The following is a 56,980-nucleotide window of genomic DNA, read 5'->3' as shown; positions in this document are numbered from 1 at the left end:
AAGATAGCAATCAAAATAAGGCTACATTTGTAGATGATAGTCTGGTGTGATTTTTTCTGTTTATCAATGAATTGAGTTACTTTAATTTGCAGAAGAATGATTATAGATGCATTCAAAGCGAACAAATAAGCAACACTGATATAGCTTCGTGCACCTTGGTAATGTAGCTCAAATAAGTAAGCTAAATTGCGAAAGACTAATCCCAACATAAAGAAGGGAATCGAGCTATAACAGAGAAAAAGTCCCCATGCTAAAAAGCGGGTGGTGGCTTCCGTTGGCTGACCTTGCATTGGCGAGGTATGCTTTTTATCCGTTAAGGTTAATGAGTACAGCGCAGCGACACACATAATGGCTGAAGGAAGAAAAATAACGCTCGAATATGAACCATGATAAAACCATTCCCCTGCTGCACCGCCTACAGCTGACGAAATATTAACAATGACATTCAATATTGAAAAATTCTTGACTCTTTGTGAATGATGACTATTTTCTGCAATAAATAAACTTGTACCCACATTGGCAATAGAAAAGCCCGCACCAATAAAGGCTGAGGATAACAGAAGGATATAAAAGCTTGAGGTGAAATAGATAGAAATAATAAATGATGAAGAAATCAAATAACTTAAGAAAAGTGTTCTCTTATAATTAATGAAATCAATAATAAAGTGAGTGAAAAGAGAAAATGAACGGCTAATAAAAAGGAATATAAGAATGATAATGGCGACATCATTCTCTTCGAGATTTTTTTCATTAATCAGATATAAAGAAAAAAAAGGTAGAAAACTGTAAAAAGAGATCCCCGATAAAAATCGAGTCGTCATGATTTTATTTATCATATTAAATATTTTTTATTTTTTTAAATAGAGGGGCAAGTTGATTGATCATAGCTTCCGTAATATTACTGCTGGTAACAAAACGCACAATATCGCTTGTCCAAGCGATAGCCAGTATCCCATCGTTTTTTAATGCTTGGACAACACGCCTGGCATCTGGTGTTTTTATCATGACAATATTGGTTTCAACAGGGTAAGCGAGTTGAAAATAGGTTGAAGCAATAGAGGCAAGATGAGCCGCATTTTGGTGATCCGTGCGTAGCTGGGACTCATAATGCTCTAATTTATTTAACGCAATGGCAGCAAGTAATCCCGATTGATGCAGCGCTCCACCATACCATTTTCGATACCGTTTAGCGTTTTCTATGTGGTGTTTACTGCCCACTAATACGGAGCCAAATGGCGCGCCAATGCCTTTAGAGAGACAGATATTAAGCAGGTCAACCTCTTTGACGTATTCTTCTGGGGAAAGTTTGAGAGAAATACAAGTATTGAGTACCCGTGCACCATCTAAAAATAGAGACATGCCCCTCTCAAGACACAATTTTTTGAGCTTTTTTATTTCTAAGAGGGGGAATACCATTCCTCCGTAGGTACTGATGCTACTTTCTATTGCGATCACTTGTGGGGTGGCATAAAGATTGGACCAACGAGCTTTACTGTTGATGGCTTGGATAACCTCGTCTTCGGTCAAAATACCATTTCGTGTTTTAATATTATTAATGATTAATCCGCTCAGTGCGGAGGTTTGTGAAGATTCGAAAAAACAGATGTGGTAACCGACTTCGGTAATCACTTCATTACCGAGTGAGGATAAAACTTTTAAGCCAATCTGATTACTCATGGTACCCGATGGCATAAATAGGGCACTTTCTTTATTAAAGGGTTCAGATATATAGGACTCTAATTTTTGGACATAAATATCTTCATTGTAACAATCATCACTAATATAATTATAATTTATATTATTTAAATCTTCTTTATTTAGCCTCGTTAGTGTATCACTTCTTAAATCAATCATTGTCATTTAAATCCTTTTCAAATTTTATGGTTAATTTCGAATGATGAGAAATAAAAGGTTTTTGAATTTATAAAGCTAAATAAAAAATGGCAAGAGATAAAAAATAGGATTCTATGAACTGTGATGATGCTCATAAATAAAGTACCAGATTAAAACGAGGCTGATTTATTTATTAAATCAATAATTTTTGTATTAAAAAGAAGAGTGATTATTGAAATGTATAGCAAGATGTGCAAATCGATGAGAACAAAAAAGCCCTTTCTAAAATCAGAAAGGGCTTCTAAAAACACTGCATTAACCGACTAGGATTAGTTCATGCCGTATTTTTTCAGTTTCTTACGCAGAGTTCCGCGGTTGATACCCATCATCAGGGCTGCACGGGTCTGATTTCCACGGGTATATTGCATAACCATGTCCAACAAAGGCTGTTCTACCTCAGCCAATACCAGCTCATATAAATCGTTAACATCTTGATTATTTAATTGAGCAAAATAGTTCTTCAGTGCTTGCTTAACTGAGTCACGTAACGGTTTTTGAGTTACTTGATCTTGTGAATTTACAGTTGCAACGGTTAGTACGTCAGAATTTACGCGTTGTTCGAACATAGTTCTGTCAGCTCTTATCTTTTATTTACGCAAAAATTTTCAAAAAATGCTTCCAACACCTCCAGCTGTTCGCTGGCATCCTCAATGGCGTTGAAGGAGCGCCGAAACTGGTCATCAGGTGCATGTTCTTGTAAGTACCAAGAAACATGTTTGCGCGCTATACGGGCTCCCTTGCCTTGACCATAAAAGTCGTGCAGTTCCCGTACATGCCCTAACATAATGCTTTTCACGTCTGCCATAGGCATCGGTGGCAATATTTCACCTGTGTCCAGATAATGTTGGATTTCCCGAAAGATCCAAGGTCTTCCCTGAGCTGCTCGTCCTACCATCAAGGCATCCGCCCCTGTGTAGTCTAAAACAGCCCTGGCTTTTAGCGGGTCAGTAATGTCGCCATTGGCAATAACCGGAATGGAAACAGTCTGCTTAACTGCCCGAATGTTGTCATATTCAGCTTCACCGTTGAACAGACAGGCTCTGGTTCTGCCATGAATGGTCAGGGCTTGAATACCACAATCTTCGGCCAATTGGGCAATCTCTATGCAGTTACGCTCTTCAGGTGACCAGCCTGTGCGGATTTTCAGTGTGACTGGCACATCCACAGCGTTTACAACGGTTTCCAGGATTGATTTTACAATCTCCGGATAACGCAGTAAGGCTGAGCCTGCAAGCTTACGATTCACTTTTTTAGCTGGGCAGCCCATATTGATATCAATGATTTGAGCGCCGCTCTCAACGTTAATTTGAGCTGCTGCGGCCATTTCATCGGGATCATTGCCAGCTATTTGAACGGAACGTACCCCGAGTTCATCGCGGTGAACCATCCTGAGTCTCGATTTATCTGTCTTCCAAACTTGTGGGTTAGAAGAAAGCATCTCCGATACCGTCATTCCAGCACCCATCGCATAACACAGGGACCTAAACGGTTTATCTGTGATGCCTGCCATGGGGGCAGCAATAAGACAGTTTCTCAACTGATATTGTCCGATTCGCATAACTAAATGGGGGCCATACTGTGACTGCAAGGGCGCGTATATTACGCATTTTTTACGAGATATGAAAGGACAAACTTTGAGCAAACGGTTATTTATCACTAACTTTTTTATCTTGCTTTTTCGAAAATAATAAAATTAGTGTTATTTAACAAGTTGTTAGGTGTTTTTTAACAACAAGCGCTAAAAATAACGATTACTTTGAATATCCAAGACTCACTTCTCGAGCAGAACAGATTATCATCAGCTATTGAGCAATATTTGAGCTGTAAGATAATCCATTCTGCAATTAATTTCAAAGAAATTATTCTTTGATTTTTACCGCAAATCCATTAAAAATGCTTGACACCAGTGATACGGCACCACTCATCTTTCTCTGCAACAGGGTCAATATTGAAGTCGGCACGATAAGCATCAGCAACACTTTCAGCTTGGCTGGCTAATACGCCAGATAAGCCTAAATGACCACCGGCACGCGGCAGCACACTGATCATCGGAGCAAGCTCACGCAGTGGGCCTGCAAGGATGTTAGCGACCACAACATCGGCTTGAAGGTCTTGAGGTTGGTCTTTGGGTAAATAGAGCGACAGACGCTCTGAGACGCCGTTACGTTCTGCATTATCACGGCTCGCGAGGATAGCTTGTGGATCGATATCGATCCCGATCGCTTGCGCTGCACCGAGTTTTAATGCTGCGATAGCTAAGATCCCGGATCCGCAACCAAAGTCGATAACCGTCTTGCCTTCAAGATCCAATCCATCGAGCCATTCAAGGCATAATGACGTCGTCGGATGGGTTCCCGTACCGAATGCTAAGCCAGGATCTAGCATCACGTTAACCGCGGTAGGATCTGGCACATCGCGCCAGCTAGGGCAGATCCATAAACGTTGTCCAAAGCGCATTGGGTGGAAGTTATCCATCCATTCACGTTCCCAATCTTTATCTTCGATTTGTTCGATTTTATGAACAAAGCCAGCGCCGAGTAATGGGCTATTTTCTAACTGAGCGACCACCCATTTCATATCGGTTTCAGCGTCATACAGACCAATAACGTCAGTATCGCCCCACAGGCGAGTTTCTCCCGGAAGCGGCTCGAAAACAGGGGTATCATGGCTGTCTTGGAAGGTGACGGACACGGAGCCTGTTTCCATGAGTTCATCGCCAAGGGCTTCTGCGTCTTTGGCGTTTGAGTTTAGTTTGATTTGTATCCAAGGCATTGTTTTTTCTCTTCTAGGATGCTCGTCATTCTTCACGCCATAGCGTTGTTGGCTGCGCTCGCTAACCCTAGTCACATACTTGTGTATGCTCCTTGAGATTAGCTCGTTTGCCGCCTAGCTATGACGTGAATTATTTAGAGCACTAAAATGGTTTGCTATGTTTCACGTCAATATTGAGAACATTGCATTTGTTCATTTACATGAGGTAAAGCCAAAATCAATGAGTGCTAGTTACCTGTTCGTTTGGTGCCGATTGTACTGGATTTTTGCCAAAAAGGTTACCGATCAAAAAGGCAATTAAGCTCAGAACTAGTGATGGCACAATAGCGTGGAAGCCCATAATTTCAATTTTGAATGAGGCGAAGATGGCGTAGCAAACACCGCCAACAATCATGCCACTCAGGGCGCCAGTGCCGTTGGCTTTTTCCCAATATAATCCGAGAACCAGTGGCCACAGGAATACCGCTTCTAATCCACCAAAAGCTAATAAATTCAGCCAGATAATCATTTGTGGAGGGTTCCACGCAGCAATCAATAATAGCGCGCCTAAAATTAACGTTGAGAAGCTGGAAATGCGCGCCAGTTTTTTCTCATTTTTAATTTGTTCAGGTGCGGCGTTAAGGTAGATATCTTTCACGATCGTCGCCGAAGATTGTAGTAACTGGGCGTTAATGGTGGACATAATTGCGGCCATTGGTGCTGCTAGGAAAATCCCCGCGGCAAATGGCGGAAGAACCTGAACCATCAAGGTTGGGATCACTTGGTCTGGAATGGTTAAATCCGGCAGTATGGCACGCCCTAAGGCGCCCGCGAAGTGCATACCAAACATCAAGATTGCCATCACAATGGTACCGAGAATAATACCTTTATGGACGGCTTTGCTGTCTTTGTAGGAAATACAACGCACTGCGGTATGCGGTAATCCGATAACCCCAAAACAGACTAACACCCAGAATGAGGCCATAAATGGCCCGCTTAGGATATCGTTCGCACCTTCAGGGGAGACTAATTTCGGGTCGATGGCGTGCATTTTTTCTACAGCGGCTGGTAAACCACCTGCATGGTAAATAATGGCAACGAGCAAAATAACGGTGCCAAGCAACATAACCAGCCCTTGTAAGGCATCGTTAAGAACACTGGCTCGGAAGCCTCCAATCGCGGTATATAGCGCGATAGAGACGCCAAAAATTATTAATCCGTAGGTATAAGGAATGCCGGCCGCCGTTTCGAGTAGTCGCGCGCCACCGATAAACTGCACCGTCATTGCCCCAAAAAAAGCCACTAATAAACTTACGCTAGCAAACCAAACGAGAAAACGGCTTTGGTAACGGGCGTAGAGCATGTCGTTAAGGGTAACTGCATTGTAGCGGCGAGCTAAGATGGCAAATTTTTTGCCAAGTACGCCTAAGGAGAGCCAGATCGCAGGCAGTTGGATCATGGCGAGGAGTACCCAGCCTAACCCGTATTTGTAGGCGGCACCGGGACCACCGATGAAGGAGCTGGCGCTGATGTAGGTTGCGGTGATGGTCATGGCTAAAACAAAGCCGCCCATCGAGCGATTACCTAGAAAATACTCATTAAGAAATTCGCCTTTCGTGCGTTTTTTATAAGCGTAGAGCGAAAGGAGAAAAACGAGGAGCAGATAGCCGATTAAGGGCAGAAGAACTTCAGTCTGCATCTTTCTCCTCCAACGAGATATCTTTGAATACGAGTTTAACCATCATGATGCATAGCAAAATAAAGATGATAGGGAGAATCAGACATGACCATTCAAACCATAACGGTAATCCGGTAACACCAAGTGTGTTACTGGGTAGATAAGCACAAAGTACCCAACCTATCATGTAGGCAATAGTCAGATATAGCGCCCAACGAGCTTCCCTGTTTGATTGAAGAAAACGTTTGTCCATCCGCTTTTCCTCCTCATGTTGACAAAAATAATCGGGGATTGTACGACAATCTGAAGGGGGAGTGTGAAAAATAGCGTAATAAAACCGATAATCCCGCCATTTATAGGCAAAAAAATACCGGAAATTGACTTTCCGGTATTTGTTTTTAATGACGAAAATGTCGATTATTCAGGGGATTATTCTTGAATACCGAGTTTTTTCTCCAAATAGTGGATGTTGGTTCCACCTTTGGCAAAGTTTTCATCATTCATGATCATCTGTTGTAATTCGATGTTGGTTTTAATCCCATCGATGATCAGTTCGTTCAGCGCGTTCTTCATACGAGCAATCGCGATTTCACGAGTTTCACCGTAAGTGATTAATTTACCAATCATTGAGTCATAGAACGGAGGAACAGAGTAGCCTGCGTAAATATGAGATTCCCAACGAACACCGAAGCCACCCGGAGAGTGGAAACGAGTGATTTTACCTGGGCTAGGCAGGAATGTGTGCGGGTCTTCTGCGTTGATACGACACTCAATCGCATGACCGTGAACATTGATCTGATCCTGAGTCACAGATAATGGTAAACCAGAAGCTACACGCAGCTGTTCTTTGATTAAGTCAACGCCGGTGATCATTTCGGTCACTGGGTGCTCAACCTGAATACGGGTGTTCATTTCGATGAAATAGAATTCGCCGTTTTCAAATAAGAACTCAAAAGTACCTGCGCCACGATAGCCGATTTCGATACAGGCTTTCGCACAGCGTTCACCGATATTACGGCGAATTTCTGGGGTGATCCCCGGTGCTGGTGCTTCTTCAACCACTTTTTGGTGGCGGCGCTGCATTGAACAGTCACGTTCAGCTAAATAAACAGCATGACCTTGACCATCTGCCATCACTTGGATTTCAACGTGACGTGGGTTTTCAAGGAATTTCTCCATGTAAACCATGTCGTTGTTGAATGCGGCTTTTGCTTCTGCACGGGTCAGGTTAATGGAAGATTCTAAATCTTTCTCATTATGAACCACACGCATACCACGACCACCACCACCACCAGATGCTTTGATGATGACTGGGAAGCCGATGCGTTTAGCAATTGCTTTGTTCTTTTCAGTGTCGTTACCCAGTGGACCGTCAGAACCCGGTACACAAGGAACGCCTGCTTTTTTCATCGCGCTAATTGCAGAAACCTTGTCGCCCATTAGGCGGATGGTTTCAGCTTTTGGGCCGATAAAAATGAAGCCTGATTGTTCTACTTGCTCTGCAAAGTCAGCGTTTTCAGACAGGAAACCGTATCCTGGGTGAATCGCCTGTGCGCCTGAAATTTCAGCCGCGGCAATGATTGCAGGGATATTCAAGTAGCTTTTTGCCGATGCGGCTGGACCAATACAAATAGTTTCGTCTGCCAGCAATACGTGTTTTAAATCTCTATCTGCCGTGGAGTGAACCGCAACAGTTTTGATGCCGAGTTCTTTACATGCACGCAGAATACGCAGTGCAATTTCTCCACGGTTTGCGATAACAATTTTTTCCAGCATGGAAACGCCTCGTTATTCGATGACAACTAATGGCTCGTCAAATTCTATTGCATCACCGTTTTGCAACAAAATAGCTTTAACAACACCAGCTTTATCTGCTTCGATTTGGTTCATCATTTTCATCGCTTCAACGATGCAAAGAGGATCGCCAATTTTGACTGTTTGACCAACTTCAACGAATGGTTTTGCTTCTGGGCTAGGTGAGCGGTAGAAAGTACCAACCATTGGTGAGCGAACTTGGTGACCAGAAACTGCCGCAGGTGCTGCTGGAGCCGCTGCTTCTTGTGCTGGAGCAACCGCGTTAGCTAATGCAGGTTGTTGAGCAACTGGTGCTGAGTAGAACTGTTGAGGTGCAGCCATCATTTGAGATGCTGGTGATACACGACTGATACGTACTGACTCTTCACCTTCAGAAATTTCCAGTTCAGAAATGCCAGACTCTTCAACAAGCTCGATCAGCTTTTTAATTTTACGAATATCCATGGATATGATTCCGTACTCTTATATTTGGATTGAATTAATTAGTCGCACACGGTTAACCGCGGCTTGTAATGCAAAACTGTAACCATCTGCGCCAAGACCACAAATAACTCCATTAGACATATCGGAGAAATAGGAGTGATGACGAAAGGGTTCTCTAGCATAAATATTAGACAGATGGATCTCGATAAATGGGATACAAACTGCTAATAGCGCATCACGCAGAGCAACACTTGTATGCGTGAATGCGGCCGGGTTGATTATTATGTAATCAACATTACCTTGTGCTGCATGAATTCTATCGATAAGTTCATGCTCTGCATTTGACTGAAAATGGCTCAGTTTCACCCCTAATTTTTCTGCTTCTTGCATCAGGTTCGATACAATTTCAGAAAGCGGTCGAGCCCCATATTTCTCAGGTTCTCTGGAACCCAGCATATTTAAGTTCGGGCCGTTAAGGAGCAAAATATGAGTATCTTCTGTCATTGTGTTGCTAACTCCGACGATATGTCAATAATCCGACAACATAACGCGATGTCGACGGTTTGTCATCTTTTATCATAAAAATAAATAGATTTTCCACTGACAAGGAAGAGCATTATAATTATTTCGTTGCATATAGCAGCAAAATACTGGTCTTATCAGAGAAATTACCCGAATTTATTTTATAAATTGTGCCGTAACCCACATTGTGGCGACACAATTACGTGTGTTGATGATTTAATTTTGAAGATTTACTAGGGTACGCCCAGTGACTTCGTTTTTTAAGAGTTTTTTTGCATATTCCACACACTCTTCTAAGGATATCTCTCTGCTGACTTGTCCATAAAACGTGTCAGGCAAGAGTTGTGCTAATCGTTCCCACACTTTTGAGCGTTTAGCTGCAGGGTAGTAAACCGAATCGACCCCTTGTAGACGAATATTGCGTAAAATGAATGGCATAACGGTTGTTGGCAGTGAGAACCCGCCAGCCAGTCCGCAGGCCGCAACCGCACCATTATAATTCACTTGCGCCAAGATATTGGCGAGCACGTCACCACCAACGGTGTCGACTGCACCCGCCCAACGTTGTTTATCTAATGGCTTCGCGGGATGCGTAAATTCACTGCGTGGAAGCACACTCTTTGCGCCAATTCGCAGCAAATAGTCATGATTTTCTTCTCGCCCTGAAATAGCGACAACGTGGTAGCCTAATAAAGACAGTAGTTGAGTGGCAATACTTCCGACTCCACCACTGGCACCACTTACTACAATTTCGCCACTTTCAGGGGTAATGCCTGCCTCTTCAAGCGCGTTAACACAGAGCATCGCGGTAAATCCTGCGGTACCAATAACCATGGCGTGTTTCAGTGATAATGATTCAGGAAGAGGCGTTAAATAATCTGTGGGGACTTTTGCTTGTGTGGCGAGTCCACCCCAATGTGTTTCGCCAACTCCCCATCCTGTTAATAGTACGTGTTGGCCAATATGAAAGCGGGGATCTTCACTGTGATGAACGATGCCTGAGAAGTCAATTCCGGGCACCATTGGATATTGACGGACAACGCCAGCTTTTCCATTAATAGCTAGCGCATCTTTATAGTTAATTGTCGACCAATGAATATCGACGATGACATCGCCAGCGGGTAATGACTCAGTAGGTACATTAAGGATTTCTGGGACGATTTTATCGTCTTGTTGCTGTAAAACGAGCGCTTTCATGATCCACCCCTAATTTTATGATTAAATAAGTGTTTTTTTTAATTTACACACAGGTAAAATCGTTTTCATTGACGTCAGAATGGTATTCACACTATTACTTATGTAATTAATTTGTAAAAATGCATTTTTTTCTGGCATAACTAGGCTTTTATCATGCAAAATGTCCTACTTTGACGAATACATCAGCGTGTCGACATGGTTATGGCTTAATTTAAAGTTGATAATAGAATCAGCGAAATTTAAGTTCACTTATTTTGTTGTTAAAAAGCTAGATGTATAGCAATAATTAAAATATAAAAAATTTATTTGAACTTGTAGACATAATCGCTTGTCACACTGGGAAGAACGCAAAGATGGAGTATATAACAACCAGAGGTTGTCTGTTTATTGTGCGCGAATGATGGGTTATTTTGGATGCATATGAATTAAGGGCAATTTTCGAGGTTTTTATCTGCTTCGTTTTGTTATAGAAGCATGTACGATTTTAGTATGTGAAAATAGATGAATTAACCATATTTATGAAGTGATTGATTTACGCCTTGAGGCAGCTTCAAGTGGTTGGTAGAGTAGACGGGTTTTTATTCGTCCCCAGCTTGCAGGATAATCCTTTCGTTATGTTTAAAAAATTTCGTGGCATGTTTTCTAATGACCTGTCAATTGACTTGGGTACGGCCAATACCCTCATTTATGTCAAAGGACAAGGCGTCAAATTAAATGAACCCTCTGTAGTTGCAATTCGTCAGGATCGCGCAGGCTCGCCAAAAAGCGTGGCAGCGGTTGGTGGTGAAGCGAAACAGATGCTGGGACGTACACCGGGTAACATTTCTGCAATTCGACCAATGAAAGATGGTGTGATTGCAGACTTTTTCTTAACTGAAAAAATGTTACAACACTTTATCAAGCAAGTTCATAGCAACAGCTTCCTGCGTCCAAGCCCTCGTGTTTTAGTCTGTGTGCCTGTTGGTGCAACTCAAGTTGAACGTAAAGCTATCCGTGAATCTGCATTAAGTGCAGGTGCCCGCGAAGTTTTCTTAATTGAAGAGCCAATGGCAGCGGCAATCGGTGCTGGTTTACCTGTCTCTGAAGCAACAGGTTCGATGGTTGTCGATATCGGTGGTGGTACCACTGAAGTCGCAGTTATCTCCCTGAACGGTGTTGTTTACTCTTCTTCTGTACGCATTGGTGGTGACCGTTTTGACGAGTCAATTATCAACTATGTACGCCGTAATTATGGTTCCTTAATTGGTGAAGCAACGGCTGAGCGCATTAAGCATGGTATCGGCTCTGCTTTCCCAACAGATGAAGTTTATGAAATTGAAGTTCGCGGTCGTAACTTGGCTGAAGGTGTGCCTCGCGGATTCAAAATGAACTCCAACGAAATTTTAGAAGCATTACAAGAGCCACTGACCGGTATCGTGAGTGCGGTAATGTTAGCGTTAGAACAGTGCCCACCAGAATTAGCGTCTGATATCTCAGAGCGCGGTATGGTATTAACGGGTGGTGGTGCTCTTCTGCGTAATTTAGATCGTTTATTAATGGAAGAGACTGGCATTCCGGTCATCGTTGCTGAAGATCCTTTAACTTGCGTTGCTCGTGGCGGCGGTAAAGCGTTAGAGATGATTGACATGCACGGCGGTGACCTGTTTAGCGAAGACTAAATCACGCCATAAGCAACTGGAGTTTTTTAGCTCCAGTTGCTTTGACTATTTTTTTATTCTCCGACCATTAGCGAAACTTAGCCATACATGAAGCCAATTTTTAGGCGAGGTCCTTCCCTACAGTTACGCATTTTTATTGCAGTGATAATTGCATTGGTGCTGGTGGTGATTGACCATCGATTTGAGCCTTTCAATAAAATCCGTAATTATTTAGACACGGCGGTTAGCCCATTCTATTTTTTAGCTAACGGGCCACGTCAATTCCTCGATAATATCTCTGACACCCTTTCAACGCGGGATCAACTCCAGTTTGAGAATAAAGCCCTGCGCCAAGAGTTATTATTAAAAAAAGCGGATAACTTGCTGCTTGAGCAACTCAAACAAGAAAATGCCCGCTTACGCGAACTGTTAGGTTCCCCATTACGCCAAGATGAACACATGATGGTGACACAAGTCATTTCAGGTGCGAACACGCCTTATCGCGACCAAGTCGTAATAAATAAAGGCAGTAATGACGGTGTTTATGAAGGTCAGCCAGTTATCAGTGATAAAGGCGTGGTAGGTCAGGTCGTTGGTACCAGTAATTTTAATAGCCGCGTTTTATTAATTTGCGATACTGCTCATGCATTACCTGTACAAGTCTTGCGTAATGATATCCGTGTTATTGCTGCGGGTTCAGGTTGTGCGGATGATCTGCAATTAGAGCCACTTCCAGGAAATACTGACATTCGTGTTGGTGATGTGTTAGTGACTTCGGGCTTAGGTGGGCGATTCCCTGAGGGGTATCCTGTCGCGGTTGTTTCAGCGGTGAAGCATGATACTCAACGTGCCTATACCATCATCTCTGCAAGACCAAGCGCTGAGTTACAACGTCTACGTTATTTACTCCTGCTGTGGGGCAATGAAAATGATCCGAAAACCCCATTACAGCCATCCGATGTTTACCGTGCTGCAAATGAGCGTTTAATGAAAGTGTTGCCGCAGGTGTTACCAACGCCGAGCGAAATTCAAGGACCACCATTACCGCCGTCCATGCAACCTGCACAGCCTCAACCTCAACCTCAACCATAAGATAGAGTGAGGGAAACGGTATGATGAAAGGATGGAGAGGAAATCATAATGGATGAGTATCGCGGCAATGGGCGCATCATTATCTGGCTATCTTTTTTTATAGCACTGATTTTGCAGGTAATGCCTTGGCCTGAACAATTGGCATTTTACCGACCATCATGGTTACTGTTGATTTTAATATACTGGGTAATGGCATTACCGCATCGCGTCAGTGTGGGCACTAGCTTTATCTTAGGAATTATTGTCGATTCTATTCAAGGATCAGCGCTGGGCGTACATGCGCTCTCCTTCAGCATCATTTGTTATCTCGTGGCATACAAGCATCAGCTTTTACGTAACATGGCACTGTGGCAGCAAGCTTTGATTATTGTTGCATTAACGGTGGTGCAAGACCTTGCCGTATTCTGGGGTGAATTTCTTTCATCACAAGTCTTATTCCACCCGCAAGTATTCTGGAATAGTTTGGTGAATGGTATTCTGTGGCCATGGTTATTTTTACTGTTACGAAAAATTCGCCGTCAATTTTCAGTATGTTAAGATTGTGGCCGTTGATGATAACTGGAATGACAATTTATGAGCTTAATTTATCTTGCATCAGGTTCACCGAGACGACGTGAATTAGTCCAACTCCTAGGTTATTCCTTTGAAATCTTGCGTCCCGAAGTGGAAGAAAAATGGCAAGAAGGGGAATCGCCTCAGGCTTATGTCCAACGTTTAGCGCGAGATAAATCCCGTGCGGGCGTGGCAATCGCCCCTGCGGATCATCCTGTTTTGGGCGCAGACACTATTGTGGTTCTTGACGGTAAAATATTAGAAAAACCGCGAGATGCTGCCCATGCTCAGCAAATCCTCAGTGACCTTTCCGGTAAAACACATCAGGTAATGACCGCCATTGCCGTATCAAACTCCCATGAGACGTTAACCTCATTGATTACGACAGATGTGACATTCCGCGAGTTATCTTTGCTAGAAATACAGGATTATATACAATCTGGCGAGCCAATGGATAAAGCCGGCGCTTACGGTATCCAAGGCCTCGGTGGACGTTTTATTCGACGCATTAATGGCAGCTATCATGCCGTGGTGGGCTTACCATTGGTCGAAACAGAAGAATTAATACAACGATTTTTAGCGTTAGGTGATGGGAAGGGGAATTCATGACTACGGAACTATTAGTAAACGTAACACCATCTGAAACGCGCGTAGCTTATATTGATGGTGGGATCTTACAAGAAATACACGTTGAAAGAGAGGCGAAAAGAGGGCTAGTAGGGAATATCTACAAAGGTCGTGTGAGCCGCGTTTTACCCGGTATGCAGGCGGCCTTTGTTGATATTGGTCTGGACAAAGCAGCCTTTTTACACGCCTCAGACATTATGCCTCACACTGAATGCATTGCAGGTGATGAGCAGAAAAACTTTCATGTCAGAGATATCGCTGAGTTGGTAAAGCAAGGGCAAGATTTAATTGTCCAAGTGGTTAAAGACCCACTCGGCACCAAAGGCGCAAGGCTCACCACAGACATTACACTGCCTTCTCGTTACTTGGTTTTCATGCCGGGGGCTTCCCATGTTGGCGTGTCTCAGCGTATTGATAGTGAAGAAGAAAGAGAGCGTTTAAAAGAGTGCGTCGCACAATATTGCGATGAAAATGGCGGGTTTATCATTCGTACTGCCGCAGAAGGTGTGGCTGAAGATGACGTCAAACAAGATGCCGCATTTTTAAAACGCTTATGGGCGAAAGTGATTGAACGAAAAAAACGTAATGTCACGCGCACTAAAATTTACGGTGAGCTTTCACTGGCATACCGCATTATTCGCGATTTTGCAGGCGCATCCCTCGACCGTATTCGTGTGGATTCTCGTTTAACCTACACGCAGTTGGAAGAGTTTATTGCGGAATATGTGCCGGAAATGACGGCGAAGCTTGAGCTTTACCAAGGCAATCAACCTATTTTTGACTTGTTCGATGTGGAAAATGAAATTCAACGTGCGATGGACAGAAAGGTTGAATTGAAGTCGGGCGGGTATCTGATCATCGACCAAACTGAAGCGATGACCACCATCGATATCAACACGGGCGCATTTGTTGGTCACCGTAATTTAGAAGAAACTATCTTTAATACCAACGTTGAAGCTACCCAAGCCATTGCGCGCCAATTACGCTTAAGAAACCTCGGTGGTATTATTATCATCGACTTTATCGATATGTCTGATGTTGAACATCGCCGCCGTGTGTTAGCCTCACTTGAACAAGCTTTAAGTAAAGATAAGGTAAAAACCACCATTAATGGGTTCTCTCAACTAGGATTAGTTGAGATGACACGTAAAAGAACCCGTGAAAGTCTGGAGCATGTGCTGTGTGATACCTGCCCAACTTGCCAAGGTCGTGGTACGGTGAAATCAGTTGAAACCGTGTGCTATGAAATTTTGCGTGAAATCGTGAGAGTTCACCGCACAATCGATGCTGATAGATTCTTAGTTTACGCATCAAAAGCGGTAGTGGATGTGTTAACCGGGGATGAATCTCACGCATTAGCGGAAGTTGAAATCTTTGTAGGGAAACAAGTTAAAGTGCAGATTGAGCCGTTATATAGCCAAGAACGCTTTGATGTTGTCATGATGTAGCATTCTGCTTGAAGGAGAAACTGGTGAAACGACTGCCACGTATCGTACTCGTGACAACCGCTGCCGTATTGTTGCTGTGTGCGTTGGTACTCACCAGTTTGCGTTTTCTATTACCCAATATCGATAATTATCGCCAAGAAATTATCACTTACGCTGAAAGTCACAGTGATATCTCACTGGATATTGGTCAGATTGAAGGAGCTTGGCGCTATTATGGCCCCGAGCTTATCATTTCCGATGTTGCTATCAAAAACCCAACTACCGATATACAAGTCAACAAAGTCACCATCGAATTAGATATTTGGAATTCGCTATTATCTTTGCGTTGGCGTTTTCGTGATTTGACGTTTTATCAACTGAATGTGGATTATAAAGTCCCGCTTAGTTTTGATGGGACGGAAGATGAAACTACAAACTATGATGGCGTGGATGACCTGTTTTTAAGGCAGTTTGACCATTTTATTTTAAAAGATAGCCAAGTGACATTTTTGACGCCATCAGATCAAAAGATGACGTTACTGCTACCAGAACTTTCATGGCTTAACCAAGATGCCCGTCACCGCGCCCAAGGTTTCGTTAGCCTTGAAACGCTAAATAAGCAAAATAGTTATCTGCAAGTGAAGCTGGATGTGTCGGATAAAAATGGCGTACTCAGTGACGGTATGTTCTATTTGCAGGCCGATAACATTGATATGCAGCCTTGGCTCAGCAAGTGGCTACGCGATAATACGGGGCTACGGGACGCCAACTTCAGTTTATCATCGTGGATCACCCTCAAGAATAATCGTATAGATAATGGTCTGATCCAGCTACGCCAAGGTGAGGCGAACTGGGGGGAAGAGCCTCTCACGCAAAATCTTCAAGTGAATGATTTACTGGTGCGAATGAAGCGCCAAGGCAACGGTTGGCTGTTTAATATTCCTGAGCTAGATACCCTGAAAACCAATGAATACATTTGGCCGCAAGGGAGTGTCTCCGTTCTGTATTTGCCTTCATCAGCAAAATATCAAAATAAAGATCACTGGCGCATTCGTGCTAAAAATATTGAGCTAGAACGTTTAAGTGAAGTGTTGCCGACATTCTCGTTTATTACGCCAGAATTAGTGCAAGATTGGCAGCATCGTCAGCCGACGGGATTAGTCTCGGAATTTGCCCTCGATCTAACGCAAGACACTGAAGACCATACGCAAATCAGTATGGATTGGCAGGATGTTAGCTGGAAAAAATGGAAAGAACTTCCTTCTGTAAACCATTTCTCAGGCGTACTTATTGGCGGAGCTCAACAAGGCGTTCTCTCATTTTCGCTTAAAGATAGTATCGTGGATTATCGCGATGAATTTAAAGCTCCGTTTGAAATTAGTAACGCCAGCGGCAAATTAAACTGGATCAATAACAGCAGCGAATTCAAATTGTGGAGTTCCGGTATGAATTTGCAAGCTAAGGCCGTCAAAGCCAATGGTGACTTTAGCTATGCAAAAGCGAAACAGCATGATATTGCCGATTTGGCCATTCTCGCGGGGATCAGCACCGATGATGCAGGGGAAGCTTGGCGCTATTTCCCGCAAAAGCTGATGGGGCAGGAGCTCGCTGATTATCTGACCAAAGCGATTATTGCCGGACATGTAGAAAATGCGACGTTGGTATATAAAGGTGACCCCGCTCATTACCCTTACTATAAAAATGATGGGCAGTTCCAAGTGTATGTGCCGCTGCGTGATGGTACATTCGAATACGATGACCAATGGCCTGCATTATTGGATTTAAACCTCGATTTAGACTTTAGCCGTGCAAGTTTAGCGATGCATACGGACTCGGTGAAATTAGGGGATGCAACGGCAGAAAATCTCGATGCGGTGATCCATGATTACTTCGATGAAATGTTATATATCGATGCGGGAGTGAGTGGAACGGGCAAACAGATCCAACAATATTTCACCCATACACCACTCAAACATTCCCTTGGCGACACGCTGGATGAGCTACAAATCGATGGTACCGTAACAGGTAAGCTTAATCTTGCTATTCCATTATCGGCTGGAAAAGAGGTTGTCGCGAAAGGGCAAGTTAATCTTAATAAAAATGATGTGTTTGTACGCCCAATCGATAGCACATTGCACGGATTGACAGGAAGCTTCAAGTTTACCAATGGGGATTTAGTCAGCGATAACATCACGGGACAATGGTTAGAGCAGCCAGTTTCTTTGGATTTCACGACATTAACGCGCCCGAAAGATTATTTGGTGGATATTAACCTTGGCGGAAATTGGGAGCTGAATAAAGTTCCTATGTTGCCAAGTGATATCAAAGGGAAAGTCGCTGGTGTGAGTGATTGGAAAAGCCAAATTCATATCACGTTACCAGAATCATCTAAACAAGCGACAGGCTTACAGATTGAGATTACAGCGGGGTTAAATAAGCTAAAAAGTCAGTTACCTGCGCTGAACACCGAACTACTGCAACAGCTTGGTAAAATGAATGTTCAAGCCAAAGGCACGACGGAGCAATTAACGGTAGGTGGTGATATTGGTCAACGCCTTGGTTTTAACTCTCAGTGGTCGCTTACCAGCTCGCCATTGAAACTACAAAAAGCGCACATTGCCCCATGGAATAATCAGGTTCCGGCATTACCAAACGGCTCGACCATCTTGGTGGATTTACCCGTTATCGATGACGTGAATTGGGAAAAATTTGCGAGTGGCTTTTTATCTTCTTCTGCCAGTGATCAGGTGGGGTACATTAGTTACCCAGATACTCTTAAGGTCAAAGCGCCCTCCGTTTATTTGGCGGGACAGCGTTGGAAAGATTTGAGCTTCTCTTATGATTTATACCGTGATGAACAGCAAATCAATGTAGAAAGTGCAAACCTAAAAGGGCAGCTACAGATTTGGAAGCAGCAGCCATGGGCATTGAATATTGAGTATCTGTATTACAATCCTGAAGGCTCGCTGGCTTCAAGCGAAAAGACCTCTCCATTGGAAGTATTCGACTTTAGCCAGTGGCCTAAAGTGAATATCCATTGCGCCGAGTGTTGGGTGAGTGGACAAAAATTGGGAGAAATTACGGCGAAAGTCACCCCAGTGGGGCAGCACACTTTAAAATTAACTGCAGGTTCACTGAAAAACAGTGCCAGTGAGTTAAAGCTGGATGCTCTATGGCGCAGTAATGATGGTAATAAAACTGAGATTGCAGGCTCGCTTACCGGCGAGGCTTTCGATGAAACAGCAGCTTATTTTGGTGTCTTGGTGCCGATTATCGACTCCCCATATTCGATTGAATTTGATCTAAATTGGGCACAGGTTCCTTGGGAACCTGAGGTTGCCACACTGAATGGGAAAATGTCAGCGAAATTAGGGAAAGGCGCGATTGCCCATATGGGGGGCGGTCGAGCTGGACAGTTACTACGTTTAGTCAGTTTTGATGCATTATTGCGCAAACTTCAATTAGATTTCCGGGATACGTTCAGTAATGACTTTAACTTTGATTCGATTAAAGGCAATGCGGTCATCAATCAAGGTATTCTAACCTCGAAGGATCTTTATATTGATGGATTAGTCGCGGATATTGCCTTGAATGGTAATATTGACCTTGTTAAGCGTCAAATTAATGCGGAAGCGGTCATTACCCCTGAAATTTCTGCTACAGTAGGTGTAGCCACCGCATTTGTGATTAACCCGTTTGCGGGCGCGGCAGTATTTGCGGCATCGAAAGTCCTTGGTCCGTTGTGGAGTAAAATTTCGGTTATTCGCTATCGCGTAAGCGGTAGCCTGGATGAACCTAAAATTGATGAAGTACTACGTCAGCTTAAGGAGACTCAAGAGCAATGAAAACGGGTAATGTTGCACTTTTGCAGTTATGTAGTGGTAAGAATACAAAACACAACTTGGCACAGATAGAGCAGCAAATTAAACAGTTGCCTGATACCGTGCAGTTAGTTCTTACTCCTGAAAATGCATTGCTATTTGCTGATGCTGCAGCCTATCGTAAACAGGCTGAAGCAGAAGGTCATGGCCCATTACAAGACGCTATCCGTGAGATGGCTATCCGTTACAATGTATGGATCCTGATTGGTTCAATGCCATTGATTAGCCGTGAAGATCCCGAACGTATTACCAGCAGTAGCTTACTGTTTGATGCCAAAGGGAATATTACTGCGCGTTACGATAAAATTCATATGTTCGATGTGAACATCGAAGATGAACAAGGCGAGTATAACGAATCGGTTATTTATCAACGTGGTGAGCACCTGACTGTGGTTGATACGCCAGTAGGCCGCTTAGGGTTGACCATTTGTTATGATTTACGTTTCCCTGGCTTATTCCAAGCATTACGTGAACACGGCGCAGAGATTATTTCCGTTCCTGCGGCGTTTACTCGTTATACTGGACAAGCTCACTGGGAGCCACTGTTAAGAGCCCGTGCGATTGAAAACCAGTGCTATGTTTTAGCGCCAGCGCAAGTTGGGGTGCATGGTACGCGTCGTACATGGGGACATACTCTTGCCGTAGATGGCTGGGGTAAAGTGATGAAAAAGAATGTGGATGCAGTTTCTGCGTTGGTCGTGAATGTCCAGCCAAACAGCTTAAAAGTGATGCGTGAACAGATCCGAGTGGTGAAACATAACCGCTTTAGACCACAATTAACATCATTGATTAAAAAATAAACCAAATAAGAGTAACGAATATGAGTTTAGCTTCTGTCAGCGAACATTTGCTGGCTGCCAACGGTCTTGGTCAAGATAATCTGTATGATGTTTTAGGGCTGCTATCTGAGCGCCGTGTTGATTATGGGGATCTCTTTTTTCAGTCTAGCTACCATGAATCATGGGTTTTAGAAGATCGAATCATTAAAGATGGCTCCTACAATATTGACCAAGGTGTTGGAGTTCGAGCGATTACGGGTGAAAAAACGGGTTTTGCCTATGCAGACCAAATTTCACTGCTGGCACTCACCCAAAGTGCCACAGCAGCCCGCAGTATCGTCAGTGAACAAGGCGCTGGAAAGTCACAGATTTTAACCAATGTAGACTACAAAAAACTCTATTCTGAAGCGGATCCTTTGCGTAGCTTACCGCGTGAACAGAAAATTGAATTGCTGCATCGCGTTGACCAAGTGGCGCGCGCTGAAGATCCTCGCGTGATTGAAGTGAATGCCAGCTTAACTGGCGTATATGAACAAGTGTTAGTCGCTGCAACCGATGGCACATTAGCGACGGATATTCGTCCTCTGGTGCGTTTATCGGTGAGTGTACTGGTGGAACATGATGGCAAACGTGAACGCGGAGCAAGCGGTGGCGGCGGTCGTTATGGTTATGAATATTTCCTCGAAATTCATCAAGGACAGGTGCTTGCGGAACAGTATGCCCGTGAAGCGGTACGCATGGCGTTAGTCAATTTATCGGCAGTTGCCGCTCCTGCTGGCATGATGCCTGTAGTATTAGGTGCTGGTTGGCCAGGTGTTCTGCTCCATGAAGCGGTGGGTCATGGTCTAGAAGGTGACTTTAACCGTCGTGGCACCTCTGTTTTCTCAGGAAAAATGGGCGAGCAAGTCGCATCTTCCCTGTGTACTGTGGTGGATGATGGAACCATTGCTGGGCGTCGCGGTTCATTAGCGATTGATGATGAAGGGGTTCCGGGTCAATACAATGTGTTGATTGAGAATGGAATTCTACGTAACTATATTCAAGATAAGCATAACGCGCGTTTAATGGGTGTAGCGCCAACAGGGAATGCGCGCCGTGAATCTTACGCTCATTTACCAATGCCTCGCATGACGAATACCTATATGTTAGCGGGTGAATCAACACCGGAAGAGATTATCGCCAGTGTTGAAAAAGGATTGTATGCACCAAATTTTGGTGGTGGTCAGGTGGATATCACATCAGGTAAATTTGTGTTTTCAACTTCTGAAGCTTACTTAATTGAAAATGGTAAAATTACCTCACCAGTGAAGGGGGCAACCTTAATTGGTTCTGGCGTTGAAGCTATGCAGCAGATCTCCATGGTAGGTAATGACCTTGCGCTGGATAAAGGCGTGGGCGTTTGTGGTAAAGAAGGGCAAAGCGTGCCAGTGGGTGTAGGGCAACCGACACTGAAACTCGATAAAATGACCGTGGGTGGCACCGCGTAATCACACGTTAAGATAGTCTTTTATTTATTCGCCCTAGTTACGAATGTGACTGGGGCGATTGTTTATCCGCACAGCAAAAATAATTGAGGCGTTATGAATAAACGTATTATTTCTTTAGTGTTAATGGCAATTTTGATTGCGGTTAGCCTGTACTTTAAAGGTGGTGAGCAGGGCGCACCGGAACCATCTTCTGGTACATCATCAACCACACAAAATACACAAAGTACACCGCCTTCCCGCGAAGCGATAACTCCGCGTGAAACGCCAAAAACTATTGATCAGCTGACCGCTCAGAACAATGTGGTCAGTTTTATGGAAAAATACCAAAAACTTCCTGAATTTTACATGACGAAAAAACAGGCCAGAGAAGCGGGATGGGATGCTAAAAAAGGGAATTTATGTGAAGTATTACCTGGTAGAGCCATCGGTGGCGACCGCTTTTCTAACCGTGAAAAAGGCCTGCCTATTGCACAGGGGCGTCAGTGGTTTGAAGCGGATATAAATTATCGTTGTGGGCATCGTGGTGCAGACCGTTTACTCTATTCCTCTGATGGGATGATTTTCGTCAGTACCGACCATTATAAAACGTTCCAACAAGTTAAATAATCGGGGGTAGCGATGAGCAAGACCGTCGTTTTTGATTTTCGTGAAATAGATAGCCTTGAGGCATTTTATCAGCAATTTCAGCAACAATTCTCGCTTCCTAAATGGTTTGGTCATAATCTCGATGGGTTATGGGATGTGATTACAGGGGAAATAGAGTTACCCATTACGCTGATTTTTAGCCATTTAAAGGCGGCTCAGCGTACGCAATTTTCAGCGGTGATTGAATTGATGAATGAAGCTGAAGAAGAGCTGGATGAAGCGTTTATTTTTCTTATAGATATCACGAATAATGAGAATGAAGCTTCTCAAACCCCATGCTAAATTTGCGCAATGACTTTGCGTTTAGCCATATTTTGATGGCAATTAATATTGAGGGCGATTAAGTGGACGGTAAAAAAGTTGTCATTGTTCATGGTTATACAGCATCACCGAATGATAATTGGTTTAATTGGGTAAAAAATGAATTAGAAGCTTTAGGGGCGACGGTTGATGTTCCTGCATTACCGGAATCCAATTCTCCTGATCCGCAAAAATGGCAGCAATGCTTACTCGATGCCAATATTCAGTTTGATGAAAATACGATTTTAGTTGGGCACAGTTTAGGGTGTATTACGGCATTACGTTTTCTGGAAAATAATGCGCCGGAAGGGGCTAAAATTGGTGGCTATGTGCTAGTTTCTGGGTTTGACCGCTCACTGGATACATTGTCTGATTTGGCAGACCATACTCAGTTTTCATTGGATTATAATAAGCTGATTAGTCTAACGGATAAGCGAGCTTCGATTATTTCTTCCAATGATTGGGTCGTGGATCCTGACGCTTCAATTGAGTTAGCAAAAGCATTAAAAACCTCTGTCACGATGGTAGAAAGTGCGGGGCATTTTCTTGATAGAGAAGGCTATACTCGACTTCCTGCGTTACTCAATCTTCTACGATTTTGGTATTAAAAAATCCCCCTATGTTTTTACCGCATAGGGGGATTTTTATTGAATAAAACCTGGAAATTAGTTGCTATCAGAAAGCTCTTTCAGATATTGGAAAATCTGGCGGAATGCTTTTGGTGGTTTATTTCCATCACGCTCTTTCTTCGCATTACGGACTAATGCACGCAGTTGCTGGCGATCAGTTTGTGGGAACAGCGCAACGACTTCTTCAATGACTTGATCGCCATCGGCTAATAAACGGTTACGCAGGTCTTCCAGCTTGTGCAAGATAACAACTTGCTGGTTATGGCGGTTTTTCAGTTTATCGAGGGCTTCAGTGATCGGTTCCACTTCTCGAGAACGTAACAGTTTACCGATAAGTTGTAATTGACGACGACGGCCTTCCCGCTTAATTTTTTGTGCTAATTCGATAGCTTCAAGTAATTGCGTGTCTAATGGGATGCGCTCAAGCTCGCTTTTACTTAAATCAACAAGTTCTGCCCCCAATTTTTTGAGGATCTCGGCATCGCGTTTAATTTCGCTTTTGCTGACCCAAATAATCTCATCGTCCTCATCATCTTGGGGCGCTGGGATATCATCCAGCCAATCTTCAGGCTGTTTGGCCATAGGGATTTTCCTTTTTACTAAACGCCGTCGTGTAATTACGAGTAATTAGCATGATTTACGGCGTTGTGAGTGTTAACATTTATAGATTAACTCTATTGTAACTGGGAAAACCCCCTTATGACTACCTGACATTGATATGTCGAGGTAGAAAATCACTTTTCCCCTCTTTATTGGACTAAATGCATGAGTGTTACTGAACAAGTTGCCGAACAACGTAAACAATTAGAACAAGCCGTCGCCCACGCATTGGAATTTGCCAAAAGCCGTTGTGATGGCGCTGAAGTTGCAGTCAATAAAAGCACTGGTATTAGTGTGAGCACTCGCCAAGGTGACGTGGAGAATGTGGAATTTAACAGTGATGGGGCGCTCGGGATCACGGTTTACCATAAAAAACGTAAAGGTAGTGCATCTTCAACGGATTTAAGCGAAGAAGCCATTGAGCGTACAGTTCAAGCCGCGATTGATATTGCGAATTATACCTCTGAAGACCCATGCGCAGGTCCTGCTGAAAAATCATTACTGGCATTCGATGCACCGGATTTAAACTTATTCCAAGCTACAGAACTTTCCCCCGAGGAAGCCATTAAGCTGGCCTCGATTGCGGAAATGACCGCACTAAATGCAGATTCACGCATTGTGAATACGGAAGGCGGTAGCTTCAATGGGCACTATGGTATCCGTGTCTTTGGTAACTCTCTTGGACTATTAAAGAGCTACAGTTCTAGCCGTTATTCGATGTCGAGCTGCGTAATCGCCGAGCAAAATGGCGAAATGGAGCGCGATTATGCGTATACCATCGCACGCAGCATGCAGGCATTGAAATCCCCTGAGTGGGTAGGGCAAGAGTGTGCTCGTCGTACATTATCTCGCTTATCGCCGCGTAAATTACCAACCATGAAAGCCCCAGTGATTTTTGCCTCAGAAGTGGCGACGGGGTTATTTGGTCATTTAGTCGGTGCTATCAGCGGCAGCAGCATTTATCGTAAATCATCATTCTTAATGGATAGCCTTGGCAAACAAATTTTACCGAACTGGTTAACCATCAATGAGCAACCGCACTTAATGGGCGGATTAGCCTCCTCCCCATTTGACAGCGAAGGTGTGCGTACCACTGAACGTAATATTGTGGAAAATGGCGTTCTACAAACTTGGCTGATGACCAGTTATTCTGCGCGTAAACTGGGGCTGCAAAGCACGGGGCATGCGGGGGGGATCCATAACTGGCGCATTGAAGGACAAGGCTTATCATTTGACGCTTTGTTAAAGCAAATGGGTACAGGTTTAGTAGTCACTGAGCTGATGGGACAGGGTGTGAGTGGGATTACGGGGGATTATTCCCGTGGTGCATCCGGTTTTTGGGTAGAAAATGGTGAAATTCAATATCCTGTCAGCGAAATCACCATTGCAGGTAACTTGAAGGATATGTGGATGAACATGGTGACTATCGCCGATGATATCGAAACGCGCAGTAATATTCAGTGCGGCTCTGTGTTGATCCCTGAAATGAGTATTGCAGGGCAGTAAGTTCTAGTTGATCAATAAGTTCTAGTTGATCAATAAGTTCTAAATAGCAAAAAGGCACTCAATGAGTGCCTGAATACCGCCTGAAGACTAACGGGAGTTTCTTGATGGAAACTTTTTTCGGCTAGTCTTCTTTCTCTTGTTGAGCATCGCAACTAGCGATGGAACTCGCCAGCCGCTTCAGGTTGATAAACAATCTCTAACACACGAACACGGGTTTCTACGCCGTTTGGCAGCGCCCAGCTAATTTCGTCGTTAACATGCAAACCTAATAACGCTGCACCGATTGGCGCCATCACGGACAGTTGTTCTGCACTATCTTTAAGAGAGGCAGGATAAACTAGGGTGCGTGTGCGCTCTTCATTACTGATTAAATCTAAGAAACGAACAGTACTGTTCATCGTGACCACATCCGCAGGGATCTCTTGTGGAGAGACGATATCTGCGCGGTCTAATTCGTCGTTTAGTGCTTCAGCAACAGGCGTACCCGCATAAGCGGCTTGCTCCATCAGTGCATCTAAGCGTTCTGCATCTAAATCATTGATAATAATTGTTGGCTTTGTCATACCACACTCCAATAGGGACGTACAAAGCAAACACCCCCCACCCAGAAGGCAGGGGGTGTTTGCTAGAAAAATAAATTATATAAAATATTAGGCGCTATAGGCGTTAAAGGGAAGAGATCGGGATCACGAACTCGGTGCCTATGCGTGTAAAACCGTGTATATCGCTCTGTTCGCTAAGATGTAAGACGCAATGAGTTGGGCTACTCTTCGTCAAATCCACTTTCAAACAGGTTAATGATTGCGGATAACGCCAAATCTTCATCGGGCCCGCTAACTTCGATATCAATTTTACTGCCTTGTTCCGAGTCTAACATCAACATCGCAATAACGCTATCCGCCTCGGCCTCAATTTGACTGTCATTTTTTAAAATGACTCTAGAGTTAAATTGTTTAACTAAATCATAGAGAAGCATTGCTGGTCTGGCATGCATACCAAGACGGTTTTTCAGCGTAATCGTCGCTTTGACGGTCATTGCTTGCGTTTTTCCAACGTTCTGTGGCGTGACTGGACGTTTTTCCCACGGGAGCGGAAATAATCAGCCAGCTGTTCTGCCACATACACCGAACGGTGTTTTCCTCCCGTACAGCCGATGGCGACGGTGAGATAGCTGCGGTTATTGGTTTCTAACATTGGCAACCATAACTCTAAGTAACTGCGAGTCTGGTAAATGAAGTTATGAACCTCTGTGTGTCTGTCCAAGAAGGCCGCAACAGGACGATCTAAACCAGTCATTGGACGCAATTTAGGATCCCAGTGTGGGTTTGGTAAAAAGCGCACATCGAAAACGTAGTCAGCATCAATTGGGATGCCGTGTTTGAAACCGAAGGACTCAAACACCATCGTCAGTTCACGCTCGCGTTTGCCCATTAAGCGAGTTCTGAGCATTTCCGCTAATTCGTGCACTGACATTTCTGAGGTATCAATGACCAAGTCAGCGCGGGAGCGCAGCGGCTCTAATAGCTCGTTTTCTTCATCGATGGCACTTTCTAAGGATAAGTTTTTACTTGAAAGTGGGTGTAATCGACGGGTATCACTATAACGACGAATTAATGTATTGCGATCTGCATCCAGAAACAGCAGTTGTGGTGAGAAGGTTGATGGCAGTTTATCAATTGCTTCTTCGAACACTTCTGGATTGTCGGGCATATTACGCACGTCAATGCTCACGGCCGCAGAAATATTGCGATCGGCAAGTGAATTAGCTAATTCCGGCAGTAAGACTACCGGAAGGTTATCCACACAATAGAAACCCATATCTTCCAGCGCGCGTAGGGCAACGGATTTTCCCGAACCGGAACGGCCGCTGACAATCATCAGCACCATGAGCTAACTCCCTTCTGTCTCTTAAGGATTTATATCTTAATGATCGATTTCTGACTGATCACACATTTCTGACTATTTTGCATTTTGCGGTGTTTTACGATGCCGAATGAAAGAAATCATAACAATATCATTAGGCTGGCATCAACACATATTAGTTATTACTTACTCAATGATGATCTGGTATAACTCTTCATCACTTTGCGCACTGCGTAGGCGCTTACAGAATGCTTTATCCGCTAATTTTTTAGCGATAAGAGATAAAGTATGTAAGTGAGTTTTACATTGATCCGATGGAACAAGTAATGCAAAAAGCAGATCAACAGGTTGGTTATCAATCGCATCAAACGCAATGGGCTCTTCTAAATGCAAAAACACGCCAGCGGCGCGTGCACTTTCGCCTTCACTAAGTTTGCCATGAGGGATTGCAATTCCACCACCAATACCCGTGGTACCCACTTTTTCTCTGGTTAGTAACGCTTCAAATACCGTATTTTCCGGTAATCCCAACTCGGCGGCCGCTAACTCACTAATAATTTCTAATGCTCTCTTCTTACTGGTGCAAACTAAATTATTACGTGTGCAACTGGCAGATAAAACATCGCTTAATTGGATTTCTATATCACTATTCATTTTATTATTCACTTAGGACTACAAAACCAGATGATGTATGCCACCATCTGGTTCAGAACATTAATCAGTCAACGACTGGCTAAATGTATTAGTGTTGTCTCAGTTTTTCTTTATGTTTGGTTAATTGGCGTGACAGCTTATCAAGGAGTAAATCAAGTGCCGCGTACATATCGTCGTCTTCCGCCGATGCGTGAAGCTCTGCGCCGTTGAGTTGCAGGGTGGCTTCAGCAATTTGCTGAACTTTTTCCACTTTCAGAACAACTTGGATACTGTTAATACGATCAAACAATTGCTCTAATTTCTTGAGTTTTTTCTCAACCGTTTCGCGCAATGCCGGTGTAACTTCAATATTGTGTCCAGTAATCTGAAATTCCATACAATCTTCCTTATATTATTGGGTTAAACCAACTGTTTACGTTGATTTGATGGCGGAATAGATAATGACTCACGATACTTAGCAACAGTTCGACGAGCAACTTGTATACCTTGCTCTGCCAGCATACTCGTCAATTTACTGTCACTCAATGGTTTTGCTGGGTTTTCCGCAGCAACCAGCTTTTTCACCAGTGCACGAATCGCAGTGGAGGAGGCTTCTCCTCCGGTGTCCGTACTGACGTGACTGGAGAAAAAATACTTCAACTCAAAAATGCCCCGTGGACTATGCAGGAATTTTTGGGTTGTCACACGGGAGATAGTCGATTCATGCATGTCCACCTGATAGGCAATGTCTGCCAAAATCATCGGTTTCATATACTCTTCGCCTAACTCAAAAAATTCTTGTTGTTGCTCAACAATACAGGTCGCCACTTTCAGTAATGTTTCATGGCGACTTTCTAAGCTTTTAATCAGCCATTTCGCATCCTGCAAGTGACTGCGAATATATTGCGTGTCACTTTCGCTGGCTGAATTATTTGCCATTGAAGCATAATGATTATTGATGCTTAACTTAGGGATGCTATCTGTATTTAACTCAACTTGCCAGTGCCCAGCGACTTTTTTCACCAGCACATCGGGAATAACATATTCCGATTCACCCGTATTGATTGATTGCCCTGGTTTGGGATTCAGCGTGAGGATCAGGTCAATGGCCGTTTTCAGCGCATCTTCTTTTAAACGGGTCAGTTTACTCAGTTGACGAAAATCACGATTTGCCAGTAAATCAATATGATTACTAATAATCAGTCTAGCTTCTTGCAGGCCAATTGTCTCTTTCGGGTATAAAGAAAGCTGGATCAGTAAACACTCTTTGAGATCCTGAGCGGCCACCCCTAATGGGTCAAAATGCTGAATGCGTTTTAAAACGGCAACCACTTCTTCTAAAGTGATATCGGGGTCATCAATCCCTTCATGGATCTCGTTGATTGAGCTAGTGAGATAGCCGGAATCATCAATGGAATCGATAATCGAGGTTGCAATCGCGCGATCGGTATCGGTAAACGGGGTGAGATCCGCTTGCCAGATTAGATAATCTTGCAGTGTTTGGGTGGTTTCCCCTTGGTAAACAGGAAGTTCATCGAAGCTGTAGTCATTGCTCGTTCCTGACGGGGTGCCTGCCGTATAGATTTCATCCCAATCAGCATCTAGCGGAAGCTCATCGGGCATATCTGTTTTTTCGAGGGCATCTTTGGTATCGATTTCGCTGCTGTCAGTGTCGCTGCTTAGGCTATCTAAACTTTCTTGCTCAGAGGATGATTCTTCTTGTTCGAGCAGAGGGTTGGTTTCAAGGGCGAGTTGAATTTCTTGTTGAAGCTCAAGTGTGGATAACTGCAACAGGCGAATGGCCTGTTGCAATTGAGGCGTCATTGCAAGTTGTTGACTGATTCTGAGCTGCAAACTTTGCTTCATGAATGTGCTTTATTCTCCATTACCACTGACACAACCAATGCCATGACAACCAACAAGACAAAACTACAGTCTACAATTTACAAACTACAGTCTAAAACCTTCACCCAAATAAACGCGTTTCACTTGCTCGTTTTCAAGGATCATCTCTGGCGAGCCGTGAGCAATCAAGTGCCCTTGGCTGACAATGTAAGCACGCTCGCAAACATCGAGAGTTTCACGGACGTTATGGTCGGTGATTAATACGCCGAGCCCATAGTCGCGTAAGTGTTGGATGATTTTTTTGATATCCAAAACGGAAATCGGGTCAACCCCAGCAAACGGCTCATCTAACAGGATAAATTTTGGATTAGCAGCGAGGGCGCGTGCAATTTCCACACGACGACGCTCACCACCAGACAGTGACTGGCCTACACTATCACGCAAGTGAGTAATACTGAACTCTTCCATCAGCTCTTCAGCACGCTCTTTGCGCTGTTCTGAGGTTAAGTCTGGGCGAATTTCTAACACGGCCATCAGGTTGTCATACACACTGAGGCGGCGGAAAATAGATGCTTCTTGAGGAAGGTAGCCAATGCCACGACGAGCGCGCTCATGTAGAGGCAGTAAGCTAATATCTTCCCCATCAATTAAAATTTTACCAGCATCCCGCTGAACAATGCCGACTACCATATAAAAAGTGGTCGTTTTACCCGCACCGTTAGGGCCTAAGAGACCAACGATTTCCCCTGATTTCACTTCAAGGCTGACGTCAGTGACTACGCTGCGTTTTTTATAGGATTTCGCCAGATTCTCTGCGGTTAGTGTTGCCATAACAATTATTTACTCTTACTTGTTGATGAACCCTGTGCGGCTGGGCCTTTTTCTTGTAACTGTGCTGGTAATAAGACGGTGGTCACGCGTTTACCTTTATCGCTAAATGCTTCCATTTGCTGGGTTGGAACCACATAGGTGATCTTATCGCCTTTGATATTGCTATCGAGCTGTTCAAGGTAAGCATCACCCGTTAATGTGACCAGTTGTTTATCAACTTCATAACGTGCTTTGGATGCGTGACCTTTGATTGGTTTACCATCGTCTTGTAACTGGAAGAAAGTCACTGGCGTACCAAATGCTTCAATGACGATTTTATCGGAATCGCTGCTTGGACGCGTCACAACAACTTTGTTGGCACGAATATCAATGGAACCTTGTTTGATAACAACGTCATCAGTAAATGTGGTGATATTTTTTTCTAAATCAAGAGATTGCTTAACCGAGTTAATGGTCATCGGCTGTTGAGTATCTGTTTTCAGTGCCATTGCCGGCAGGCTAAGAGCCAAAATTGCACTTGCAATAGCCCCTTGAATAAAACTTTTCTTAGTTACTTGATTCATTGTGTTGCTCTTTTGGTTGTAACTCATAGTGAGTTTTAACATCTTCAATTAATTCAGCGGTTCTTGTACGAAGGTTCCCCTTCATTTTTAAACCCGTTGAATTTAGCCCATGTCCGATAATGGTAACTTTATCGTCAGATGAAACATCTTGTGTGACTAGATTGACCACCGCATTATCTGTGGTAATACGCTGGATTTGAGGCTCAGGGGTCAAACTGTCAACTTGAACATCGCTATACAGATAGAGCACGCGCTCTTTGGTTAATCTTGCTTTAATGGACTTCACCGTCCAAGTCGGTGTACCCGCATCGTTATAAGTCGTTAATACAGGATTGGTAAACCACGTGATTTTGCCATCGGTATAATTATCAACTTTGCTCGCGGCGAGTTTATAGGCTAAATCGCCCGCAGGATTATAGACGAAAGTTACCGAATCATCAGTTTGATAATTAGGTTTTCCGTCATTGATTTCTGTTGTTAATGGTTTGGAGTCATCGTAAACCGAAAAGTTCCAACCAATTAGCCCCAGTACAATGAGGGATAAAACAATGATTAACCACTTTTTTGCGTTGCTCATGAATGATATCTGTTCTTTAAATCGACAAGCCTTTAGCTTCTTCCAGTTTATTTTGGGATAACAGAATAAGGTCGCAGAGTTCACGTACTGCGCCTTTTCCGCCACCAATATGCGTTACATAGTCTGCTTTAGGTAATAACAATGGGTGTGCATCAGCCACCGCAACAGATAACCCAACTTTTGCCATCACAGGCCAGTCAATGAGGTCATCACCAATGTAAGCCGTTTGCTCTTCTGTTAGTTGTAGTTTATCTAACAGTTCGCGATACGCCAAAAGCTTATCGCTTTGTCCTTGGTAAAGATATGTAATACCTAACGTTTGAGCTCTGTCTTCCAGCAATTTAGCTTTGCGTCCGGTGATAATAGCGACTTCAATACCTGAGGTTAATAGACAGCGAATGCCATACCCATCGCGGACATTAAAGGCTTTTAATTCTTCGCCATTATTCCCCATGTAAATTAAACCGTCGGACATCACGCCATCGACATCACAGATAAGCAGTTTAATTTTGGTCGCTTTTTCTATCACAGAATTCGCTACAGACCCATAGCAAGTATTCTGATAATTAGGGTTCATTCTATTTCCTTTATGTATACTTTTCGACTTATACCACACCCGCTTGCAGTAGGTCGTGCATATGGAGAACACCCACTAATTGGTCGCCATCCGCCACTAATAACGACGTGACATGGCGAGATTGCATCAGGTTCAGTGCCTCAACCGCTAGCATGCCCGGTGCGACTCGGATACCGCCCGGTGTCATTAAATCGGCAATTTTGGCATTGTTGAGGTCGATGCCCATATCAAAAATGCGGCGTAAATCTCCATCCGTGAAAATCCCTTGAATATTCATGTCGTCATCACAAATGACGGTCATACCCAGCTTTTTACGGGTAATTTCCACAAGGGCTTCCCGTAACGTGGCACTTTTCGGAATATGAGGAACATCGTCACCGGTACTCATTAAATCACGAACTAAGAGTAAAAGTTTGCGCCCAAGTGCGCCCCCTGGATGAGACAGTGCAAAATCATCTGCTGTGAAGCCGCGGGCGGTTAACAATGCAATGGCTAACGCATCCCCCATCACTAATGTTGCTGTGGTACTTGTTGTTGGTGCCAAACCAAGCGGGCAGGCTTCTTGTGGTACTTTTATGCATAAGTGGATATCTGCATATTTGCCCATATTGCTGTCTGGATTATTGGTCATGCAGATCAGTGGGACTTTGATACGCTTTAATACGGGCAGTAGGGCTAAAATTTCCCCTGATTCACCTGAGTTCGAAATCGCTAATACAACGTCTTTATTGGAGATCATCCCTAAATCGCCATGGCTGGCTTCTCCGGGATGCACGAAAAATGAAGGCGTTCCTGTGCTGGCAAGCGTCGCCGCAATTTTCCGTCCAATATGCCCTGATTTCCCCATTCCCATAACGACTACTTTTCCCTGACAAGCAAAGATTTGCTGACAAGCAAGGTCAAAGTTATGATTAATATATTGTTCTAGGTTTTTCAGACCTTCGCGTTCGATATGGAGAACTTCTTTACCTACTTTCTGAAAATCGATATTTGACATGTCTAATTCCATGGATGTTTTCGGGTGAATCAAAAGTGTCGGTTGGTTCAAAGTTTCGGTTAGATCAAAAAAGAGAAATTGGATTGTATAACGAATACTTAGTATCAGTAAGTATTTTGTCTCTAAGCTTTTATGAATGTCATGGTTATTATGAATGTGATAGTTATGAGTCTCTATTAGCGATTTGAGCTCAAAAGCGCTTTTTAGGGTTTAACCGCACCGATGCCCAAAAAAAATTTTTTTAATTCTCTTACCCTTATGGTTGGATATATAAATTTCTAAGAGCTATCTTCTATTAATTAGGTAAAATATTAGTTAATACTATTTGGTTTATGTTTCTGTAAAACCCTGAATTTATTTAGGCAGAATCATAGTTTGACCTATAACGAGCTATTAAACGATGCAAGCACAGACAGAGAACTTAATCGAAGTCAAAAACATGTCATTTACACGGGGAAATAGGAAAATATTTGAAAATATTAACCTAACTGTGCCTCGGGGTAAAATTACTGCGATTATGGGGCCTTCAGGGATTGGTAAAACGACATTACTCAGACTGATTGGCGGACAACTGCGCCCAGAAGAAGGAGAAATCTGGTTTGATGGGGATAATATTCCTGCGCTGTCTCGTTCTAAGTTATACCAATCGCGTAAAAAAATGAGCATGTTATTCCAATCTGGTGCCTTGTTTACCGATATGGACGTTTTTAATAACGTGGCTTTCCCCTTGCGTGAACACACAAATTTACCAGAATCATTGATTCATACGACGGTGATGATGAAATTAGAGGCGGTGGGGTTACGCGGAGCCGCTAAATTAATGCCATCAGAACTTTCAGGGGGAATGGCACGCCGTGCGGCGCTAGCAAGAGCTATCGCTCTGGACCCTGATCTGATTATGTTTGATGAGCCTTTCGTGGGGCAAGACCCAATCACGATGGGCGTTTTGGTTAAACTGATTGATGAACTTAACCAAGCGTTAGGGGTGACCTGCGTAGTGGTTTCCCATGACGTTCCAGAAGTGCTAAGTATTGCCGATAAAGCGTATATTGTGGCGCAGCAACATGTTATTGCGAAAGGAACTGGGGAAGAGTTACGCGAAAACCAAGATCCACGCGTCAGACAGTTTATGGATGGTATTGCCGATGGTCCTGTGCCATTCCGCTTTCCGGCCAATGACTATTCGGCTGATTTATTAGGGTAAATGAACATGATAATTAAGGTGATTGCTGCCTTCGGACGTCGATGGATTGAAACATTTGCGGCTTTTGGTCGAGCAGGCTACTTATTATTTGGTGCACTATTTGGCAAACCTGAGTTTGGCAAACAGTGGCCACTGTTAGTTAAACAGCTTTATTCTGTAGGGGTTCAGTCTCTACTTATCGTGGCGGTGTCTGGTCTGTTTATCGGCATGGTGCTCGGCTTACAAGGTTATTTGGTACTGACGACGTTCAGTGCAGAAGCCAGCCTTGGCATGATGGTTGCGCTTTCACTATTGCGTGAACTGGGGCCTGTGGTCACTGCGCTGTTGTTTGCGGGACGAGCAGGCTCGGCATTAACCGCAGAAATTGGTTTGATGAAAGCCACTGAGCAGATTTCGAGTTTAGAGATGATGGCGGTGGATCCTCTGCGCCGTGTTGTCGCCCCAAGATTTTGGGCTGGGTTCATTAGCATGCCGCTGTTATCACTGATCTTTGTCGCTGTCGGTATTATTGGTGGGGCCATTGTCGGTGTGGATTGGAAAGGGATTGACCCGGGTTTCTTCTGGTCATCCATGCAGTCTTCTGTAGAGTGGCGACTCGATTTAGTGAACTGTTTTATCAAAAGTTTAGTCTTTGCAATTACAGTAACGTGGATTGCACTATTTAATGGTTATGATGCGATTCCAACCTCGGAAGGAATTAGCCGTGCAACGACGAAAACTGTTGTGCATGCATCATTATCGGTTCTAGGGTTAGATTTCGTACTGACAGCACTGATGTTTGGGAACTAAGTCATGCAAAGTAAAAAAAGTGAAATATGGGTGGGTTGTTTTATGTTGCTGGCGATCGCCGCAATTGTGTTCCTCTGCTTAAAAGTAGCGGATTTACAATCGATTGGTAGTCAGTCAACTTACCGAGTTTCTGCCTCTTTTGAAAATGTGGGTGGCTTAAAAGTAGGCTCTCCCATCAAAGTCGGTGGCGTTGTCGTGGGACGGGTTGCGAATATTTCTTTAGATAAAAAGAACTATATTCCTGACGTTCAAATCGATTTGCTCAGTGAATATGACAATATTCCTGATTCCAGCTCGCTATCAATTCGGACTTCAGGCCTGCTTGGTGAACAGTATATCGCCATGAATATCGGTCCTTATGACGAAGATATGGGGATTGCGATGTTAAAAGATGGCGGTCGTTTAGAAGATACCAAACCGGCTATGGTGCTGGAAGATTTAATCGGTCAATTCTTGTATAAGAGTGGTGATAGCCAAGGTACTGAAGCAGCCGCACCTGCGCCTGCATCTGCAGCACCGGCATCCGCGCCAGAGACTCATGTCGCAGCACCGTCAGAGCCTGTTGCTCACTAAGTTGTAATTCCCTGTGAACTTAAAAGGAATGAATTATGTTTAAACGTTTAATAATGATAGCTATGTTAGTGGTTGCGCCATTTGCGATGGCGATTGACCAAACTAACCCGTATAAGCTTATGGAAGAAGCCGCAGCGAAAACCTTCGATCGCTTAAAAACGGAACAACCTCAAATCAAACAAAACCCAGATTACTTACGTACTATCGTGCGTGAAGAGTTACTGCCATATGTGCAAATTAAGTATGCGGGTGCATTGGTATTAGGCACTTACTATAAAGATGCCACTCCAACGCAGCGTGATGCTTACTTTAAAGCATTTGAGTCTTATCTTGAGCAAGTTTATGGTCAAGCGCTGGCAATGTATCACGGTCAAACGTACACCATCGCTCCTGAACAGCCGATTGGTGACAAAAATATTGTCGCTATCCGAGTGACTATCAATGACACTAATGGCCGCCCTCCAGTACGTTTGGATTTCCAATGGCGTAAAAACAGTAAAACAGGTTACTGGCAGGCGTATGACATGATTGCTGAAGGCGTTAGCATGATCACCACCAAGCAAAATGAGTGGGGTGATATTCTGCGTAAGCAAGGTATTGATGGATTGACAGCTCAATTACAACGTAGTGCTCAGGTGCCGATTACGTTAGAAGAGAGCAAGTAAGATGAGTAGTTTGTTATCTTGGACGAAAAATAACAAAACATTGGCTTTTTCCGGTATTTTAAATCGCGATTCTCTGGTTGAATTTTGGGATAAGCGCCAAGCCTTGTTGACCCAAGTTGAGCAAATTGATGTTTCTGATTTAACCCATGTGGATTCTACCGGACTCGCCATGCTAGTGCGTCTGAAAGGGGAGTATCAATCCCAGCAGCGTCATTTTGGCCTTGTTGGTGTGAGCGATAATCTCAATACCTTGATGGAATTGTACGGGGTAAAGCCCCTGCTGATGGATTAAGTCAAGTTATGTAAAAAATAGCGCTTCTGAGTGTTTTTATACGCCAGAAGCGTTTTCTTTAGTTTAAGTGTTAAGCTGAATCCTTTAGGATAGATGGCTATATTTATTATCATAATTAATTACAAAATTGAGTCATTATGGATACCAACGAAATTAAACAAGTCTTAATGGAAAAGCTGTCACTGGATGAAGTGATAGTGAATGGCGATGGCAGTCATTTTCAAGTTATCGCTGTTGGCAGCCTTTTTGACGGCATGAGCCGTGTTAAACAGCAGCAAGCAGTCTATGCGCCGCTAATGGAATATATTGCGGACAACCGAATTCATGCGCTTTCAATTAAGGCTTATACCCCAGCGCAGTGGGAGCGTGATCGTAAGCTGAGCGGCCTATAAGTTTGAATATGTAAGCGGACAGTTTGTAAAAATCTGACACACGAGAATACCAGAATGGATAAATTTTTAGTAAAAGGGCCAACCCGCTTAGAGGGTGAAGTCTCTATTTCAGGCGCTAAAAACGCCGCACTGCCAATCCTGTTCGCTGCTTTACTGGCTGAAGAGCCAGTTGAATTACAGAATGTCCCTAAGCTGAAAGACATCGACACCACAATTAAGTTACTGAGCCAACTTGGCGTCAAAATCGAGCGTAACGGTTCGATTTTTGTTGATGCTAGCAATGTGACTGAATATTGTGCGCCGTATGATCTGGTGAAAACCATGCGTGCCTCTATTTGGGCATTAGCGCCGCTGGTTGCGCGTTTTGGTCACGGTGAAGTTTCTCTACCGGGTGGTTGTGCGATTGGTGCTCGTCCAGTGGATTTACATATCAGCGGTTTAGAGAAGTTAGGTGCCAATATTGTCCTTGAAGATGGTTATGTTAAGGCAACGGTGAATGGTCGTCTGAAAGGCGCAGACATCGTGATGGACAAAGTGAGCGTGGGTGCCACTATCAGCATCATGACAGCCGCAGCGCTTGCTGAAGGAACCACTTCCATCGAGAACGCCGCTCGTGAACCTGAAATTGAAGATACTGCTAATTTCTTAAATGCGTTAGGTGCGAAAATCACCGGTGCAGGAACTGACCGTATTGTCATTGAAGGTGTGGCTCGCTTAGGTGGCGGTGTGTATCGCGTTCTGCCAGACCGTATTGAAACAGGCACATTCTTAATCGCGGCTGCGGTTTCTCGTGGTAAAGTGGTTTGCCGCAATGCACGTCCAGATACGCTGGATGCAGTGCTGGCAAAATTACGTGAAGCGGGTGCAGATGTTCAAACGGGCGAAGATTGGATTAGCTTAGATATGCATGGTAAGCGTCCAAAGGCGGTTACATTGCGTACTGCTCCACATCCTGGTTTCCCTACTGATATGCAAGCACAATTTAGCCTATTAAACTTGGTAGCTGAAGGTACGGGTGTTATCACTGAGACCATTTTCGAAAACCGTTTTATGCATATTCCTGAGTTAATTCGTATGGGTGCGCACGCGGATATTGAAAGTAATACAGTCGTGTGTCATGGCGTTGAAAAACTGACAGGTGCGCAAGTGATGGCAACAGATTTACGTGCATCAGCAAGTTTGGTGATTGCTGGTTGTATCGCGGGTGGAACAACGACAGTTGACCGTATTTATCATATCGATCGTGGATATGAAAATATCGAAGCGAAATTAAATGCGTTAGGCGCTAATATTCAACGTGTTAAATCTGAAGACTAATCCCAGATTGCGTTGATATCATCGCAAAAGCGAGATTTCAAAAAACAAAAAGGTTGTTCTTCATCGGAACAACCTTTTTTTTCGGGCTTATTTTGAATGGAAGATTTGAGGGTTTAGTTCGCTTGCCCTTCAGGCAGTTCTTCAATCACGATATCGATGTTTTGCACGTTACCATCACGTAAAATCTGAACGGGAATTTTTGTGCCGGGGCGAATTTCGGCGACATAATCCATTGTTTCTGCAGCAGAAACGGCAGGTTTTCCATCTAAGGATAAAATAATATCCCCTTGCTCAATGCCTGATTTTGCAGCGGGTCCATTGGCTGAGACTTGGAAAATCCTTAATCCTTGAATTTGATTGATATTATTTGTATTTGTGCGAATTTGCGGTAACTCACGAGCCGTAATGCCGATGTAGCCTCGAACGACACGACCATCACGGATCAGTTTTTCCATGATTTTGGTTGCTAGGGCGGTTGGGATAGCAAAACTCAATCCTTCGGAACTGACGCCTTGCCCTGCACTGAATGAAAGAGTGTTTATACCAACCAATTCCCCTTCAGTGTTGATGAGGGCACCACCGGAGTTACCGGAGTTAATGGAGGCATCGGTTTGCAGGAAATTTTGGCGGCGTGTGGAGCTTAACCCGACACGACCTGTCGCGCTGATAATTCCTTGGGTGACTGTTTGTCCAAGGTTATAAGGGTTTCCAATGGCTAAAACGACATCTCCAACATGGGTGATGCGCTTGGTATTAATGGGGATAACGGGGAGATTTTCAGCGTCTATCTTTAAGACGGCGAGGTCGGTGAGAGGGTCTGAGCCGACTAAAAAAGCATCGAAAATGGCACCATCTTGTAGAGCGACAAGAATTTGATCTGGGTTATCCACCACATGTTTGTTGGTCACTATGTAGCCATTAGCGCTTAATATCACCCCTGCTCCAAGAGATTGTAATTCCCGACCCGATTGGGAAAAACTCCCTTTAGAGCTGCTATAGACATACACGACCGCAGGCGCGGCACGGCGTACGGCCTTGTTATAGCTTACGGGCTCGCTATTGGTTTTCCCATACAGTAAATCAGCCAGTCCCTGTGGGCGTAATGAGGGGACGGCCACAATAATGATTGAGGCAGTGACCAATCCAAGCAGGACAGACACAAGCAGCTTTTTGACCATGTTAAAGGTTACCAAGTTCGCTATGATGGAGATGACAGACAGAGAGATGCTTTGAGCATAACATAAAAAAACGGGCACAGCAGAGTGATACTGTACCCGTTTTATTGATTTATGTGCGGTAACTTAATGAATTAGTTTTTCATTAATAAGTAAAGCGTTTCACCACCACGCAGCACTTTCATCGCTAATACTGGCGGTTTGCTATCGATGATTTTGCGAAATTGGTCGATACTTTCTACGCGAGTGTCATTCACGCCAAAGATCAGGTCGCCTTTCGCTAAACCAACCGCAGCAGCCGGAGACTTAGGTGCTACGCTGTCCACTTGTACCCCTTTGGTATTGCTAACAACCGCATTGGAAATGGTGGCGCCTAATAAGGATTCACTCAGTTTTTCTGCGTTGGTCGCTGAACCTTCATCGCTTTCTAGCACCACTTTCACTTCCATTGGTTTGCCTGAACGGATCAGACCAAGGGTGATTTCTTTACCTAACTGGCTGGTACCAATTTTCGCTCTTAATTCCGCGAAGCTATTAATACGTTTACCATCTACAGACACTAAAACGTCACCCGATTTGATGCCTGCTTTTGCCGCTGATGATTTTGGAATGACTTCACTGACGAAGGCACCACGTTGTGCATCGATATTGAAGGCTTTAGCGATATCAGAGTTCATCTCTGTACCTTTAATACCTAAAATTCCGCGTTTAACTTCACCGTGTTTAATCAGCTGCTCGCTCAGGCTTTTCGCCATATTGCTTGGGATAGCAAAGCCGATACCAATATTTCCGCCACCTGGTGCTAAGATTGCGGTGTTAATCCCAATCAGCTCACCGTTTAAGTTAACCAGCGCACCACCGGAGTTACCACGGTTGATTGAGGCATCGGTCTGGATAAAGTTTTCTAAGCCTTCCAGATTTAATCCGCTACGACCTAACGCAGAAATAATCCCGGATGTGGCAGTTTGTCCTAAACCGAATGGGTTACCCACGGCAACGGCAAAATCACCAACACGCAGTTTATCGGAGTCTGCAATAGAAACCGCGGTGAGGTTTTTGATATCTTTTGCATTGCTGATTTTTAATAGAGCAATATCAGTTTGTGGATCTTTACCAATCAGTTTAACGTCAATTTCACGACCGTCATTTAGCTGGATTTGGATTTTATCAGCACCATCAATAACGTGATTATTGGTTAAAACATAACCTTGTGTCGCATCAATGATGACACCAGAACCTAAGCCTTCAAATGGGCGCACACTTTGTTGTTGTGAAGGTGCATTTGGGCCAAAGAAGAATTTCAGTTCTTCGGGAATTTGTTGATTTTGTACACGAGTGCCTGAAACATGGATATTCACGACGGCAGGCAGCACTTTTTCCAGCATTGGCGCTAAGCTTGGCATATTTTGGCTTTGTGCGGTTGCTGGTAATGTGGCCGGTAATGCGGCGCTGCTGATTGCAGGGATCGTGGACAGGGTTAAACCTAAACTCATTGCGACTGCTGTCAGAAAGAAATTTTTTCTTTTCATCATTCCGTAGATTCTCTCAATAGAAAATATCAGCTCATATGAATGGCACCCATTAACGGTACCCTAAGGTCATATAAGCGGAGGTATTTTGGGGTCTCAAATAATATTTTACTGATGACTATGACCACAGATTATGCGGAAAAGTTCCCTATGCGGATAGTACTTATCCACAATTTTACATCCATTTACATGATGTTTAGGTGAAACGCTAACTTCTATACAGTAGCTAAACTAACTATAAGATTTTATTCGGAATTGGAATGATACGGCGGGGGAAATAACACCACCAGTAACAGGCGCTACTGGTGGCATAATCAAAAAATTACTTCTCTTTTTCATCGAGAGGGCGGAAGAGCCCTGAAGCACCTTCAGAGTAATCTCTAGGTGGCATTTTAACCGGTGCTTGGTCATTATCGGCTTCAGATTCAGTCAAACGATAATGGAATGGGTTATCTTGCATATCCGGCATTAACTCGGAAGAGCTTTGCGCCATGTGTTGATACAGTTGGCGATAGTCGCGTGCCATTTTATCCAATAACTCTGCGCTGCGAGCAAAATGGCTAACGAGTTCTTTACGATACTCTTCTAGCTCAGTGCTTTTTTTGTCTAATTCAGCCTGTGCTGTTTTTTGTTGACGAAGTTTTGGATTGCCATAACGCACAACCAATGCGCCGATGATAAAGCCAACAACTAATCCTATTAGTGCATACTCCCAAGTCATGCTAACTCCTTCGTTTACTTCAATCAAAATTCACAGAAAATGGTCGCCAAAATTTAGCTCGATTACCCTAACTATACCTGCTAATCGCAAATCTGTTAATGCTAAAGAGTGGAATAATAAAGCGAAATTCCTTACTCTATGCCCAATAGTTAATCGAAAGTTAAATGCTAACAGAATCTGGTTATAATAAAGGCAGTGTATATCATATAACGGTAAAAAAAACCGAAAATTTTAAGGATCACTGAGTTGATGTCACCGATGACCCCTACCATGCGTTACCAACAAGCTCTTGAGCAAGGCAATTACCAGCCTGACGACGTACAAAAACAAACCGTAGAGCGATTAGACAAGATTTATCAGCAACTTTGCAGTGCTACGCCTTGCTTCCCAAATGAAAAAACAAACGGTCTAAAACAGCGCTTTGGACGCTTGTTAGGGAAATCATCCACAAAAACCTGCGAGCCAGTTCAGGGGTTATATATGTGGGGGGGCGTAGGTCGCGGTAAAACGTGGTTGATGGACATGTTCTACGACAGTTTACCGGGAGAGCGCAAATTGCGTTTACACTTTCATCGCTTTATGAAGAAAGTGCAGGAAGACTTAATGGCGCTGCAAGGACAGGAAAATCCGCTCGACATTATTGCTGATGAATTCAAAAAACAGACGGATATTTTGTGTTTCGATGAGTTTTTTGTCTCGGACATTACCGACGCGATGATTCTAGGAACCCTATTAGAAGGGCTCTTTGCACGGGGTATCACGTTAGTCGCGACATCCAATATTATCCCTGACAACCTTTATCGCAACGGTTTGCAACGCGCTCGCTTTTTGCCTGCTATCGAACAGATAAAAAAATATTGCGATGTAATGAATGTGGATGCGGGGATTGACTATCGCTTGCGTACTCTGACTCAAGCTCATCTATTTTTATCGCCAATTAATGAGCAAAATCGCCATCATTTAGATGAAGTGTTTGTGAAATTGGCAGGTAAGGAAGGGCAGCAAAATCCTGTATTAGAAGTTAACCACCGAAAAATGCAGGCAATTCGTTCCGCTGAAGGGGTATTGGCAATCAGCTTTAAGGTTTTGTGTGAAGAGCCTCGTAGCCAAAATGATTATATCTACCTCTCAAATTGTTATCATACGGTATTGCTGTATGACGTTCCTGTGATGGGAATGAAGGATGAAAATCCGGCCAGACGTTTTCTCGCGCTTATTGATGAGTTCTATGAACGTAAGGTAAAATTGATGATCAATGCACAGGTGTCGATGGATTCACTTTATCAAGGGCAACTTTTGGCGTTTGAATATCAGCGCTGCCTTTCTCGCTTGCAAGAAATGCAAAGTGAAGAATATTTGAAAATCCCGCATTTATCATAGAAGCCAAAGAGAAAATGAGTCTCAAGGGCGTCGTTTTCTCTCCAGATTTATGTGTGCTTTTTGAACATGCGGTACTAATTGTTTATTTGAACGTAAAAAAAATGCATTTGGGGTCGATTTTTGTTGCTGACTTCTCTATAATCTTGCGACCCCACGTTACGGCGTTGTTTTTTATTTCCCAAAAAATAACGCATTAATGCCAGCTAGGCTGCTCGAAGGGGTGGGTTTGCTGGACAATGAGTCGCGTGAACCTCGCTATATTTTACGAACATGAGTGTTCACACAACGTGTAACTTCAATATTGGGTAAGTTTTAATGAAAACTTTTACAGCTAAACCAGAGACCGTAAAACGCGACTGGTATGTTGTTGATGCAGATGGCAAAACTTTAGGCCGTCTTGCAACTGAAATTGCTAGCCGTCTGCGCGGTAAGCATAAAGCGGAATATACTCCGCACGTGGATACTGGTGATTACATCATCGTTCTGAATGCAGAAAAAATTGCTGTTACCGGCAAAAAACGCGAAGACAAAATCTACTATCGCCACACTGGCCATATTGGTGGAATCAAGCAAGCAACTTTCGAAGAGATGATTGCTCGTAGTCCTGAGCGTGTGCTTGAAATCGCGGTTAAAGGCATGTTGCCAAAAGGACCTCTGGGTCGTGCAATGTACCGTAAACTGAAAGTTTACGCAGGTAATGAGCACAACCACGCGGCACAACAACCGCAAGTTCTTGACATTTAATCGGGATTATAGCAATGGCTGAAAATCAATACTACGGCACTGGTCGCCGCAAAAGCTCATCTGCTCGTGTCTTTATTAAGCCGGGTAGCGGTAACATCACAATCAATCAACGTACACTGGAACAATACTTTGGTCGCGAAACTGCGCGCATGGTAGTTCGTCAGCCGTTAGAACTGGTTGAAATGTTAGAAAAACTGGACCTGTACATCACTGTTAAAGGTGGTGGTATCTCTGGTCAGGCAGGCGCAATCCGTCACGGTATTACACGTGCACTGATGGCTTATGACGAGACTCTTCGTTCTGATCTGCGTAAAGCTGGTTTCGTTACCCGTGATGCGCGTTCTGTTGAACGTAAGAAAGTGGGTCTGCGTAAAGCACGTCGTCGTCCACAGTTCTCCAAACGTTAATTTATTGCCTTCTGGGCATAAAATTGATGAAAAAGCCCGTCTTTATGGCGGGTTTTTTATTGCCTAAAATAAATCAAATATTGAGCCATCATGATTTAATTAAAATAAAGACAGGCAGAAAGTATTATTCTATTATTCCACTCTCATTTTGCGTCATATCTCAAATACAGTAAAAATATAACTCATTAACCATGGAGTTAGCTTTAAGGTTTTAATTTTTAATTATCAAAAACCAAAGGCTGATAATGCTGATTTTGATGTGTATATTCCCCTCTAATAAAATTAACCGATGATTTTCTCTAGATCAGCCCCCTAAGCTGTACAAAATCTGTTAGACTATGCCCCAGTTTTTTATTTGATGATTTCTCGCTTCCATGAAGCGAGAGGGTTGTGCTGACTTTCAAAATGGATCTTGAAGGTTAAGTACATGGGATTTTAAAAATGGAAATAATGAATTAATCCTTATTTAAGGATCATTATTTTTATCATTTGGAGGTTTTAATGGCTGTTGCTCCTAATAAACGTTCGGTAATGACATTGTTTTCAGGCCCTACTGATATTTTTAGCCATCAAGTACGCATCGTACTCGCTGAAAAAGGTGTTAGTGTTGAGATTGAACATGTCGAGCCTGGTCACCTGCCTCAAGACCTTATTGATCTTAACCCGTATCAAAGCGTACCAACGCTGGTGGATCGCGATCTGACTCTGTATGACCCACATATCATCATGGAATACCTTGATGAGCGCTTCCCTCATCCACCGTTAATGCCAGTTTATCCAGTTGCACGTGGTATTAGCCGTCAGCTGATGCACCGTATCCAAAAAGACTGGTATTCACTGATGACAAAAATCGAGAAAGGAACTGCACAAGAAGCTGAAAGTGCGCGTCGTCAATTAGCTGAAGAGCTGATCGCAGTCTCTCCGACATTTGAACACATGCAATACTTTATGAGTGATGAATTCAGCCTAGCCGATTGCTATTTAGCACCGCTGTTATGGCGCTTACCTGTGTTAGGGATCGAATTAAAGCCTGCAATCAGCAAACATTTACAGATGTACATGCAGCGTGTATTTGAACGCGATTCATTTTTAGCATCATTAACTGAATTAGAGCGTGAAATGCGCCAGTCAGCACGAGGCTAAGTCGGATGATGGAAATGGCACCAATGACACCACGTCGCCCTTATCTGCTGCGCGCCCACTATGAGTGGTTGCTGGATAACGATATGACTCCGCATTTGGTGGTTGATGTCACTCTTCCCATGGTGAATGTTCCAATGGAATTTGCGCGTGATGGGCAAATTGTTTTAAATGTTGCCCCACGTGCAGTAGGTAACTTTGAAATTACCAACGAAGAAGTGCGGTTTAATGCGAGATTCGGTGGTGTACCTCGTCAGGTTTATGTACCAATGGCGGCTATCATGGCGGTATATGCGCGTGAAAATGGCGCAGGTATGATGTTTGAACCGGAAGCGGCTTATGATGAGCACTTTGATGGGGAAGAGAACACAACTGATGAAGCACTGTCTGACAACATTGTATTGGTTCATGATGAGGCCACTCAAACTGAAGAGCCTTCATTCCCAGATGATGAGCCACCAAGACCACCGAAAGGTCGTCCAGCGCTACGGGTTGTGAAATAAACACAAATCGTGGCAATGAAGATTGATATAGTCAATGCTAAAAAGAGGAAGAAATTCCTCTTTTTTTATACCTGAAGAAAACTCATTATTCCTTCTGCGGCTCCACGCCCTTCGGCAATTGCTGTTACCACTAAATCAGAACCGTGAACCACATCCCCCCCTGCAAAAATTTTAGGGTGTGAAGTCTGGTAAGCATAATGATGATGACGAGGGGCAATTATTCTACCGCTCGTATCGCGCTGTATGGAATGTGCGCTAATCCACGGCATATCGTCAGATTCAAAACCAAACGCAATAATGACCACATCAGCAGAGTGTGTCATTTCTTCCAATTTAGTGGAATTCGATAGTGTGCTGGTGAAATGAACACTGATAAGTTGCCCCTCGGCGTTAGTGTTAACCCCAATGGGTTGTAAGTGAAAATGAAACTGTACGCCTTCCTCTTGGGCGTGTAGGACTTCTCGCGGTGTTGCTGGCATTTCTGAAGAGCCACCTCGATAGACACAACTGACCTGGCTGGCTCCTTGGCGAATAGCGCTACGGACACAATCCATCGCGGTATCTCCTGCGCCCAACACAATCACATTCTTATTTTCCAGTGATACATAAGGATATCGAGGATCGTCAGCGTAACCTAATAAATGACGTGCATTGCCCACTAAATAAGGAAGTGCTTGATAGACACCTATAACGTCTTCGTTGAGGAGATTGCCTGAAACTGGGTGATGGGTGCCGGTTCCAATAAAAACCGCATCAAATTCATTGAGTAACGTTTCTAACGGGACATGTTGCCCAATCTCGGTGTTAAGTTTAAAAATAATCCCCATTTCTTCAAAAATGCGTCGACGATGCTGCATTATCGACTTTTCTAACTTAAAGGCGGGTATACCAAAAGTGAGTAACCCGCCGATTTCAGGGTGTTTATCAAATACCGTTGCTTGAACGCCGTGGCGAGCCAACACATCGGCACAGGAAAGACCTGCGGGGCCCGCACCGATAATCGCGACTCGCTTACCGGTTTCCCTAACATGGGAAAGGTCAGGGCGCCAACCTTGTTCAAACGCACTATCGGTAATATAGCGCTCTAAATGTCCAATGGTGACGGAACCAAAGGTTTCATTCAGGACACAAGCGGCTTCACACAATCGTTCTTGCGGGCAAATTCGACCGCAAATTTCTGGCAAGCTGTTGGTGTGATGACAAAGCTCTGCCGCTTCAAGAATTCGACCTTCTCCAGCCAGTTTTAACCAATTCGGGATAGGGTTATGGAGCGGGCATTTCCACTCACAATAGGGGCTGCCGCAAGACAAGCAACGCTGGGCTTGATGCTGAGCTTCAATGCCGCTGATTGGCTGGTAAATTTCCACAAACTCAATTTTGCGGATCGTCAGCGTTTTTTTTCGAGGTTCAAGACGGGGCGAACCCATATTTGAAGAGGACATAGGCACCTTTCCAGCCAAATTCTTTTACGGGAATGATATAAATTAAAGTTTACTTTGATAGCATTGATATAAATAGTGATTATCGTAATAAAGTTACTAATACGCGGGTGAATATCCCATTGTGACCGACGATTTAATGAGCAGGATCGATATTTCGTATGAAACCCCATCCGAAACAGCCCTGTTTGATATATGATTCAGTGAGAATTTAACTAAGGGGTGGTTATGAAAGTACTTCGCGGTCTTGCACAATACTATGTTGACCTGATGATGAAGCTAGGCTTAGTGCGTTTCTCTTTGCTTCTCGCGTCAGCGTTAGTTGTGCTTGCCATGATAATGCAAATGGCGGTAGCGATTTTTCTTCGAGGACAAGTCGACAGCCTCGATATGGTCGGTTCAATTTTCTTTGGCTTAATTATTACGCCATTAGCTGTTTATTTTCTTTCGGTGGTGGTAGAACAATTAGAAGAATCTCGCCAGCGTTTAACGCGCATGGTTGATAAGCTCGAAGTGATGCGAAAGCGTGATGCGGAACTGAATACTCAGCTTCAAGGCAATATTGAGCAACTTAACTTAGAAATTTTAGAGCGTGAAAAAGCCGAAAGTGCCCATCTTGAGTTGTTAGAGCAACTCAAACAAGAAATGAAATACCGAGAACAGACTCAAATTGAGTTCGAACAGCAATCTGTTTTACTGCGTTCATTCCTCGATGCCTCCCCTGACCTTGTTTATTATCGTAATGAAAACAATGAGTTTTCTGGTTGTAACCGTGCAATGGAGCTGCTCACTGGTAAGAGTGAAAAACAGCTAGTCGGTTTAACGCCACTGGACATTTATGATGAAGAAATTGCCGCAAAAGTAATGGAAACGGACGAGAAAGTTTTCAGACACAATGTGGCATTAACCTATGAGCAGTGGCTAGTTTACCCTGATGGGAGAAAAGCCTGTTTTGAGCTGCGAAAAGTGCCATTTTATGATCGCGTAGGGAAACGCCACGGGCTAATGGGGTTCGGGCGTGATATTACCGAGCGTAAGCGCTATCAGGAGGCGTTAGAGAACGCCAGTAGAGAGAAGACCACCTTTATCTCTACTATCAGCCACGAGCTTCGTACGCCGCTTAATGGCATTGTGGGGCTTAGCCGCATTTTACTGGATACCAAGCTTACCAAAGAACAATCGAGCTATTTAAAAACCATTCACGTCAGTGCCGTCACCTTAGGTAATATTTTTAATGATGTGATTGAAATGGACAAAATCGAGCGTCGCAAAGTCCAATTGGATAACCAACCTGTGACATTGCCTGAATTTGTGAACGATTTAGAAAACTTAAGCGGGCTACTGGTTCAGCCGAAAGGCTTGAAGTTTGTTATGGATGTCGCACACGGTTTACCGAAAACTATTCTGACTGACGGTACGCGTTTACGCCAAATTCTATGGAACTTAATCGGCAATGCGGTGAAATTCACTCAAAAAGGTGAAGTTAAATTGAGCATCTGGCGTGAAGCGGATGACAAGCTATTTTTCCAAGTCAAAGATAGCGGCATCGGTATTCCGAAAGATGAATTAGATAAAATCTTTGCTATGTATTATCAAGTTCGCGATTCTGCGGGTGGACGTCCTGCAACGGGAACGGGGATTGGGCTTTCTGTATCCCGTAGGTTAGCACAAAGTATGGGTGGCGATATTCGCGTGGAAAGCGATATTGGGCATGGTTCAACATTTACATTGTCGATTATAGCCCCTGAGGTTGAGGCTGAAATCGAAGAGCAGCAACAGCATGAAGATGATTATCCATTACCAGCGCTCCATATCTTACTAGTAGAAGATATTGAACTAAATGTGGTTGTGGCGTGTTCTGTGCTAGAAAATCTTGGCAACACGGTTGATGTCGCAATGACAGGTAAGGACGCGTTAGAGATGTTCGCACCTGGGGAATATGACTTAGTTCTACTGGATATCCAACTTCCTGATATGACGGGGTTAGATATCTCTAAACAGCTTAAACAACAGTATGATAAAGATGATTTACCACCATTAATCGCCTTGACCGCGAATGTCCTCAAAGATAAGAAAGAGTACTTTGATGCGGGAATGGACGGTGTTCTGAGCAAACCATTATCGGTTCCTGCGCTCACTCAAGTGATTGAGCAATTCTGGGGCGAGAATGCATCTTCAAATGACAAACATGAGGAGCAAGTGGATATGGCGGAAGTTGATGAGTCAATTTTAGATTGTGAAATGTTAGAGCAATACATTGAATTAGTTGGACCAAAACTAATTTATGACGGTTTAGAGGTATTTGAAAAAATGCTACCGGGTTATTTAGCGATTCTTGATTCCAATATGGTGGCTAAAGATCAAAAGGGCATTGTTGAGGAAGCTCACAAAATTAAAGGTGCCGCGGGTTCAGTGGGACTGAAAAATTTACAGAAACTCGCTCAGCAGATCCAATCCCCTGAATTACCAGCATGGTGGGACAATGTGCAAGAGTGGGTTGATGAGTTAAAACAGGATTGGAAATCAGATATAGAAACATTAAGAAACTGGGTGGATGGCCGCACAAAAAAATAACCCCAACCTAAGTTGGGGTGCGCGAATACTGCGCCAACACCAGGGAAATCATTGATTCGCTTATAATTTTTATCTTAGGCGAATCATTAAAATGCATTTGTCACGACTCAGACGTTATCAAGATACCAAAATTTATCGAACCTGTTACAAGATTCATTAAAATCTGTGATGAAGATTGATGTTTGTCTGCTTTCGCTCTGGGGAGTAATTTACTACAAAAGGACGAAGATATGAAATCAATTGCGGTAATTTTAAGTGGCTGTGGTGTTTTTGATGGAAGCGAGATCCATGAATCAGTATTAACTATGCTTGCTTTAAGTAAAAATAACGCAGAAGTTCACTTTTATGCACCAGATGAATATCAAGCTACTGTAATTAATCATGTTAATGGTGAGTTAAAAACAGAAAAGCGTAACCAAATGGAAGAATCTGCACGTATTTCTCGTGGGAAAATAGCGCCTTTGTCATCAGCAGATGCCTCTAAGCTAGATGCCCTTATAATTCCTGGTGGTTTTGGTGTGGCAAAAAATTTATGCGATTTTGCGGTGAAAGGAAGCGAATGTGAAATTAATAAACAACTATTAAGTTTAGTACAGGCAATGCACCATCAGAAAAAGCCGTTAGGGCTGATGTGTATTGCTCCTGTCATGTTACCGAAGATGTTAAATACATCAGTGAAATTGACGATTGGCAATGATACTGAAACGATTGCCCAAATTGAAAAGATGGGTGGGCAGCATGTTGTTTGCACGGTTGATAACATTGTGGTTGATGAATATAACAAAGTTGTTACAACACCTGCTTATATGCTGGCTCAATCCATTGCTGAGGCAAATATAGGTATCAATAAGCTGGTTGAGAAAGTATTAGAAATGGCGTAATTAACTCAATGCAAAAGTTTGTTTCTCGCTTGTGGTATTGGTTAAAGAAGATCACACTTTCATTACTTGCCCTCTGGCTAGTGTCGGTTGTGATCTTCAAATTTATCCCTGTTCCCTTTTCTGCAGTGATGGTCGAAAGGCAGCTCTTTGCATGGATAAACTTTAATTTTTCTTATGTTTCTCATTCAACTTGGGTGAGTGAAAAACAGATTTCTCCTTATCTTTATCTCGCTGTCATTGCTTCTGAAGATCAAAATTTTCCTCATCATTGGGGATTTGATCTTGATGCAATTGAGCGAGCATATAAACATAATTCGAGTAATAAACAGACAGTTAGAGGGGCTTCAACAATCTCTCAGCAAACGGTAAAAAACCTATGGTTATGGGATGGAAGAAGCTGGGTAAGAAAAGGGCTTGAGACAGCAATGACACCAGTTATGGAGTTGATGTGGTCAAAAACTCGGATCATTACTGTTTATCTTAATATTGCAGAGTTTGGTGAGGGGATTTTTGGGGTTGAAGAAGCTGCAAATAAATTCTTTAACAAGCCTGCCAGCAAGCTTTCTCGACAGGAAGCTGCACTTTTAGCGGCTGTTTTGCCTAATCCTCATCGATTCCATGTGAAAAATCCATCTTCATATGTTTTGAAAAGGCAGGCGTGGATACTTAATCAGATGAGCTTGTTAGGAGGTAGGAATTATCTGAAAAATAACGGTATAGGTGAGGAATAAGAAAAAAGCCATGAATTTGACTTCATGGCTTGGCTCTTTGTAACAATAGGTTACTAATTATAATCAATTGAGATAAGTAAATGCCGTCGTTACGCGACGAACGCCATCCGTTTCACTGGCAATTTTTGCAGCCGCAGCACCTTCTTGCTGAGTAAGGACTCCTAATAAGAAGACTTCACCATTCTCAGTAATAACTTTAACGCTGCCGGACTTCACTTCGTCACTGGCTAAAATCTTAGATTTTACTTTGGTGGTTAACCAAGTGTCTTTTGACGCGGTACCTAAATCAACGGGCTGACCTTGTCGAACCTCATTATACACTTTTTCTGTACCATCGACGTTACTGGCGATTTGTTTGGCTTTATCTGCCCATGACATATCGGGAGATTGCCCAGTTAACAAGACATTACCTTTATACGCCGTTGCAATAATACGGGCTTTGCTGGTGATATCTTTGTCTTTGTTAAGTTGACCACTGACTCGGGCTTCTAATGTGCCATCATCAACTTGTTGACCAACAGAACGAGGGTCTGTAGCGCTTTTGGTGGCTACTGCGGCAGTACCCACAACGGCTGCACCAATACAGCCTTGTAAAAGAACAGCGCTAAACACTATGGCAAAAATCGGAAGTAATCGCATTTTGTCTCCTTAGTCGTTCTGATGAGGAAAGAGCGTGTTATCGATAAGGTCACACAGACAATTCACTGTGAGTAAGTGTACCTCTTGAATTCTGACACTATGCTGGGATGGAATGCGAATTTCAACATCCTGTGGTCCTAAAAGACCCGCTAACTCACCACCATCATAGCCAGTAAGTGCGACAATAGTCATATCGCGCGTTACTGCAGCTTCTACGGCTTTAATAATATCGGCACTGTTACCGTGGGTTGAGATAGCCATTAATACATCACCATGCTGGCCCAGCGCTCGAACTTGTTTTGCATAAATTTCAGTTGGTTGCTTACTTCCTGAAATCGCGGTGAGCACGGTATTATCCGTATTTAGCGCGAGAGCCGGTAAGCTTGGGCGCTCAGTTTCAAAACGGTGGATCATGCTCGCCGCAAAACGCTGTGCTGTTGCTGCGGATGCGCCATTGCCACAACACAAAATTTTATTACCATTAAGCAGTGACTGCACCATCATCATAGCAGCACGAGAAATTGCATCGGGCAGGGCTTCTGCTGCGGCAATTTGAGTTTGAATGCTTTCAGTAAAGCAAACTTTTATTCTATCTAGCACTTACTTATATTCCTGTTCACTAAGATTAAATGCGTTTTGAATCCACTGAAATTGCTTGCCGGTGATTGCACAGATATCAAAGCGGCAGGGTGTTGTTTCAAAACTTTCTTGTCGTTGAGCAAGCCAATATTGTGCGGTGGACAATATTTTTCTGCGTTTGTGCCAGTTTACTGATAAAAGTGCGTCTCCGTAATCACTATTCTTGCGAAAACGAACCTCTACGAATACCCAGCCTGATTTATCTCGCATGATCAAATCGATTTCTCCCGCACGATTTCGAACATTGCGTGCGACGAAAGCGAGCCCTTGCTGCTTTAAATAGGAGAGCGCTTGGTTTTCGTAATATCGACCAGTCAACCATTTTAATGATTTTTTAACGGTTTTCATGACATCCTTGTCTGAAAAATAGGCAGCAATATAGCGGCCTTGTTTAATTTATTGCGCAGGCTTTACTTGCCCTTGCTTGAATTGCAGCCACGGCAATTCACGATAGATAACACAGTTATCATGCACACTTAGCGTACCGGATGCACCGTTAACACGGAATTGGTCACTATGTTGCTGCAAGTTATCGTAGTTATTCGCCAGTGACCATGCATCAATACCCATCGCATACAGGCGGAACAGTGAATAATCGTTATTCACTTTGCCTTGAGCTTGTTTACGTAGGTTGTTGTTTGCACCAGCAAGTAATGGAACTTCACTGAATTTCACGCCTTCCATTTCGAAACGATAATCGGCATTTGAGCTCCCTTGGTTACTGCGCGAACTGGCATATAAAGCAGGGCGTTGACGGGAACTGATTGCCATATCAATCATCGGTTTGACGAGGGTTAATTCATCGCGTGTTGCGACGATATAAACCGCATCAACACCGCCACTGGTTGGAGCCATCCCTTGGGTATCGATACTGATCGGGGTACCCGTCATGCGGATCCCTTGACCACGGTTGATTGATTCTTTTAAAGATGCAGTAGAACCAAATGTTTGCATCAGTGCAGTGCCACCGCCTTTTGCTTGCCACTCTTCGGCAAACGCTTTTGCGATGCGATCACCAAATGGGGATGCAGGCACTAACACTAACGGCATCTGCTTACCGTCTAATTTCATTTGGTTAGCGGCATTTTTCGCTTCATCTTCAGGAGATAAAGAGAAATAACATAAATTTGCACGCGGCTGTAATTGATTAGCGTCTAATTCATTCAGTGCCAATACATTGACGGGCGCATTCATTTGAGCAATAGCTTGCACCTCTGATTTCAGTAGAGGCCCAACAATTAAGTTATACCCTTCAGAAGAGGCTTGAGCGACTAATTGAGGGATCGCTTTGCCTTGGGTATCAAAGACTTTAACGCTTTGGGTATTGGTTGGCGTTGCATCAATGCGCACGCTGGATGAAGCCACTTCTGCATTGGCATTTTCATTAACCGTTGCAGCCACTTCTTGGTAAATCTGGTCTAGTACATCATTACCGGAGCTTTGTGGCGCAGTTGGTGCCGCGGCAGCTTCGGATGCAGGGCCTAAAGGTAAACCTTTTTGTGCATCAAGGAAGCCTTGCATGATGGCTTGGCCAAAGACTTGACCTTGCCCGCTCATCGGTAAAAATAACGCAATACGTGGGTTCGTACCGACTTTGGTAACGGTTCCTTGAACTAATGCGCTTGGCAGGTTTTTGGCTCCCGGATTATGTGGGTAGCGGGTTTTCCAGTCTTCAATACCGGTACGTAGTGCCTCTGGGTCATCTTTATTATTTTGGTAGATATCCAGAAGGTCGACCCAGCCCAGTAGAATATTTTCGTCAGCTTCGATTCCTTGAATCTGTTCTGGCTTCATCTGTGTTAACATCTGCCACAGAGAATCAATATTCGCTTGATGTTGTGCAGGATCGGTTAGCAGAGGTTCTTGGCTGATAAAAGCACGCAGGACATCCATTGATGGTTTGCCTTGAGCGGCATCGATAACGGACTGGTAATGGCTGGCATCAGAAACGCTAGGCTGCTGGGTGGTTGTCGAGGTTGTCGATGATTCAATTTGGCACCCTGTTAATGCCAACGTGGACAACATCGCAGTGCAGATTAATCTTTTTTTCAAATGCAAAAAAATTGAAGGACGCATACTGTATCCAATGGTGTATTTTTCAATTGCTTAATTTTAAACCGGCTATTCGGATGAAACAATGAATCAACCTAATCAAGCAGTGGTTATGGCATCTACGCTGTACATCGTGCCAACCCCAATTGGTAACATGGGAGATATCACGCAACGCGCGTTAGATGTGCTTAAACATGTTGACCTAATTGCTGCGGAAGACACAAGGCACTCAGGCATTCTCTTACAGAATTTTGCCATCAATGCGCGCATGTTTGCGCTACATGATCATAACGAGCAGCAAAAAGCAGATCAATTAATTAGCAAGCTTCAACAAGGGGATAGTATCGCATTAGTCTCGGATGCAGGTACACCTTTAATTAATGATCCTGGCTATCACTTAGTCAATCGCTGCCGTGAAGCAGGGATCCGCGTTGTCCCATTACCGGGTGCTTGTGCGGCCATCACCGCCTTGTCAGCCGCAGGTTTACCTTCAGACCGTTTCTGTTATGAAGGCTTCTTACCCGCAAAAACTAAGGGACGCAAAGATGTTTTGCAATCCTTAGAACAAGAGACTCGAACACTGATTTTTTATGAATCTACTCATCGCTTGTTAGACAGTTTAGCAGACATGGTGGAAGTGTGGGGACCTGAGCGTCGTGTGGTTTTAGCCCGTGAATTGACCAAAACTTGGGAGTCGATTGAAGGGCGCCCAGTCGGTGAATTACTCGAATGGGTAAAAGAAGATGAAAACCGTCATCGCGGTGAAATGGTACTCATTGTGGAAGGGTATAAGCCACAAACTGATGAATCGGCGATTACGCCAGATGTTATTCGTACGTTGGGTCTACTGCAAAAAGAGTTACCACCTAAAAAAGCGGCTGCGATCACTGCAGAAATTTATGGCCTGAAGAAAAACCAGCTCTACAAATTAATGCTAGACCAGCAAGACGGCGAGTGATTTTTGTCCAAGTGCCGGTTTTGACGTAATTTGCCTGTCATTGAGTCTGTACAAGCTAGTGTAAAGTGCCTATAATTCGCCGCGGAGTTGGTCAGACAACCGCTGCTTTATCGTAGTCCCTTCGGGAGACGGGTAGAGGGGAGGAAAGTCCGGGCTCCATAGGGCAGGGTGCCAGATAACGTCTGGGAGGCGCGAGCCTACGACAAGTGCAACAGAGAGCAAACCGCCGATGGCCTGTTTACAGGATCAGGTAAGGGTGAAAGGGTGCGGTAAGAGCGCACCGCGCGACTGGCAACAGTTCGTGGCATGGTAAACTCCACCCGGAGCAAGACCAAATAGGGGTTCATATGGTGCGGCCCGCATTGAACTCGGGTAGGTTGCTGGAGCCAGTGCGCAAGTGCTGGCCTAGATGAATGGTTGTCCACGACAGAACCCGGCTTACCGACCAACTCCACAGATAAATAGAAAAGGTCTATAGCGTTCGCTATAGGCCTTTTTTATTACTCGTCATATTTCGGCCTGTAGGGGGGTTGGCTACTCTCAGCTACCCTAGTCACATACTTGTGTATGCTCCTAGGGATATCCTCGTTTGCCGCCTACCTACAAGTCGAACTATTTAGAGCTGTTTTTTTCGTCATATTTAGTGGTGTAACGGCGTTAGCTTCATTCAGCCACACGGGTCACATACTTGTGTATGCTCCCCGCGCTGTCTTCATTTTGCTGCCTTGTTACTACACTAACTATTTAGAAAAAACCTCCGTTTACTATCTTCTATTTACTGATTTCTTAATCAATACGCCATATCCACCGTCAACATCGCAAGCCAGTGATGCAAATCAATACGAGTGCTGGGGACTTACATACAATAATGGTATTTAAAATACATGTTAAAGAGATAGGCGGACATGG

General features: G+C 43.7%; 60 protein-coding genes and 1 other RNA gene (2 of these 61 cut by a window edge). 30 read left to right on the top strand and 31 right to left on the bottom strand.

Annotated elements, in window-relative coordinates; all coding sequences use genetic code 11:
* From GKR48_RS08580 to acuI, 11 genes are all read right to left on the bottom strand, one after another.
* A protein-coding gene (locus tag GKR48_RS08580) for an MFS transporter (RefSeq protein WP_154627899.1) crosses the window boundary here: on the bottom strand, positions 1-821 show its 5' portion. It extends 331 nt beyond the left edge of the window; the window shows 821 of its 1,152 coding nt (coding positions 1-821); the start codon lies at positions 819-821; its stop codon lies beyond the left edge, outside the window.
* A gap of 16 nt (positions 822-837) precedes the next feature.
* Positions 838-1,860, bottom strand: a complete 1,023-nt coding sequence (locus tag GKR48_RS08575) for a threonine aldolase family protein (RefSeq protein ID WP_154627758.1) — start codon at positions 1,858-1,860, stop codon at positions 838-840.
* 302 nt (positions 1,861-2,162) lie between these two features.
* Complete coding sequence (gene fis / locus GKR48_RS08570) at positions 2,163-2,459, bottom strand: DNA-binding transcriptional regulator Fis (RefSeq protein WP_004258438.1); 297 nt, start codon at positions 2,457-2,459, stop codon at positions 2,163-2,165.
* 14 nt (positions 2,460-2,473) lie between these two features.
* Positions 2,474-3,451, bottom strand: a complete 978-nt coding sequence (gene dusB / locus GKR48_RS08565) for a tRNA dihydrouridine synthase DusB (RefSeq protein WP_036956067.1) — start codon at positions 3,449-3,451, stop codon at positions 2,474-2,476.
* 329 nt (positions 3,452-3,780) lie between these two features.
* Positions 3,781-4,665, bottom strand: coding sequence for a 50S ribosomal protein L11 methyltransferase (prmA, locus tag GKR48_RS08560; RefSeq protein ID WP_154627898.1), 885 nt, complete (start codon positions 4,663-4,665; stop codon positions 3,781-3,783).
* Positions 4,666-4,882: 217 nt separating this feature from the next.
* On the bottom strand, positions 4,883-6,343 hold the full coding sequence (panF, locus tag GKR48_RS08555) for a sodium/pantothenate symporter (protein WP_154627757.1): 1,461 nt from the start codon (positions 6,341-6,343) through the stop codon (positions 4,883-4,885).
* The gene (locus GKR48_RS08550) at positions 6,333-6,575 is read right to left on the bottom strand and encodes a DUF997 family protein (RefSeq protein ID WP_108478429.1); all 243 of its coding nucleotides are present in this window, start codon (positions 6,573-6,575) and stop codon (positions 6,333-6,335) included. Before GKR48_RS08550 ends, panF begins: the two co-directional genes overlap by 11 nt.
* A gap of 176 nt (positions 6,576-6,751) precedes the next feature.
* Positions 6,752-8,098: an acetyl-CoA carboxylase biotin carboxylase subunit gene (accC, locus tag GKR48_RS08545; protein WP_154627756.1), complete on the bottom strand. Its 1,347-nt coding sequence runs from the start codon at positions 8,096-8,098 to the stop codon at positions 6,752-6,754.
* 12 nt (positions 8,099-8,110) lie between these two features.
* Positions 8,111-8,581, bottom strand: coding sequence for an acetyl-CoA carboxylase biotin carboxyl carrier protein (gene accB, locus GKR48_RS08540; RefSeq protein ID WP_154627755.1), 471 nt, complete (start codon positions 8,579-8,581; stop codon positions 8,111-8,113).
* An 18-nt stretch (positions 8,582-8,599) separates the two neighbouring features.
* Positions 8,600-9,064, bottom strand: coding sequence for a type II 3-dehydroquinate dehydratase (gene aroQ, locus GKR48_RS08535; protein ID WP_154627754.1), 465 nt, complete (start codon positions 9,062-9,064; stop codon positions 8,600-8,602).
* Between the two features lie 234 nt (positions 9,065-9,298).
* Complete coding sequence (gene acuI, locus GKR48_RS08530) at positions 9,299-10,279, bottom strand: acrylyl-CoA reductase (NADPH) (RefSeq protein WP_154627753.1); 981 nt, start codon at positions 10,277-10,279, stop codon at positions 9,299-9,301.
* Positions 10,280-10,893: 614 nt separating this feature from the next.
* On the opposite strand from acuI, the gene GKR48_RS08525 reads away from it, so the two are divergent.
* From GKR48_RS08525 to GKR48_RS08475, 11 genes are all read left to right on the top strand, one after another.
* Positions 10,894-11,937: a rod shape-determining protein gene (locus tag GKR48_RS08525; RefSeq protein ID WP_006662897.1), complete on the top strand. Its 1,044-nt coding sequence runs from the start codon at positions 10,894-10,896 to the stop codon at positions 11,935-11,937.
* 87 nt (positions 11,938-12,024) lie between these two features.
* Entirely contained in the window at positions 12,025-13,008 is a 984-nt protein-coding gene (mreC, locus tag GKR48_RS08520) for a rod shape-determining protein MreC (RefSeq protein ID WP_154627752.1), read from the top strand.
* A gap of 48 nt (positions 13,009-13,056) precedes the next feature.
* A complete protein-coding gene (mreD, locus tag GKR48_RS08515) occupies positions 13,057-13,545 on the top strand; it encodes a rod shape-determining protein MreD (protein WP_154603467.1) in 489 nt (162 codons plus the stop codon).
* A gap of 36 nt (positions 13,546-13,581) precedes the next feature.
* Positions 13,582-14,169 carry a Maf family protein gene (locus GKR48_RS08510; protein ID WP_154627751.1) on the top strand — a complete coding sequence of 196 codons (588 nt, stop codon included), beginning with the start codon at positions 13,582-13,584 and terminating at the stop codon, positions 14,167-14,169.
* Entirely contained in the window at positions 14,166-15,635 is a 1,470-nt protein-coding gene (rng, locus tag GKR48_RS08505; RefSeq protein ID WP_154603465.1) for a ribonuclease G, read from the top strand. The genes GKR48_RS08510 and rng overlap by 4 nt, the downstream gene beginning before the upstream one ends.
* 23 nt (positions 15,636-15,658) lie before the next feature.
* Positions 15,659-19,459 (top strand): AsmA2 domain-containing protein YhdP, encoded by a 3,801-nt coding sequence (gene yhdP / locus GKR48_RS08500; protein WP_336431136.1) that lies wholly within the window; start codon positions 15,659-15,661, stop codon positions 19,457-19,459.
* A complete protein-coding gene (gene nit1 / locus GKR48_RS08495; protein WP_154627749.1) occupies positions 19,456-20,295 on the top strand; it encodes a deaminated glutathione amidase in 840 nt (279 codons plus the stop codon). Before yhdP ends, nit1 begins: the two co-directional genes overlap by 4 nt.
* A gap of 20 nt (positions 20,296-20,315) precedes the next feature.
* Positions 20,316-21,761: a metalloprotease TldD gene (tldD, locus tag GKR48_RS08490; protein WP_154627748.1), complete on the top strand. Its 1,446-nt coding sequence runs from the start codon at positions 20,316-20,318 to the stop codon at positions 21,759-21,761.
* Between the two features lie 93 nt (positions 21,762-21,854).
* Positions 21,855-22,367, top strand: a complete 513-nt coding sequence (locus GKR48_RS08485) for a ribonuclease domain-containing protein (protein WP_154627747.1) — start codon at positions 21,855-21,857, stop codon at positions 22,365-22,367.
* A gap of 12 nt (positions 22,368-22,379) precedes the next feature.
* Positions 22,380-22,688 (top strand): barstar family protein, encoded by a 309-nt coding sequence (locus GKR48_RS08480; protein WP_154627746.1) that lies wholly within the window; start codon positions 22,380-22,382, stop codon positions 22,686-22,688.
* A 62-nt stretch (positions 22,689-22,750) separates the two neighbouring features.
* The gene (locus GKR48_RS08475) at positions 22,751-23,314 is read left to right on the top strand and encodes an RBBP9/YdeN family alpha/beta hydrolase (protein WP_336431135.1); all 564 of its coding nucleotides are present in this window, start codon (positions 22,751-22,753) and stop codon (positions 23,312-23,314) included.
* 57 nt (positions 23,315-23,371) lie between these two features.
* Here GKR48_RS08475 and yjgA read toward each other — a convergent pair whose 3' ends face one another.
* A complete protein-coding gene (gene yjgA, locus GKR48_RS08470) occupies positions 23,372-23,917 on the bottom strand; it encodes a ribosome biogenesis factor YjgA (RefSeq protein WP_154627745.1) in 546 nt (181 codons plus the stop codon).
* Positions 23,918-24,100: 183 nt separating this feature from the next.
* Here yjgA and pmbA point away from each other — a divergent pair, with 183 nt between their 5' ends.
* Positions 24,101-25,441 carry a metalloprotease PmbA gene (gene pmbA / locus GKR48_RS08465; protein WP_154627744.1) on the top strand — a complete coding sequence of 447 codons (1,341 nt, stop codon included), beginning with the start codon at positions 24,101-24,103 and terminating at the stop codon, positions 25,439-25,441.
* A gap of 152 nt (positions 25,442-25,593) precedes the next feature.
* Here pmbA and rnk read toward each other — a convergent pair whose 3' ends face one another.
* The 11 genes from rnk to kdsD all read right to left on the bottom strand — a co-directional run bounded on the left by rnk (position 25,594) and on the right by kdsD (position 33,327).
* Positions 25,594-26,004, bottom strand: a complete 411-nt coding sequence (rnk, locus tag GKR48_RS08460) for a nucleoside diphosphate kinase regulator (protein ID WP_006659086.1) — start codon at positions 26,002-26,004, stop codon at positions 25,594-25,596.
* Positions 26,005-26,204: 200 nt separating this feature from the next.
* Positions 26,205-26,477 carry a PTS phosphocarrier protein NPr gene (gene npr / locus GKR48_RS08455; protein ID WP_154627743.1) on the bottom strand — a complete coding sequence of 91 codons (273 nt, stop codon included), beginning with the start codon at positions 26,475-26,477 and terminating at the stop codon, positions 26,205-26,207.
* Entirely contained in the window at positions 26,474-27,328 is an 855-nt protein-coding gene (rapZ, locus tag GKR48_RS08450) for an RNase adapter RapZ (protein ID WP_036956106.1), read from the bottom strand. The genes npr and rapZ overlap by 4 nt, the downstream gene beginning before the upstream one ends.
* Positions 27,329-27,490: 162 nt before the next feature.
* Positions 27,491-27,958, bottom strand: a complete 468-nt coding sequence (ptsN, locus tag GKR48_RS08445) for a PTS IIA-like nitrogen regulatory protein PtsN (RefSeq protein ID WP_154603455.1) — start codon at positions 27,956-27,958, stop codon at positions 27,491-27,493.
* Positions 27,959-28,046: 88 nt separating this feature from the next.
* Positions 28,047-28,334: a ribosome hibernation promoting factor gene (gene hpf / locus GKR48_RS08440; protein WP_006659090.1), complete on the bottom strand. Its 288-nt coding sequence runs from the start codon at positions 28,332-28,334 to the stop codon at positions 28,047-28,049.
* 23 nt (positions 28,335-28,357) lie between these two features.
* Positions 28,358-29,803 (bottom strand): RNA polymerase factor sigma-54, encoded by a 1,446-nt coding sequence (gene rpoN, locus GKR48_RS08435; protein ID WP_154627742.1) that lies wholly within the window; start codon positions 29,801-29,803, stop codon positions 28,358-28,360.
* 84 nt (positions 29,804-29,887) lie between these two features.
* Positions 29,888-30,613: an LPS export ABC transporter ATP-binding protein gene (gene lptB / locus GKR48_RS08430; RefSeq protein ID WP_036956110.1), complete on the bottom strand. Its 726-nt coding sequence runs from the start codon at positions 30,611-30,613 to the stop codon at positions 29,888-29,890.
* Between the two features lie 5 nt (positions 30,614-30,618).
* Positions 30,619-31,176 (bottom strand): lipopolysaccharide ABC transporter substrate-binding protein LptA, encoded by a 558-nt coding sequence (gene lptA, locus GKR48_RS08425; protein ID WP_154627741.1) that lies wholly within the window; start codon positions 31,174-31,176, stop codon positions 30,619-30,621.
* A complete protein-coding gene (gene lptC / locus GKR48_RS08420) occupies positions 31,160-31,753 on the bottom strand; it encodes an LPS export ABC transporter periplasmic protein LptC (protein WP_154603452.1) in 594 nt (197 codons plus the stop codon). Before lptC ends, lptA begins: the two co-directional genes overlap by 17 nt.
* A gap of 16 nt (positions 31,754-31,769) precedes the next feature.
* Positions 31,770-32,330, bottom strand: a complete 561-nt coding sequence (gene kdsC / locus GKR48_RS08415) for a 3-deoxy-manno-octulosonate-8-phosphatase KdsC (RefSeq protein WP_036956113.1) — start codon at positions 32,328-32,330, stop codon at positions 31,770-31,772.
* A gap of 28 nt (positions 32,331-32,358) precedes the next feature.
* Positions 32,359-33,327 (bottom strand): arabinose-5-phosphate isomerase KdsD, encoded by a 969-nt coding sequence (gene kdsD / locus GKR48_RS08410; protein WP_154627740.1) that lies wholly within the window; start codon positions 33,325-33,327, stop codon positions 32,359-32,361.
* A gap of 400 nt (positions 33,328-33,727) precedes the next feature.
* Here kdsD and mlaF point away from each other — a divergent pair, with 400 nt between their 5' ends.
* The 7 genes from mlaF to murA all read left to right on the top strand — a co-directional run bounded on the left by mlaF (position 33,728) and on the right by murA (position 38,559).
* Positions 33,728-34,531: a phospholipid ABC transporter ATP-binding protein MlaF gene (gene mlaF, locus GKR48_RS08405; protein WP_006659099.1), complete on the top strand. Its 804-nt coding sequence runs from the start codon at positions 33,728-33,730 to the stop codon at positions 34,529-34,531.
* Positions 34,532-34,537: 6 nt separating this feature from the next.
* Positions 34,538-35,320: a lipid asymmetry maintenance ABC transporter permease subunit MlaE gene (mlaE, locus tag GKR48_RS08400; RefSeq protein ID WP_154627739.1), complete on the top strand. Its 783-nt coding sequence runs from the start codon at positions 34,538-34,540 to the stop codon at positions 35,318-35,320.
* A 3-nt stretch (positions 35,321-35,323) separates the two neighbouring features.
* Entirely contained in the window at positions 35,324-35,893 is a 570-nt protein-coding gene (gene mlaD / locus GKR48_RS08395) for an outer membrane lipid asymmetry maintenance protein MlaD (RefSeq protein WP_154627738.1), read from the top strand.
* Between the two features lie 35 nt (positions 35,894-35,928).
* Positions 35,929-36,558 carry a phospholipid-binding protein MlaC gene (gene mlaC, locus GKR48_RS08390; RefSeq protein ID WP_154627737.1) on the top strand — a complete coding sequence of 210 codons (630 nt, stop codon included), beginning with the start codon at positions 35,929-35,931 and terminating at the stop codon, positions 36,556-36,558.
* A 1-nt stretch (position 36,559) separates the two neighbouring features.
* Entirely contained in the window at positions 36,560-36,850 is a 291-nt protein-coding gene (mlaB, locus tag GKR48_RS08385) for a lipid asymmetry maintenance protein MlaB (RefSeq protein ID WP_154603448.1), read from the top strand.
* A gap of 137 nt (positions 36,851-36,987) precedes the next feature.
* Positions 36,988-37,242: a BolA family iron metabolism protein IbaG gene (ibaG, locus tag GKR48_RS08380; RefSeq protein ID WP_036956119.1), complete on the top strand. Its 255-nt coding sequence runs from the start codon at positions 36,988-36,990 to the stop codon at positions 37,240-37,242.
* A gap of 54 nt (positions 37,243-37,296) precedes the next feature.
* Positions 37,297-38,559, top strand: coding sequence for a UDP-N-acetylglucosamine 1-carboxyvinyltransferase (gene murA, locus GKR48_RS08375; RefSeq protein WP_036956120.1), 1,263 nt, complete (start codon positions 37,297-37,299; stop codon positions 38,557-38,559).
* A gap of 113 nt (positions 38,560-38,672) precedes the next feature.
* Here murA and degS read toward each other — a convergent pair whose 3' ends face one another.
* From degS to zapG, 3 genes are all read right to left on the bottom strand, one after another.
* Complete coding sequence (gene degS / locus GKR48_RS08370; protein WP_154627736.1) at positions 38,673-39,737, bottom strand: outer membrane-stress sensor serine endopeptidase DegS; 1,065 nt, start codon at positions 39,735-39,737, stop codon at positions 38,673-38,675.
* 131 nt (positions 39,738-39,868) lie between these two features.
* Positions 39,869-41,263, bottom strand: a complete 1,395-nt coding sequence (locus GKR48_RS08365; RefSeq protein WP_036956406.1) for a Do family serine endopeptidase — start codon at positions 41,261-41,263, stop codon at positions 39,869-39,871.
* A 322-nt stretch (positions 41,264-41,585) separates the two neighbouring features.
* Positions 41,586-41,984 (bottom strand): Z-ring associated protein ZapG, encoded by a 399-nt coding sequence (zapG, locus tag GKR48_RS08360; protein WP_036956122.1) that lies wholly within the window; start codon positions 41,982-41,984, stop codon positions 41,586-41,588.
* A gap of 249 nt (positions 41,985-42,233) precedes the next feature.
* On the opposite strand from zapG, the gene zapE reads away from it, so the two are divergent.
* The 5 genes from zapE (at position 42,234) to sspB (ending at position 46,158) form a co-directional block, all read left to right on the top strand.
* Positions 42,234-43,364 (top strand): cell division protein ZapE, encoded by a 1,131-nt coding sequence (gene zapE / locus GKR48_RS08355; protein WP_154627735.1) that lies wholly within the window; start codon positions 42,234-42,236, stop codon positions 43,362-43,364.
* 315 nt (positions 43,365-43,679) lie between these two features.
* Positions 43,680-44,108, top strand: a complete 429-nt coding sequence (gene rplM, locus GKR48_RS08350; RefSeq protein WP_006659112.1) for a 50S ribosomal protein L13 — start codon at positions 43,680-43,682, stop codon at positions 44,106-44,108.
* A gap of 14 nt (positions 44,109-44,122) precedes the next feature.
* Entirely contained in the window at positions 44,123-44,515 is a 393-nt protein-coding gene (gene rpsI, locus GKR48_RS08345) for a 30S ribosomal protein S9 (RefSeq protein WP_004258235.1), read from the top strand.
* Between the two features lie 501 nt (positions 44,516-45,016).
* A complete protein-coding gene (gene sspA / locus GKR48_RS08340; protein WP_154603443.1) occupies positions 45,017-45,658 on the top strand; it encodes a stringent starvation protein SspA in 642 nt (213 codons plus the stop codon).
* Between the two features lie 5 nt (positions 45,659-45,663).
* Complete coding sequence (gene sspB, locus GKR48_RS08335; protein ID WP_154603442.1) at positions 45,664-46,158, top strand: ClpXP protease specificity-enhancing factor; 495 nt, start codon at positions 45,664-45,666, stop codon at positions 46,156-46,158.
* Between the two features lie 65 nt (positions 46,159-46,223).
* Here the strand turns inward: sspB and GKR48_RS08330 are convergent, their stop codons facing one another.
* The gene (locus GKR48_RS08330) at positions 46,224-47,600 is read right to left on the bottom strand and encodes an FAD-dependent oxidoreductase (RefSeq protein WP_154627734.1); all 1,377 of its coding nucleotides are present in this window, start codon (positions 47,598-47,600) and stop codon (positions 46,224-46,226) included.
* A gap of 225 nt (positions 47,601-47,825) precedes the next feature.
* Between GKR48_RS08330 and arcB the strand changes: the two genes are divergently transcribed.
* From arcB to mtgA, 3 genes are all read left to right on the top strand, one after another.
* Positions 47,826-50,171 carry an aerobic respiration two-component sensor histidine kinase ArcB gene (arcB, locus tag GKR48_RS08325; protein WP_154603440.1) on the top strand — a complete coding sequence of 782 codons (2,346 nt, stop codon included), beginning with the start codon at positions 47,826-47,828 and terminating at the stop codon, positions 50,169-50,171.
* Between the two features lie 230 nt (positions 50,172-50,401).
* Positions 50,402-51,052, top strand: coding sequence for an isoprenoid biosynthesis glyoxalase ElbB (gene elbB, locus GKR48_RS08320; RefSeq protein ID WP_154627733.1), 651 nt, complete (start codon positions 50,402-50,404; stop codon positions 51,050-51,052).
* Between the two features lie 8 nt (positions 51,053-51,060).
* The gene (gene mtgA, locus GKR48_RS08315; RefSeq protein WP_154627732.1) at positions 51,061-51,783 is read left to right on the top strand and encodes a monofunctional biosynthetic peptidoglycan transglycosylase; all 723 of its coding nucleotides are present in this window, start codon (positions 51,061-51,063) and stop codon (positions 51,781-51,783) included.
* A 63-nt stretch (positions 51,784-51,846) separates the two neighbouring features.
* Here the strand turns inward: mtgA and dolP are convergent, their stop codons facing one another.
* The 4 genes from dolP to GKR48_RS08295 are packed head-to-tail and all read right to left on the bottom strand — an operon-like array spanning position 51,847 to position 55,137.
* Positions 51,847-52,422, bottom strand: a complete 576-nt coding sequence (gene dolP, locus GKR48_RS08310; RefSeq protein WP_036956134.1) for a division/outer membrane stress-associated lipid-binding lipoprotein — start codon at positions 52,420-52,422, stop codon at positions 51,847-51,849.
* Between the two features lie 9 nt (positions 52,423-52,431).
* Positions 52,432-53,022 (bottom strand): DnaA initiator-associating protein DiaA, encoded by a 591-nt coding sequence (gene diaA / locus GKR48_RS08305; protein ID WP_006659121.1) that lies wholly within the window; start codon positions 53,020-53,022, stop codon positions 52,432-52,434.
* A complete protein-coding gene (locus GKR48_RS08300) occupies positions 53,023-53,409 on the bottom strand; it encodes a YraN family protein (protein WP_154603437.1) in 387 nt (128 codons plus the stop codon).
* A gap of 48 nt (positions 53,410-53,457) precedes the next feature.
* Positions 53,458-55,137, bottom strand: a complete 1,680-nt coding sequence (locus GKR48_RS08295; protein ID WP_154627731.1) for a penicillin-binding protein activator — start codon at positions 55,135-55,137, stop codon at positions 53,458-53,460.
* A 61-nt stretch (positions 55,138-55,198) separates the two neighbouring features.
* On the opposite strand from GKR48_RS08295, the gene rsmI reads away from it, so the two are divergent.
* From rsmI to GKR48_RS08280, 3 genes are all read left to right on the top strand, one after another.
* A complete protein-coding gene (gene rsmI / locus GKR48_RS08290; RefSeq protein ID WP_036956141.1) occupies positions 55,199-56,071 on the top strand; it encodes a 16S rRNA (cytidine(1402)-2'-O)-methyltransferase in 873 nt (290 codons plus the stop codon).
* 83 nt (positions 56,072-56,154) lie between these two features.
* Positions 56,155-56,528, top strand: an RNA gene (rnpB, locus tag GKR48_RS08285) — RNase P RNA component class A.
* Between the two features lie 448 nt (positions 56,529-56,976).
* On the top strand, positions 56,977-56,980 hold the start of the coding sequence (locus tag GKR48_RS08280; RefSeq protein ID WP_154627730.1) for a 4Fe-4S binding protein. 1,067 nt of this gene lie beyond the right edge of the window; 4 of the gene's 1,071 nt are visible here — the first part of the coding sequence; it begins with the start codon at positions 56,977-56,979; its stop codon lies off the right edge, out of view.

Origin of the sequence: Providencia sp. wls1943 (assembly GCF_009706275.1) — a bacterium.
Lineage (GTDB): Bacteria > Pseudomonadota > Gammaproteobacteria > Enterobacterales > Enterobacteriaceae > Providencia > Providencia zhijiangensis.
This window is presented reverse-complemented; position numbering and strand designations above follow the sequence as displayed.

What these genes read in the sequence shown, in the direction of transcription:
- GKR48_RS08575 (WP_154627758.1), bottom strand. Translation starts at nt 1,860, where the DNA reads ATGACAATGATTGATTTAAGAAGTGATACACTAACGAGGCTAAATAAA.
- fis (WP_004258438.1), bottom strand. Translation starts at nt 2,459, where the DNA reads ATGTTCGAACAACGCGTAAATTCTGACGTACTAACCGTTGCAACTGTA.
- dusB (WP_036956067.1), bottom strand. Translation starts at nt 3,451, where the DNA reads ATGCGAATCGGACAATATCAGTTGAGAAACTGTCTTATTGCTGCCCCC.
- prmA (WP_154627898.1), bottom strand. Translation starts at nt 4,665, where the DNA reads ATGCCTTGGATACAAATCAAACTAAACTCAAACGCCAAAGACGCAGAA.
- panF (WP_154627757.1), bottom strand. Translation starts at nt 6,343, where the DNA reads ATGCAGACTGAAGTTCTTCTGCCCTTAATCGGCTATCTGCTCCTCGTT.
- GKR48_RS08550 (WP_108478429.1), bottom strand. Translation starts at nt 6,575, where the DNA reads ATGGACAAACGTTTTCTTCAATCAAACAGGGAAGCTCGTTGGGCGCTA.
- accC (WP_154627756.1), bottom strand. Translation starts at nt 8,098, where the DNA reads ATGCTGGAAAAAATTGTTATCGCAAACCGTGGAGAAATTGCACTGCGT.
- accB (WP_154627755.1), bottom strand. Translation starts at nt 8,581, where the DNA reads ATGGATATTCGTAAAATTAAAAAGCTGATCGAGCTTGTTGAAGAGTCT.
- aroQ (WP_154627754.1), bottom strand. Translation starts at nt 9,064, where the DNA reads ATGACAGAAGATACTCATATTTTGCTCCTTAACGGCCCGAACTTAAAT.
- acuI (WP_154627753.1), bottom strand. Translation starts at nt 10,279, where the DNA reads ATGAAAGCGCTCGTTTTACAGCAACAAGACGATAAAATCGTCCCAGAA.
- GKR48_RS08525 (WP_006662897.1), top strand. Translation starts at nt 10,894, where the DNA reads ATGTTTAAAAAATTTCGTGGCATGTTTTCTAATGACCTGTCAATTGAC.
- mreC (WP_154627752.1), top strand. Translation starts at nt 12,025, where the DNA reads ATGAAGCCAATTTTTAGGCGAGGTCCTTCCCTACAGTTACGCATTTTT.
- mreD (WP_154603467.1), top strand. Translation starts at nt 13,057, where the DNA reads ATGGATGAGTATCGCGGCAATGGGCGCATCATTATCTGGCTATCTTTT.
- GKR48_RS08510 (WP_154627751.1), top strand. Translation starts at nt 13,582, where the DNA reads ATGAGCTTAATTTATCTTGCATCAGGTTCACCGAGACGACGTGAATTA.
- rng (WP_154603465.1), top strand. Translation starts at nt 14,166, where the DNA reads ATGACTACGGAACTATTAGTAAACGTAACACCATCTGAAACGCGCGTA.
- nit1 (WP_154627749.1), top strand. Translation starts at nt 19,456, where the DNA reads ATGAAAACGGGTAATGTTGCACTTTTGCAGTTATGTAGTGGTAAGAAT.
- tldD (WP_154627748.1), top strand. Translation starts at nt 20,316, where the DNA reads ATGAGTTTAGCTTCTGTCAGCGAACATTTGCTGGCTGCCAACGGTCTT.
- GKR48_RS08485 (WP_154627747.1), top strand. Translation starts at nt 21,855, where the DNA reads ATGAATAAACGTATTATTTCTTTAGTGTTAATGGCAATTTTGATTGCG.
- GKR48_RS08480 (WP_154627746.1), top strand. Translation starts at nt 22,380, where the DNA reads ATGAGCAAGACCGTCGTTTTTGATTTTCGTGAAATAGATAGCCTTGAG.
- yjgA (WP_154627745.1), bottom strand. Translation starts at nt 23,917, where the DNA reads ATGGCCAAACAGCCTGAAGATTGGCTGGATGATATCCCAGCGCCCCAA.
- pmbA (WP_154627744.1), top strand. Translation starts at nt 24,101, where the DNA reads ATGAGTGTTACTGAACAAGTTGCCGAACAACGTAAACAATTAGAACAA.
- rnk (WP_006659086.1), bottom strand. Translation starts at nt 26,004, where the DNA reads ATGACAAAGCCAACAATTATTATCAATGATTTAGATGCAGAACGCTTA.
- npr (WP_154627743.1), bottom strand. Translation starts at nt 26,477, where the DNA reads ATGACCGTCAAAGCGACGATTACGCTGAAAAACCGTCTTGGTATGCAT.
- rapZ (WP_036956106.1), bottom strand. Translation starts at nt 27,328, where the DNA reads ATGGTGCTGATGATTGTCAGCGGCCGTTCCGGTTCGGGAAAATCCGTT.
- ptsN (WP_154603455.1), bottom strand. Translation starts at nt 27,958, where the DNA reads ATGAATAGTGATATAGAAATCCAATTAAGCGATGTTTTATCTGCCAGT.
- hpf (WP_006659090.1), bottom strand. Translation starts at nt 28,334, where the DNA reads ATGGAATTTCAGATTACTGGACACAATATTGAAGTTACACCGGCATTG.
- rpoN (WP_154627742.1), bottom strand. Translation starts at nt 29,803, where the DNA reads ATGAAGCAAAGTTTGCAGCTCAGAATCAGTCAACAACTTGCAATGACG.
- lptB (WP_036956110.1), bottom strand. Translation starts at nt 30,613, where the DNA reads ATGGCAACACTAACCGCAGAGAATCTGGCGAAATCCTATAAAAAACGC.
- lptA (WP_154627741.1), bottom strand. Translation starts at nt 31,176, where the DNA reads ATGAATCAAGTAACTAAGAAAAGTTTTATTCAAGGGGCTATTGCAAGT.
- lptC (WP_154603452.1), bottom strand. Translation starts at nt 31,753, where the DNA reads ATGAGCAACGCAAAAAAGTGGTTAATCATTGTTTTATCCCTCATTGTA.
- kdsC (WP_036956113.1), bottom strand. Translation starts at nt 32,330, where the DNA reads ATGAACCCTAATTATCAGAATACTTGCTATGGGTCTGTAGCGAATTCT.
- kdsD (WP_154627740.1), bottom strand. Translation starts at nt 33,327, where the DNA reads ATGTCAAATATCGATTTTCAGAAAGTAGGTAAAGAAGTTCTCCATATC.
- mlaF (WP_006659099.1), top strand. Translation starts at nt 33,728, where the DNA reads ATGCAAGCACAGACAGAGAACTTAATCGAAGTCAAAAACATGTCATTT.
- mlaE (WP_154627739.1), top strand. Translation starts at nt 34,538, where the DNA reads ATGATAATTAAGGTGATTGCTGCCTTCGGACGTCGATGGATTGAAACA.
- mlaD (WP_154627738.1), top strand. Translation starts at nt 35,324, where the DNA reads ATGCAAAGTAAAAAAAGTGAAATATGGGTGGGTTGTTTTATGTTGCTG.
- mlaC (WP_154627737.1), top strand. Translation starts at nt 35,929, where the DNA reads ATGTTTAAACGTTTAATAATGATAGCTATGTTAGTGGTTGCGCCATTT.
- mlaB (WP_154603448.1), top strand. Translation starts at nt 36,560, where the DNA reads ATGAGTAGTTTGTTATCTTGGACGAAAAATAACAAAACATTGGCTTTT.
- ibaG (WP_036956119.1), top strand. Translation starts at nt 36,988, where the DNA reads ATGGATACCAACGAAATTAAACAAGTCTTAATGGAAAAGCTGTCACTG.
- murA (WP_036956120.1), top strand. Translation starts at nt 37,297, where the DNA reads ATGGATAAATTTTTAGTAAAAGGGCCAACCCGCTTAGAGGGTGAAGTC.
- degS (WP_154627736.1), bottom strand. Translation starts at nt 39,737, where the DNA reads ATGGTCAAAAAGCTGCTTGTGTCTGTCCTGCTTGGATTGGTCACTGCC.
- GKR48_RS08365 (WP_036956406.1), bottom strand. Translation starts at nt 41,263, where the DNA reads ATGAAAAGAAAAAATTTCTTTCTGACAGCAGTCGCAATGAGTTTAGGT.
- zapG (WP_036956122.1), bottom strand. Translation starts at nt 41,984, where the DNA reads ATGACTTGGGAGTATGCACTAATAGGATTAGTTGTTGGCTTTATCATC.
- zapE (WP_154627735.1), top strand. Translation starts at nt 42,234, where the DNA reads ATGTCACCGATGACCCCTACCATGCGTTACCAACAAGCTCTTGAGCAA.
- rplM (WP_006659112.1), top strand. Translation starts at nt 43,680, where the DNA reads ATGAAAACTTTTACAGCTAAACCAGAGACCGTAAAACGCGACTGGTAT.
- rpsI (WP_004258235.1), top strand. Translation starts at nt 44,123, where the DNA reads ATGGCTGAAAATCAATACTACGGCACTGGTCGCCGCAAAAGCTCATCT.
- sspA (WP_154603443.1), top strand. Translation starts at nt 45,017, where the DNA reads ATGGCTGTTGCTCCTAATAAACGTTCGGTAATGACATTGTTTTCAGGC.
- sspB (WP_154603442.1), top strand. Translation starts at nt 45,664, where the DNA reads ATGATGGAAATGGCACCAATGACACCACGTCGCCCTTATCTGCTGCGC.
- GKR48_RS08330 (WP_154627734.1), bottom strand. Translation starts at nt 47,600, where the DNA reads ATGTCCTCTTCAAATATGGGTTCGCCCCGTCTTGAACCTCGAAAAAAA.
- arcB (WP_154603440.1), top strand. Translation starts at nt 47,826, where the DNA reads ATGAAAGTACTTCGCGGTCTTGCACAATACTATGTTGACCTGATGATG.
- elbB (WP_154627733.1), top strand. Translation starts at nt 50,402, where the DNA reads ATGAAATCAATTGCGGTAATTTTAAGTGGCTGTGGTGTTTTTGATGGA.
- mtgA (WP_154627732.1), top strand. Translation starts at nt 51,061, where the DNA reads ATGCAAAAGTTTGTTTCTCGCTTGTGGTATTGGTTAAAGAAGATCACA.
- dolP (WP_036956134.1), bottom strand. Translation starts at nt 52,422, where the DNA reads ATGCGATTACTTCCGATTTTTGCCATAGTGTTTAGCGCTGTTCTTTTA.
- GKR48_RS08300 (WP_154603437.1), bottom strand. Translation starts at nt 53,409, where the DNA reads ATGAAAACCGTTAAAAAATCATTAAAATGGTTGACTGGTCGATATTAC.
- GKR48_RS08295 (WP_154627731.1), bottom strand. Translation starts at nt 55,137, where the DNA reads ATGCGTCCTTCAATTTTTTTGCATTTGAAAAAAAGATTAATCTGCACT.
- rsmI (WP_036956141.1), top strand. Translation starts at nt 55,199, where the DNA reads ATGAATCAACCTAATCAAGCAGTGGTTATGGCATCTACGCTGTACATC.